At 45.4% G+C, this 48,074-nt stretch carries 38 protein-coding genes, 8 tRNA genes, 3 rRNA genes, 1 other RNA gene and 1 pseudogene (1 of these 51 only partly in view); 35 read left to right on the forward strand and 16 right to left on the reverse strand.

Annotation, left to right across the window (positions count from 1 at the left end; genetic code table 11):
• The 21 genes from topA to rpsJ all read left to right on the forward strand — a co-directional run.
• Positions 1-2,009, forward strand: the 3' portion of a protein-coding gene (topA, locus tag BGI33_RS04655; RefSeq protein ID WP_100090163.1) for a type I DNA topoisomerase. 286 nt of this gene lie to the left of the window's left edge; 2,009 of the gene's 2,295 nt are visible here — the last part of the coding sequence; its start codon lies beyond the left edge, outside the window; its stop codon occupies positions 2,007-2,009.
• Positions 2,010-2,086: 77 nt separating this feature from the next.
• A complete protein-coding gene (rsmD, locus tag BGI33_RS04660) occupies positions 2,087-2,650 on the forward strand; it encodes a 16S rRNA (guanine(966)-N(2))-methyltransferase RsmD (RefSeq protein ID WP_100090164.1) in 564 nt (187 codons plus the stop codon).
• Positions 2,651-2,748: 98 nt separating this feature from the next.
• Positions 2,749-3,003, forward strand: a complete 255-nt coding sequence (locus tag BGI33_RS04665) for a YfhL family 4Fe-4S dicluster ferredoxin (RefSeq protein WP_100090165.1) — start codon at positions 2,749-2,751, stop codon at positions 3,001-3,003.
• Between the two features lie 112 nt (positions 3,004-3,115).
• Positions 3,116-3,199 (forward strand) — tRNA-Tyr (locus tag BGI33_RS04670).
• 39 nt (positions 3,200-3,238) lie between these two features.
• Positions 3,239-3,312: transfer RNA gene (locus BGI33_RS04675), tRNA-Gly, on the forward strand.
• Positions 3,313-3,333: 21 nt separating this feature from the next.
• Positions 3,334-3,408, forward strand: a tRNA-Thr gene (locus tag BGI33_RS04680).
• Positions 3,409-3,446: 38 nt separating this feature from the next.
• A complete protein-coding gene (gene tuf, locus BGI33_RS04685) occupies positions 3,447-4,637 on the forward strand; it encodes an elongation factor Tu (RefSeq protein WP_100090166.1) in 1,191 nt (396 codons plus the stop codon).
• Between the two features lie 8 nt (positions 4,638-4,645).
• A tRNA-Trp gene (locus BGI33_RS04690) sits at positions 4,646-4,721 on the forward strand.
• 62 nt (positions 4,722-4,783) lie between these two features.
• Positions 4,784-5,236, forward strand: a complete 453-nt coding sequence (gene secE, locus BGI33_RS04695) for a preprotein translocase subunit SecE (protein ID WP_100090167.1) — start codon at positions 4,784-4,786, stop codon at positions 5,234-5,236.
• A 2-nt stretch (positions 5,237-5,238) separates the two neighbouring features.
• Positions 5,239-5,772 (forward strand): transcription termination/antitermination protein NusG, encoded by a 534-nt coding sequence (gene nusG / locus BGI33_RS04700; RefSeq protein ID WP_025329893.1) that lies wholly within the window; start codon positions 5,239-5,241, stop codon positions 5,770-5,772.
• Positions 5,773-5,898: 126 nt separating this feature from the next.
• The gene (rplK, locus tag BGI33_RS04705) at positions 5,899-6,330 is read left to right on the forward strand and encodes a 50S ribosomal protein L11 (RefSeq protein WP_037406890.1); all 432 of its coding nucleotides are present in this window, start codon (positions 5,899-5,901) and stop codon (positions 6,328-6,330) included.
• Positions 6,331-7,026 carry a 50S ribosomal protein L1 gene (gene rplA, locus BGI33_RS04710; protein WP_100090168.1) on the forward strand — a complete coding sequence of 232 codons (696 nt, stop codon included), beginning with the start codon at positions 6,331-6,333 and terminating at the stop codon, positions 7,024-7,026.
• A gap of 274 nt (positions 7,027-7,300) precedes the next feature.
• Positions 7,301-7,801 carry a 50S ribosomal protein L10 gene (gene rplJ, locus BGI33_RS04715; protein WP_100090169.1) on the forward strand — a complete coding sequence of 167 codons (501 nt, stop codon included), beginning with the start codon at positions 7,301-7,303 and terminating at the stop codon, positions 7,799-7,801.
• A 54-nt stretch (positions 7,802-7,855) separates the two neighbouring features.
• Positions 7,856-8,230: a 50S ribosomal protein L7/L12 gene (rplL, locus tag BGI33_RS04720; RefSeq protein WP_100090170.1), complete on the forward strand. Its 375-nt coding sequence runs from the start codon at positions 7,856-7,858 to the stop codon at positions 8,228-8,230.
• A gap of 187 nt (positions 8,231-8,417) precedes the next feature.
• A complete protein-coding gene (gene rpoB / locus BGI33_RS04725; RefSeq protein WP_100090171.1) occupies positions 8,418-12,599 on the forward strand; it encodes a DNA-directed RNA polymerase subunit beta in 4,182 nt (1,393 codons plus the stop codon).
• A gap of 57 nt (positions 12,600-12,656) precedes the next feature.
• Positions 12,657-16,832 carry a DNA-directed RNA polymerase subunit beta' gene (rpoC, locus tag BGI33_RS04730; RefSeq protein ID WP_100090172.1) on the forward strand — a complete coding sequence of 1,392 codons (4,176 nt, stop codon included), beginning with the start codon at positions 12,657-12,659 and terminating at the stop codon, positions 16,830-16,832.
• Positions 16,833-17,043: 211 nt separating this feature from the next.
• On the forward strand, positions 17,044-17,415 hold the full coding sequence (gene rpsL, locus BGI33_RS04735) for a 30S ribosomal protein S12 (RefSeq protein ID WP_025329900.1): 372 nt from the start codon (positions 17,044-17,046) through the stop codon (positions 17,413-17,415).
• 92 nt (positions 17,416-17,507) lie between these two features.
• Positions 17,508-17,978, forward strand: coding sequence for a 30S ribosomal protein S7 (rpsG, locus tag BGI33_RS04740; protein ID WP_100090173.1), 471 nt, complete (start codon positions 17,508-17,510; stop codon positions 17,976-17,978).
• A gap of 18 nt (positions 17,979-17,996) precedes the next feature.
• Positions 17,997-20,099 (forward strand): elongation factor G, encoded by a 2,103-nt coding sequence (gene fusA / locus BGI33_RS04745; RefSeq protein WP_100090174.1) that lies wholly within the window; start codon positions 17,997-17,999, stop codon positions 20,097-20,099.
• An 84-nt stretch (positions 20,100-20,183) separates the two neighbouring features.
• Positions 20,184-21,374, forward strand: a complete 1,191-nt coding sequence (gene tuf / locus BGI33_RS04750; protein WP_100090166.1) for an elongation factor Tu — start codon at positions 20,184-20,186, stop codon at positions 21,372-21,374.
• Positions 21,375-21,391: 17 nt separating this feature from the next.
• Positions 21,392-21,703 carry a 30S ribosomal protein S10 gene (gene rpsJ / locus BGI33_RS04755; protein WP_025329903.1) on the forward strand — a complete coding sequence of 104 codons (312 nt, stop codon included), beginning with the start codon at positions 21,392-21,394 and terminating at the stop codon, positions 21,701-21,703.
• 347 nt (positions 21,704-22,050) lie between these two features.
• Here the strand turns inward: rpsJ and BGI33_RS04760 are convergent, their stop codons facing one another.
• The 3 genes from BGI33_RS04760 to lptM form a co-directional block, all read right to left on the reverse strand.
• Positions 22,051-23,253, reverse strand: coding sequence for an aminotransferase-like domain-containing protein (locus BGI33_RS04760; RefSeq protein ID WP_100090175.1), 1,203 nt, complete (start codon positions 23,251-23,253; stop codon positions 22,051-22,053).
• A gap of 268 nt (positions 23,254-23,521) precedes the next feature.
• Positions 23,522-24,748 (reverse strand): diaminopimelate decarboxylase, encoded by a 1,227-nt coding sequence (gene lysA, locus BGI33_RS04765; protein ID WP_100090176.1) that lies wholly within the window; start codon positions 24,746-24,748, stop codon positions 23,522-23,524.
• Positions 24,741-24,911 carry an LPS translocon maturation chaperone LptM gene (gene lptM / locus BGI33_RS04770; protein ID WP_100090177.1) on the reverse strand — a complete coding sequence of 57 codons (171 nt, stop codon included), beginning with the start codon at positions 24,909-24,911 and terminating at the stop codon, positions 24,741-24,743. The genes lysA and lptM overlap by 8 nt, the downstream gene beginning before the upstream one ends.
• 131 nt (positions 24,912-25,042) lie before the next feature.
• Between lptM and cyaY the strand changes: the two genes are divergently transcribed.
• Together cyaY and BGI33_RS04780 are read left to right on the forward strand one after the other, a co-directional pair.
• Complete coding sequence (gene cyaY / locus BGI33_RS04775; protein ID WP_100090178.1) at positions 25,043-25,366, forward strand: iron donor protein CyaY; 324 nt, start codon at positions 25,043-25,045, stop codon at positions 25,364-25,366.
• Positions 25,367-25,385: 19 nt separating this feature from the next.
• The gene (locus BGI33_RS04780; protein ID WP_100090179.1) at positions 25,386-26,285 is read left to right on the forward strand and encodes a LysR family transcriptional regulator; all 900 of its coding nucleotides are present in this window, start codon (positions 25,386-25,388) and stop codon (positions 26,283-26,285) included.
• A gap of 131 nt (positions 26,286-26,416) precedes the next feature.
• Here the strand turns inward: BGI33_RS04780 and BGI33_RS04785 are convergent, their stop codons facing one another.
• The 5 genes from BGI33_RS04785 to BGI33_RS13390 form a co-directional block, all read right to left on the reverse strand.
• Positions 26,417-26,905 carry a hypothetical protein gene (locus tag BGI33_RS04785; protein WP_100090180.1) on the reverse strand — a complete coding sequence of 163 codons (489 nt, stop codon included), beginning with the start codon at positions 26,903-26,905 and terminating at the stop codon, positions 26,417-26,419.
• Between the two features lie 155 nt (positions 26,906-27,060).
• A complete protein-coding gene (locus BGI33_RS12885) occupies positions 27,061-27,273 on the reverse strand; it encodes a hypothetical protein (protein ID WP_144235365.1) in 213 nt (70 codons plus the stop codon).
• A gap of 136 nt (positions 27,274-27,409) precedes the next feature.
• The gene (locus tag BGI33_RS04795; RefSeq protein WP_100090182.1) at positions 27,410-27,601 is read right to left on the reverse strand and encodes a hypothetical protein; all 192 of its coding nucleotides are present in this window, start codon (positions 27,599-27,601) and stop codon (positions 27,410-27,412) included.
• 232 nt (positions 27,602-27,833) lie between these two features.
• Positions 27,834-28,964 (reverse strand): pyridoxal phosphate-dependent decarboxylase family protein, encoded by a 1,131-nt coding sequence (locus BGI33_RS04800; RefSeq protein ID WP_218965132.1) that lies wholly within the window; start codon positions 28,962-28,964, stop codon positions 27,834-27,836.
• 39 nt (positions 28,965-29,003) lie between these two features.
• A complete protein-coding gene (locus BGI33_RS13390; RefSeq protein WP_218965133.1) occupies positions 29,004-29,249 on the reverse strand; it encodes a hypothetical protein in 246 nt (81 codons plus the stop codon).
• A gap of 195 nt (positions 29,250-29,444) precedes the next feature.
• Between BGI33_RS13390 and thiL the strand changes: the two genes are divergently transcribed.
• From thiL to BGI33_RS04815, 3 genes are all read left to right on the forward strand, one after another.
• Complete coding sequence (gene thiL / locus BGI33_RS04805; RefSeq protein ID WP_100090183.1) at positions 29,445-30,410, forward strand: thiamine-phosphate kinase; 966 nt, start codon at positions 29,445-29,447, stop codon at positions 30,408-30,410.
• Between the two features lie 13 nt (positions 30,411-30,423).
• Complete coding sequence (locus tag BGI33_RS04810) at positions 30,424-30,915, forward strand: phosphatidylglycerophosphatase A family protein (RefSeq protein ID WP_100090184.1); 492 nt, start codon at positions 30,424-30,426, stop codon at positions 30,913-30,915.
• 148 nt (positions 30,916-31,063) lie between these two features.
• Positions 31,064-31,606, forward strand: a complete 543-nt coding sequence (locus BGI33_RS04815; protein ID WP_100090185.1) for a ZapG family protein — start codon at positions 31,064-31,066, stop codon at positions 31,604-31,606.
• 77 nt (positions 31,607-31,683) lie between these two features.
• On the opposite strand, the gene BGI33_RS04820 is transcribed toward BGI33_RS04815, so the two are convergent.
• Positions 31,684-33,105, reverse strand: coding sequence for a 3'-5' exonuclease (locus BGI33_RS04820; RefSeq protein ID WP_180297096.1), 1,422 nt, complete (start codon positions 33,103-33,105; stop codon positions 31,684-31,686).
• A 225-nt stretch (positions 33,106-33,330) separates the two neighbouring features.
• On the opposite strand from BGI33_RS04820, the gene BGI33_RS04825 reads away from it, so the two are divergent.
• Positions 33,331-33,407: transfer RNA gene (locus BGI33_RS04825), tRNA-Arg, on the forward strand.
• A gap of 7 nt (positions 33,408-33,414) precedes the next feature.
• A tRNA-Glu gene (locus tag BGI33_RS04830) sits at positions 33,415-33,489 on the forward strand.
• Positions 33,490-33,587: 98 nt separating this feature from the next.
• On the opposite strand, the gene BGI33_RS04835 is transcribed toward BGI33_RS04830, so the two are convergent.
• From BGI33_RS04835 to BGI33_RS04845, 3 genes and pseudogenes are all read right to left on the reverse strand, one after another.
• A complete protein-coding gene (locus tag BGI33_RS04835; protein ID WP_100090187.1) occupies positions 33,588-34,304 on the reverse strand; it encodes an SIMPL domain-containing protein in 717 nt (238 codons plus the stop codon).
• 129 nt (positions 34,305-34,433) lie between these two features.
• Positions 34,434-34,531: signal recognition particle sRNA small type (gene ffs, locus BGI33_RS04840), an RNA gene on the reverse strand.
• Between the two features lie 286 nt (positions 34,532-34,817).
• Positions 34,818-36,051, reverse strand: a pseudogene (locus BGI33_RS04845) (DEAD/DEAH box helicase); the annotation flags it as partial.
• Between the two features lie 430 nt (positions 36,052-36,481).
• On the opposite strand from BGI33_RS04845, the gene recA reads away from it, so the two are divergent.
• Together recA and trpE are read left to right on the forward strand one after the other, a co-directional pair.
• Positions 36,482-37,531, forward strand: a complete 1,050-nt coding sequence (gene recA, locus BGI33_RS04850) for a recombinase RecA (RefSeq protein ID WP_100090189.1) — start codon at positions 36,482-36,484, stop codon at positions 37,529-37,531.
• Positions 37,532-37,875: 344 nt separating this feature from the next.
• The gene (gene trpE, locus BGI33_RS04855; RefSeq protein ID WP_100090198.1) at positions 37,876-39,351 is read left to right on the forward strand and encodes an anthranilate synthase component I; all 1,476 of its coding nucleotides are present in this window, start codon (positions 37,876-37,878) and stop codon (positions 39,349-39,351) included.
• A gap of 136 nt (positions 39,352-39,487) precedes the next feature.
• Here trpE and BGI33_RS04860 read toward each other — a convergent pair whose 3' ends face one another.
• The 4 genes from BGI33_RS04860 to BGI33_RS13400 all read right to left on the reverse strand — a co-directional run bounded on the left by BGI33_RS04860 (position 39,488) and on the right by BGI33_RS13400 (position 41,825).
• Positions 39,488-40,570, reverse strand: a complete 1,083-nt coding sequence (locus BGI33_RS04860; RefSeq protein ID WP_100090190.1) for an IS481 family transposase — start codon at positions 40,568-40,570, stop codon at positions 39,488-39,490.
• A 57-nt stretch (positions 40,571-40,627) separates the two neighbouring features.
• Entirely contained in the window at positions 40,628-40,855 is a 228-nt protein-coding gene (locus BGI33_RS04865; protein WP_100090191.1) for a tetratricopeptide repeat protein, read from the reverse strand.
• 407 nt (positions 40,856-41,262) lie between these two features.
• Positions 41,263-41,574 carry a hypothetical protein gene (locus BGI33_RS13395; RefSeq protein ID WP_218965134.1) on the reverse strand — a complete coding sequence of 104 codons (312 nt, stop codon included), beginning with the start codon at positions 41,572-41,574 and terminating at the stop codon, positions 41,263-41,265.
• Positions 41,571-41,825, reverse strand: coding sequence for a hypothetical protein (locus BGI33_RS13400; protein ID WP_218965135.1), 255 nt, complete (start codon positions 41,823-41,825; stop codon positions 41,571-41,573). The genes BGI33_RS13395 and BGI33_RS13400 overlap by 4 nt, the downstream gene beginning before the upstream one ends.
• A gap of 893 nt (positions 41,826-42,718) precedes the next feature.
• On the opposite strand from BGI33_RS13400, the gene BGI33_RS04875 reads away from it, so the two are divergent.
• The 5 genes from BGI33_RS04875 to rrf all read left to right on the forward strand — a co-directional run bounded on the left by BGI33_RS04875 (position 42,719) and on the right by rrf (position 47,966).
• A 16S ribosomal RNA gene (locus tag BGI33_RS04875) occupies positions 42,719-44,257 on the forward strand.
• Between the two features lie 77 nt (positions 44,258-44,334).
• Positions 44,335-44,411: transfer RNA gene (locus BGI33_RS04880), tRNA-Ile, on the forward strand.
• Between the two features lie 15 nt (positions 44,412-44,426).
• Positions 44,427-44,502: transfer RNA gene (locus BGI33_RS04885), tRNA-Ala, on the forward strand.
• A 353-nt stretch (positions 44,503-44,855) separates the two neighbouring features.
• A 23S ribosomal RNA gene (locus BGI33_RS04890) occupies positions 44,856-47,745 on the forward strand.
• A 108-nt stretch (positions 47,746-47,853) separates the two neighbouring features.
• A 5S ribosomal RNA gene (gene rrf, locus BGI33_RS04895) occupies positions 47,854-47,966 on the forward strand.
• Together the 16S, 23S and 5S rRNA genes with 2 tRNA genes alongside form the textbook arrangement of a ribosomal RNA operon.
• Positions 47,967-48,074: the final 108 nt, after the last annotated feature.

Below are 48,074 nucleotides of genomic sequence, written 5' to 3' on the forward strand. Positions count from 1 at the left end.
AGATACTCAAATCCAAGCGTGGGTTGAAAAACCTGCATCCAAAGCGGGTAGTATTCCATGAAGTAACCAAAAAAGCCGTGCTGGAGGCCGTTGCTCATCCGCGTGAACTGTCACAAACACTGGTAGATGCACAACAGACACGACGAGCACTGGATTATCTGGTTGGCTTTAATCTGTCGCCACTATTATGGAAAAAAATTCGCCGTGGTTTGTCTGCTGGCAGAGTACAAAGTCCGGCGTTACGCATGATTTGTGAGCGTGAGCAGGAAATCCGCGAATTTACTGCCCAGGAATACTGGACTGTACATCTGGACAGCCATAAGGCGCGTACCAAATTTACCGCCAAATTAACCCACTGGCAGGGGCAGAAACTGGAACAGTTTGATATCCCAGATGAAGCCCAGCAGCAGGAAATTGTAAATGCACTGGACGGACAGCAGGCACATGTGTCCAAAGTGGAAAAGAAAAAGCGCAGCCGGAATCCAGCTGCTCCTTTTACCACTTCAACCATGCAACAGGAAGCAGTACGCAAGCTGAGCATGACCACAGACCGTACTATGCGTACTGCCCAGCAATTATATGAAGGGGTGGATGTCGGACAGGGTGCAGTGGGGCTGATTACCTACATGCGTACCGACTCAGTTAGCCTGTCTGACGATGCCGTAGTTGAAATACGTCATTATATTGACAACAAAATTGGCAGCGAATATCTGCCATCTGCACCGAAGATTTACAAAACCAAATCCAAAAATGCACAGGAAGCGCACGAAGCTATTCGCCCAACCTCAGTCTATCGTACGCCAGAAGAAGTAAAACCTTTCCTGACTGCTGACCAGTTTCGCCTGTATCAGATGATCTGGCAGCGTGCAGTGGCCTGCCAAATGGCGCCTGCCCGTTTTGATACTACCAGCGTCGATATTGTAGTTGGTAAAGGTATCTTCCGAGTAACCGGTCAGGTACAGACTTTTGCCGGTTTTCTCAGCGTATACGAAGAAGGCGTGGACGACAGCGAAGATGAAGAAAATGCCAAAAAATTGCCAGAACTGCATGAAGGCGACAATCTGCCGGTCGACAGAATTTTTGGCGAACAGCATTTTACCCAGCCACCACCACGTTACTCTGAAGCCAGTCTGGTTAAAGCACTGGAAGAATATGGTATCGGCCGGCCATCAACCTATGCCAGTATTATTTCCACGCTGAAAGAACGTGAATACGTTACTCTGGAACAGAAGCGTTTTCTGCCTACTGATACCGGTGAAGTAGTCAACAAATTCCTGACTGAGCATTTCGGCCAGTATGTAGATTACAATTTTACTGCCAGACTGGAAAACCAGCTGGATGACATTGCCGGCGGCAAACGGGAATGGAAGCCAGTAATGCAACAATTCTGGAAAGGATTTGACAAAGAAATCAAGGCCAAGGAAGATATTCCGCGTGCAGAGCTCACCGCCGAAAATCTGGATGAAATCTGCCCAAAATGTAGTGCACACCAATTACAGATTAAATTTGGTAAACGGGGTCGTTTTATAGCATGTAGCGGCTACCCAGAGTGTGACTACACCCGTAACGTTAATGAAACTGCCGAAGAAGCGGCCAAGGCGGCAGAAGAGCCTACCGTAGTAGAAGGGCGCAACTGTCCGAAGTGTGAAGGACAGCTGGTTTACAAGCGCGGACGTTATGGCAAATTCATTGGTTGTGCCAATTATCCAAAATGTAAATATATTGAGCCACTGGAAAAACCCAAAGATACCGGCATTGAATGTCCGAAATGCCATAAAGGCAACCTCATTGAGCGTAAAAGCCGCTATGGAAAGCTATTTTATAGTTGTAACACCTATCCGGATTGTGACTATGCAGTGTGGAATCCACCAATTAATGAGCCCTGTCCGCAATGTAGTTGGCCAATATTAACCATCAAAACCACCAAGCGACGTGGCACTGAAAAAGTGTGTCCGCAAAAAGAATGTGGTTATACGGAACAAATTGAACCGCCTGCACCAAAAGAATAAAACAGGCACCTCAAAGTAATTAAATTTATCGAGACTTTCAGAATGCCTGAAAGTCTTTTTTATCGGAGTAAACTCACGTGGCAAAAGTACAGCAACAGCATCGCAATCAGGTGCGTATCATTGGTGGCACACACCGGGGTCGTAAATTAACCTTTCCGGCTGCTGATGGCCTGCGCCCGACTGCCGATAGTGTGCGTGAACGTCTGTTTAACTGGCTAGGACAGGACTTAACTGGTATGGCTGTACTGGATCTTTTTGCCGGTAGCGGAGTGATGGGGCTGGAAGCTGCTTCCAGAAGAGCCAGAACAGTTACCCTGATAGAAAAAAATCGTCAGGTGGCTGCTGCAATAAAAAACAATCTGCAACAATTGAATTTTAGTCAGGTAGTGCTCATCTGTACTGATGCACAGAGTTTTCTCGCGAATAACCGTCAGCATTTTGACGTAGTGTTTCTTGATCCGCCTTATGTCTGGCAGCAATGGCATGAGCTCTTAGACGCCATTGTCCCGCATCTGCAGCCACAGGCACGTGTCTATCTGGAAAGCAGCACATTACCCACATTACCATCAGGCTGGCAGCTGCTGCGAGAGGGAAAGTCAGGTATAAGCCGTTTTGAATTATTAACTTACCGCAACGAATAGATGGCATAAACAGATAGCTGCTAACCGGGGTAGAGGCAAAATAATGTTATAATCCGCGCCCAATGGTTTTGAGTTAAATTTAACGATAAAGGAAAAATATGTCACTCTTGATAACAGATGAGTGCATTAACTGCGATGTGTGCGAGCCCGAGTGCCCAAACAACGCTATTTATCAGGGTGATGAGATTTATGAAATCACCCCGGAGCGTTGTACCCAGTGTGTTGGACATTATGATGAGCCACAGTGCCAGCAGGTTTGCCCGGTAGACTGCATCATCATTGATGAAGAGCACCCTGAAAGCGAAGCAGAGCTGGAAGCGAAATATCAGCAGCTAATGGCAGAAAAGGAGTAAATTTATTCCGGCTGAAATGCATTTGAAACAGTTAATTATTATTTTGGGCAAAAAAAATTGCTCAATAGACTTGACGAAGATGCAAATGAACATTATCATGCCGTTCTCTTTTGGAGGGATTCCCGAGCGGCCAAAGGGGGCAGACTGTAAATCTGTTGCGAAAGCTTCGAAGGTTCGAATCCTTCTCCCTCCACCAAAATTCCAGTCTTACTTGGAGTAGTTTTTAAGTAAGTATGCGGGTGTAGCTCAATGGTAGAGCAGAAGCCTTCCAAGCTTACGGTGAGGGTTCGATTCCCTTCACCCGCTCCAGATAAGTAAATACCGCCGTATGCCCATGTAGCTCAGGGGTAGAGCACTCCCTTGGTAAGGGAGAGGCCGACAGTTCAATTCTGTCCATGGGCACCACCTGAATTAAACTAATCATCTTTAGATAGGAAGTAGCCATGGCTAAAGAAAAATTCGAGCGGAGCAAACCGCACGTAAACGTTGGCACCATCGGTCACGTTGACCATGGTAAAACCACACTGACCGCTGCAATTTGTACCATTCTGTCCAAAAAATTTGGTGGTGCAGCGAAAGCCTACGATCAGATTGACAATGCCCCGGAAGAAAAAGCCCGTGGTATTACCATTAATACTTCACACGTAGAATACGAAACCGCAGAGCGTCACTATGCACACGTTGACTGCCCGGGACACGCTGACTACGTGAAAAACATGATTACCGGTGCTGCACAGATGGACGGCGCCATTCTGGTGGTTTCTGCTGCTGACGGTCCGATGCCACAAACTCGTGAGCACATCCTGCTGGCTCGTCAGGTAGGCGTACCTTACATCATCGTTTACATGAACAAATGCGACATGGTAGACGACGAAGAGTTGCTGGAACTGGTAGAAATGGAAATCCGTGATCTGCTGTCTAGCTACGAATTCCCTGGTGACGACATTCCATTGATTAAAGGTTCTGCACTGAAAGCACTGGAAGGTGATACTTCTGATATCGGTGAAGCTTCAATCATGGCTTTGGCAGATGCATTAGACAGCTACATTCCTACTCCGGAACGTGCTGTAGACAAACCATTCCTGTTGCCGATTGAAGACGTATTCTCAATTTCAGGCCGTGGTACCGTGGTTACTGGCCGTGTAGAACGTGGTGTAATCAATGTAGGCGACGAAATTGAAATCGTAGGTCTGAAAGAGACCCAAAAAACCACCTGTACCGGTGTGGAAATGTTCCGCAAATTGCTGGATCAAGGTCAGGCGGGTGACAACGTAGGTGTATTGTTGCGTGGTACCAAACGTGAAGAAGTAGAACGTGGTCAGGTATTGGCAAAACCGGGCAGCATCACTCCGCACACCAAATTCAAAGCAGAAGTTTACGTATTGAGCAAAGAAGAAGGTGGTCGTCATACTCCATTCTTCGCAAACTACCGCCCACAATTCTATTTCCGTACTACTGACGTAACAGGAGCAGTAAGTCTGGCAGAGGGCGTGGAAATGGTAATGCCAGGTGAAAACGTAACCATCGATGTAGAATTGATTCACCCGATTGCGATGGAAGAAGGCTTGCGCTTTGCGATTCGTGAAGGTGGCCGTACAGTTGGTGCCGGTGTGGTTGCTAAAGTTATCGCTTAAAGTTTTGTAGGCCAGTAGCTCAATTGGTAGAGTATCGGTCTCCAAAACCGAGGGTTGGGGGTTCGAGACCCTCCTGGCCTGCCAAAAATCAGACTAATCGGCCATAGGTCGGTTAGTCTTTTTTGTATTAATCAAAAGGTGGTTGTATGGACAACAAAACATCGAAAGATGTGGGAACCAAAACCAAAGCGCAATTAAAAGCTGAAGCCAGACAACAGCAGCAATTGGAAATCAAACGCAACAAGCGTTTTGATTTTCTCAAATATATCCTATCAGCCATACTAATTGCCGCTGGTATCATGGCATTCTATGCTTTGAATGCGCAATTACCACTTTACATCCGTTATCTGTTTCCATTAGTAGGAGTAGTAGCGGCCATCGTAATCGTATTTTTCTGGAGTACTGGCGGGCGTGAGCTGACTGCCTATGTGCGTGACAGTGTGTCGGAAGCCAGGAAAGTAGTGTGGCCCGAGCGCAATGAAGCATTGCGCATGACCTTGTTTGTACTAATATTTGTAGCTGTCTTGTCGATATTTATTTGGGGTGTTGACAGCCTGATTTCATGGTTGTTATTCGACATCTTTATGAAGAGGAGTTAATCATGGCAAAACAGTGGTACGTTGTACACGCTTATTCCGGTTTTGAAAAAAATGTCCAGAAAACCTTGAAAGAGCGCATTGAGCGCGAAGGAATGGGTGAGTATTTTGGTCAGATACTGGTGCCGGTTGAAGAAGTGGTGGATATAAAAAATGGTCGCCGCAGTATTACCGAACGCAAATTTTTTCCGGGTTATGTACTGGTAGAAATGGACATGACCGATGCTTCATGGCATCTGGTAAAAAATACCCCGCGTGTAACCGGCTTTATTGGTGGAACAGCCAATAAACCATTACCTATTTCTGCTCGTGAGGTGGATGCTATTTTGCATCAGGTGCAAAGCGGCGTGGAAAAACCAAAACCAAAAGTACTGTTTGATGTTGGCCAGCAGGTACGCGTGAATGAAGGGCCATTCAAAGACTTTAACGGCGTTGTCGAAGAAGTCAATTACGAGCGTAACAAATTACGCGTTGCAGTACAGATATTTGGTCGTGAAACACCAGTGGAGCTGGAATTTTCTCAGGTAGAGAAAATTTAACAGCAAGAATACAACACAACTTAACCTGTGCTTGTAAGGGAAAGAAATTTTCTTTATAATCACGGGTCTTGCTTTTGGGAAGCAGCAAATGCTGCGTCATACCCGTTTATTTGGAGTCTAAATCAAGTGGCAAAAAAAATTGTAGGCTACATCAAACTGCAGATTCCTGCAGGTAAAGCCAATCCATCTCCTCCGGTAGGCCCTGCTTTGGGTCAACGCGGTTTGAATATCATGGAATTCTGTAAAGCATTTAATGCTGCTACACAAAATGTAGAGCCTGGCTTACCGGTTCCGGTAGTGATTACTGCATTTGCAGATAAATCATTTACCTTTGTGATGAAAACTCCGCCAGCTTCTATTTTGCTGAAAAAAGCAGCTGGTTTGCAAAAAGGTAGCTCTAATCCGCTGACACAAAAAGTGGGTAAAGTGACCCGTGCACAACTGGAAGAAATTGCCAAGGCCAAAGAGCCTGATTTAACTGCTGCGGATCTGGATGCAGCTGTGCGCACCATCGCTGGTAGTGCCCGTTCAATGGGTTTAGATGTGGAGGGTGTGTAAATGGCAAAACTTTCTAAACGTATGCAGGCTATTCGCGCTGCTGTAGAAACCAATAAATTGTATACTATTGATGAAGCATTAAATCTGGTAAAAGCAAATGCCACCGCCAAATTTGATGAGTCTATTGATGTGTCTTTCAATTTGGGTGTGGATGCACGTAAATCTGATCAGGTAATCCGTGGTTCAGTAGTACTGCCTAAAGGTACAGGTAAAACTGTGCGCGTGGCTGTATTTACTCAGGGTGCCAATGCCGAAGCTGCCAAAGCAGCTGGTGCTGACGTGGTTGGTTTTGATGATCTGGCTGCTGAAGTAAAAGCAGGCAATCTGAACTTCGACGTGGTTATTGCTTCTCCTGATGCCATGCGTGTGGTTGGTCAGCTGGGTACCATTCTGGGCCCGCGTGGTCTGATGCCAAACCCTAAAGTAGGTACTGTAACGCCTAATGTTGCTGAAGCTGTAAAAAATGCCAAGGCTGGTCAGGTACAGTATCGTACTGACAAAGCTGGTATTGTTCATGCAACTATTGGCCGTGCTTCTTTTGAAGCTGCTGATCTGCGTGAAAACTTCAATGCTCTTCTGGATGCAATTGTTAAAGCCAAACCTGCTGCTGCAAAAGGCCAATATCTGCGTAAAATCGCAGTATCCAGCACCATGGGTGCAGGCTTGCGTATTGACAGTGCCTCTGTAAATAGCTAAGAAGCATATTACTACTGGCAGTCTGTTTCATTTCAGACTGCCATCAAAATTCATATAAGTGTGTCACATTTATATGTCGGGCTACTTAGAAATAAGTAGATGTCCAAGACCGTAGGGAATCTGTGCTGATAATGCAGATTTTAAAAATTACCCTACGCAGACGGTAGTCCCAGATAATCTTGTGTAAGCTCTGCTTACGGATGTCTTTTTGGGTTGCCGCGCTGGGTGGAGTAATACTTGTATTGCTCTGTTTAAAAACAGTGGGAGGTAGACCTTGAGTCTCAATATTGAAACCAAGCAAGCAGCCGTAGCCGAAATTGCAGCAGCCATCGCTAATGCACAAACTATGGTTATTGCCGAGTATCGTGGTATCAGTGTTGCTAGCATGACCGAACTGCGTGCCAATGCTCGTAAGGCAGGTGTATACCTGCATGTGTTGAAAAACACATTAGCCCGTCGCGCTGTTGAAGGTACTTCATTCGCAGGCCTGGCTGACCAGATGGTTGGTCCTTTGGTTTATGCGGTATCTGAAGACCCGGTTGCTGCTGCAAAAGTACTGCACCAGTTCTCGAAAAAAGATGAAAAAATCGTGCTGAAAGCAGGCTCATATAATGGTGAGTTGCTTGATGTTGCTCAGGTTACAGAACTTGCTTCTATTCCGAGCCGCGACGAATTGCTGGCGAAATTGCTGGGTATTATGCAAGCACCTGTTTCTGGCTTTGCCCGTGCACTTGCTGCTCTGGCCGAGAAAAAAGCTGGCGAAGAAGCTGCATAATTTTCATCCCTTATATATTTAAATTTTCATTCTCAATTATTGGAGTTTAATAGCATGGCTATTACTAAAGAAGACATCTTGGAAGCAGTTGGTAACCTGACCGTTATGGAATTGAACGACCTGGTTAAAGCTTTTGAAGAAAAATTCGGTGTTTCTGCAGCTGCTCTGGCTGTTGCTGGTGGTGCTGCTGGTGCTGGTGCTGCTGCCGCTGAAGAAAAAACTGAGTTTGACGTAGTATTGACTTCTGCCGGTGCACAAAAAGTTGGTGTGATTAAAGTTGTTCGTGCCATCACTGGCCTGGGTCTGAAAGAAGCTAAAGATCTGGTTGACGGTGCTCCTAAAACCCTTAAAGAAGGTGTTTCTCAGGCTGAAGCCGACGACATCAAAAAACAACTGGAAGAAGCTGGCGCTTCTGTCGAAATCAAGTAATCTCAGTTGTGTTTTACAGGCTGGTAGCTTAGGCTACCAGCCTGCTTTCGCTTGTCTAACCTAAGTGAAGTTTTATAAATATTTACAAAAATACTAATAATTTACTTAATTTTACTATATTTATTTTGATAGTTGTCTGAGTATTTATAAAACCTTACTTGCCAAACCTCCCTACTGGAGACTGTTCATGTCCTACTCTTTTACTGAAAAAAAACGTATCCGTAAAAGCTTTGCCAAACGTGCCAATGTATTGGAAGTACCGTTTCTATTAGCTACACAGTTGGATTCCTATACGCAGTTTTTGCAGATGGAAACTCCTTTTGACCAACGTGCTGATACTGGTCTTCAGGCAGCCTTCCAGTCTATTTTCCCAATTGTTAGTCATAACGGTTATGCCCGTCTGGAATTTACCCATTATGTGCTAGGTGAACCTCTATTTGATATTCCTGAGTGTCAATTGCGCGGTATTACTTATGCTGCTCCATTGCGTGCGCGAATTCGTCTGGTAATTTTAGACAAAGAGTCATCCAAACCGAATGTGGTTAAAGAAGTTCGCGAAAATGAAGTATACATGGGTGAAATTCCACTGATGACACCTAGTGGTTCATTCATTATCAATGGTACTGAGCGTGTGATTGTGTCGCAGTTGCACCGTTCGCCAGGCGTATTCTTTGAGCATGATCGCGGTAAATCACACTCTTCAGGTAAATTACTGTTTTCTGCTCGTATTATTCCTTACCGTGGTTCATGGCTTGATTTTGAGTTTGATCCGAAAGATCTGCTTTATTTCCGTATTGACCGTCGCCGTAAAATGCCGGTGACAATTTTGCTGAAAGCCCTAGGTTTCACACCGGAACAGATATTGAATATGTTCTATGACAAAGAACAGTATTTCTTATCTAGAGATGGTGTGCACACTAATCTGATACCGTCACGCCTGAAAGGTGAGACTGCCAAATTCGACTTGGTCGATAAAGACGGTAAAATATTGGTACAGAAGGGTAAACGCATCAATGCCAAAAATATTCGTGACATTGTTGCTGCTGACATTAAATGGCTGGAAGTTGAACCGGAAAGCCTGATTGGCAAGGTGCTGGCTGCTGATGTCATTGTGCCTGATACTGGTGAGGTACTCGCTAAAACCAATGATGAAATCACCGAAGAATTACTGGCACAGTTTGATATTCAGGGAGTTAAAGAGATTTCTACTCTGTATATCAATGATCTGGATCAGGGTGGTTATGTTTCCAATACCCTGCGTACGGACGAAACCGAGGGTCAGCAGGCTGCGCGTATTGCCATTTATCGCATGATGCGCCCGGGTGAACCACCAACCGAAGATGCAGTAGAAGCGTTGTTTAACCGTCTGTTTTTCAGCGAAGACAGTTATGACCTGTCACGCGTTGGCCGGATGAAATTCAACACACGTACCTATCAGCAAAAATTGCTGGAAGCACAGCAAGAATCCTGGTATGGCCGCCTGATGACGCAGACTTTTGTCGATGCCGATAAAGAAGGCAACCATGTGCTGACCATTCCAGATATCGTATCTGTAATTGCCACGCTGGTAGAATTACGCAATGGTCATGGTGAAGTGGATGATATTGACCATTTGGGTAACCGTCGCGTGCGTTCGGTTGGTGAGCTGGCTGAAAACCAGTTCCGCAGTGGCTTGTCACGTGTGGAACGTGCCGTAAAAGAACGCCTGAATCAGGCTGAATCAGAAAATCTGATGCCACATGACCTGATTAATGCCAAACCGGTTTCTGCGGCCATTAAGGAATTTTTCGGATCCAGTCAGTTATCACAGTTTATGGACCAGACTAATCCGCTGTCTGAAGTAACCCATAAGCGTCGTGTATCTGCCTTGGGCCCGGGTGGTCTGACCCGTGAACGTGCTGGTTTTGAGGTGCGTGACGTACACCCAACCCACTATGGTCGCGTATGTCCGATTGAAACACCAGAAGGCCCGAATATTGGTTTGATTAATTCACTGGCTGTTTATGCCCGTACCAATAAATATGGTTTTCTGGAAACACCTTATCGCCGTGTAGTGGATGGTAAGGTAACCAATGATATTGACTATCTGTCTGCAATCGAAGAAGGCCGCTTTGTCATTGCTCAGGCTAATGCCGATCTGGATGAAGAAGGCCGTATTATCGGTGATCTGGTAACCTGTCGTGAAAAAGGTGAAACCATTATGGCGACACCAGACCGCGTACAGTATATGGACGTGGCTACCGGTCAGGTGGTTTCTGTAGCGGCTTCTCTGATTCCGTTCCTTGAGCACGATGATGCGAACCGTGCTTTGATGGGTGCCAACATGCAACGTCAGGCAGTACCTTGTCTGCGTGCAGAAAAACCACTGGTAGGTACAGGTATTGAACGCTCAGTTGCAATTGATAGTGCTACTGCTATTGCGGCCAGCCGTGGCGGTGTGGTTGAGTATGTCGATGCCAACCGTGTTGTGGTACGTGTCAATGATGACGAAGCTACCGCTGGTGAAGTAGGTGTGGATATTTACAATCTGGTGAAGTTCACCCGTTCCAACCAGTCTACCAACATCAATCAGCGTCCGGCTGTACAGAAAGGCGACGTTATTGCTCGCGGTGATGTGATTGCCGATGGTGCTTCTACTGATTTGGGTGAGCTGGCACTGGGTCAGAATATGACCATTGCTTTCATGCCATGGAATGGTTACAACTATGAAGACTCAATTCTGATTTCAGAACGGGTAGTTGCTGGCGATCGTTATACTTCCATTCATATCGAAGAATTGAATGTGGTATCCCGTGATACCAAACTGGGTGCGGAAGAAATTACCCGTGATATCCCGAACTTGTCTGAACGCATGCAGAATCGTCTGGATGAGTCTGGTATTGTTTACATCGGTGCTGAAGTAGAAGCCGGTGATGTACTGGTTGGTAAAGTAACACCTAAAGGTGAAACTCAGCTCACTCCAGAAGAAAAACTGTTGCGAGCTATTTTTGGTGAAAAAGCCAGCGATGTAAAAGATACTTCCTTGCGTATGCCTACTGGCATGAGTGGTACCGTTATCGATGTACAGGTATTCACTCGTGAAGGCATTGAACGTGATAAACGTGCCAAAGCGATTATTGATGCTGAGCTGAAACGCTATCGTCAGAATCTGACTGATCAGTTGCGCATTTTCAATGATGATGCATTTGATCGTATTGAACGCCTGATTCTGGGACAAAAGGTTAATGGCGGCCCCTTAAAACTGGCCAAAGGTGCAGAAGTTACTAAAGACTATCTGGCATCATTGCCAAGCCGACACGACTGGTTTGATATTCGTCTGAGCGATGAAAGTATCGCCAAACAGGTAGAGCTGATTAAAGAAAGTTTGCAGGCCAAACATGAAGAATCAGATGCCATGTATGAAATCAAAAAGAAAAAACTCACCCAGGGTGATGAATTGCAACCGGGTGTACAGAAGATGGTTAAGGTATTTATTGCCATTAAACGTCGTCTGAAAGCCGGTGACAAGATGGCTGGTCGCCATGGTAATAAGGGTGTGGTATCGCGCATTCTGCCAGTTGAAGACATGCCGTACATGGCTGATGGCCGTTCAGTGGATATTGTGCTGAACCCGCTGGGTGTGCCAAGTCGTATGAATATCGGTCAGATTCTGGAAGTGCATCTGGGCTGGGCAGCCAAAGGTATTGGTGAACGGATTGACCGCATGCTGGCGGAAAAACGTGCGGCTGATGATATTCGTGCTTTCCTTGAGAAGGTGTACAACAGCAGTGGCAAGAAAGAAGATCTGTCGCAGTTTAATGACGAAGAAATCATCAATCTGGCACAACATCTGCGTAAGGGGATGACTGTAGCTACGCCGGTATTTGATGGTGCGGAAGAATCCGAAATCAAAAACATGCTGGCGCTGGCCTATCCGGAAGACGATCCGGAAATCCAGAAACTGGGTTTCAACGATACCCGTACCCAGATGACACTGTATGATGGCCGTACCGGTGAAGCATTTGACCGTAAGGTAACTGTGGGGGTAATGCACTACCTCAAACTGCATCACTTGGTTGATGAGAAAATGCATGCCCGTTCAACTGGTCCGTACAGTCTGGTAACACAGCAGCCACTAGGTGGTAAAGCTCAGTTTGGTGGTCAGCGTTTTGGTGAGATGGAGGTGTGGGCACTGGAAGCTTATGGTGCTGCTTATACCTTGCAGGAAATGTTGACTGTGAAATCAGATGACGTTACTGGCCGTACCAAAATGTATGAAAACATCGTTAAAGGCGAATACAAGATTGATGCCGGCATGCCGGAATCTTTCAATGTGTTACTGAAAGAGATTCGCTCTTTGGGCTTGGATATGGATTTGGAACGTTACTAACCGACACCGGTCGTATGCAGTGTGTAGATACTGCATGCGGCATCGTCAGGAGCAAATATGAAAGCTTTATCAGACTTATTTAATCCGCTGCAAAATGTCAGTGCCGAAGAAGAATTTGACGCAATCAAAATCGGCATTGCTTCGCCGGATACCATTCGTTCTTGGTCGTACGGTGAAGTGAAAAAGCCGGAAACGATTAACTACCGTACCTTCAAACCGGAACGTGACGGCCTGTTCTGTGCCAAAATTTTTGGCCCGATTAAAGATTATGAATGTTTGTGTGGTAAATACAAACGCCTGAAATTCCGTGGTGTGACCTGTGAAAAATGTGGTGTAGAGGTGACTTTGTCCAAAGTGCGTCGTGAGCGCATGGGGCATATTGAACTGGCTGCACCGGTTGCACATATCTGGTTTCTGAAGTCGCTGCCATCCCGTCTGGGTATGGTATTGGATATGACTTTGCGCGATATCGAACGCATTCTGTATTTTGAAGCCTATGTGGTAACTGACCCTGGTCTGACTTCATTGCAGCCGCGTCAATTGCTCAGTGAAGAAGAATTCATCAACAAATATGAAGAATTTGGTGGTGACTTTGAAGCCAAGATGGGTGCAGAAGGCATTCGCGATTTGTTGCGTGCCATGGATATTGCTCATGAGGTGACTGTACTGCGTCAGGAGCTTGAGTCCACCAGCTCCGACACTAAAATTAAGAAAATTGCTAAACGCTTGAAAGTGTTGGAAGCATTTCAGCGCTCCGGTATGAGACTGGAGTGGATGATTATGGACGTGCTGCCAGTATTGCCACCGGATTTGCGTCCGCTGGTACCGCTGGATGGTGGCCGTTTTGCCACTTCAGATTTGAATGACCTGTATCGCCGCGTCATTAACCGTAATAATCGTTTGAAACGTTTGCTGGAATTGCGTGCACCGGACATCATCGTCCGCAATGAAAAACGCATGTTGCAGGAAGCAGTTGACTCCCTGCTGGACAATGGCCGTCGTGGTAAAGCGATGACTGGTGCCAACAAACGTCCGCTGAAATCATTGGCTGACATGATTAAAGGTAAAGGAGGCCGTTTCCGTCAGAACCTGCTGGGTAAACGTGTCGACTATTCTGGCCGTTCAGTGATTACCGTAGGTCCTTACCTGCGCCTGCACCAATGCGGTCTGCCGAAAAAAATGGCTCTGGAACTGTTCAAACCGTTTATTTTCCACAAACTGGAGCAACTCGACCCAACAGTAACCACCATTAAAAAAGCCAAAAAAATGGTGGAACAGGAAGAGCCGATTGTATGGGATATTCTCGAAGACGTTATTCGTGAACATCCGATTTTGCTCAACCGTGCACCAACCTTGCACCGCTTGGGTATTCAGGCTTTTGAACCGATTCTGATTGAAGGCAAGGCCATTCAGTTGCACCCATTGGTATGTACTGCATTTAATGCCGACTTTGACGGTGACCAGATGGCTGTACACGTGCCATTGAGTCTGGAAGCGCAAATGGAAGCGCGCACCCTGATGCTGGCTTCCAACAATGTGTTGTCGCCAGCCAATGGTGACCCGATTATCGTACCGTCACAGGATATCGTATTGGGTCTGTACTATATGACCCGCGACAAAATTAATGGTAAGGGCGAAGGCAGCCTGTTTGCCGATGTGAAGGAAGTACACCGCGCCTATCAGACTCGTCAGGTAGAGCTGGGTACCAAAATTACTGTGCGTTTGCGCGAATGGGTGAAAAACGGTCAGGACGAATTTGTACCAGTAGTAAACCGCTACGAAACTACAGTAGGTCGTGCGCTGCTGTCAGAAATCCTGCCAAAAGGTCTGTCATTCGAGCATATTAATAAAACGCTGAAGAAAAAAGAAATTTCCAAGCTGATTAATGCTTCGTTCCGCCGTTGTGGCTTGCGCGATACAGTGATTTTTGCCGACCATCTGATGTATACCGGTTATGCATTCTCAACCCGTGCCGGCATCTCAATCTGTGTTGACGATATGTTGGTACCGGAAAGCAAACCGCAGTTTCTGGCAGAAGCTAATGCCGAAGTGAAAGAGATTGAAGACCAGTATCGTCAAGGTTTGGTAACCAATGGCGAACGCTACAATAAAGTAGTCGATATCTGGGGTCGTACCGGTGACAAGATCGCCAAAGCGATGATGGATAATCTGTCTACCCAGAAAGTAGTTGACCGCGAAGGTAATCTGGTTGATCAGGAATCGTTCAACTCCATCTACATGATGGCCGATTCCGGTGCCCGTGGTTCTGCGGCACAGATTAAACAGTTATCAGGTATGCGCGGCTTGATGGCAAAACCTGATGGTTCCATTATTGAAACACCGATTACCTCCAACTTCCGTGAGGGTTTGACGGTATTGCAGTACTTTATTTCTACCCACGGTGCGCGTAAAGGTCTGGCCGATACCGCATTGAAAACCGCTAACTCCGGTTATCTGACCCGTCGTCTGGTAGACGTAACTCAGGACTTGGTAGTGGTAGAAGATGATTGTGGTACCAATGATGGCTTTGTCATGAAAGCTGTGGTACAGGGCGGTGATATTATCGAATCACTGCGCGACCGCGTACTGGGCCGAGTGACTGCTGAAGACGTGGTGGATCCGACCAGCGGTGAGACACTTGTGGACGCCGGTACCCTGCTAAACGAAAGTCTGGTGGATTTGATTGACAATTCCGGCGTCGATGAAATTAAAGTACGCACGCCGATTACCTGTAAAACCCGCCATGGTTTATGTGCCAAATGTTACGGACGTGACCTAGCACGCGGTAAACTGGTGAATGCTGGTGAATCCGTGGGCGTGATTGCAGCGCAATCCATTGGTGAACCGGGTACCCAGTTAACCATGCGTACCTTCCACATTGGTGGTGCCGCTTCACGAGCAGCTGCTGCCAGTCAGGTAGAAGCAAAATCAGGTGGTACTGTGCGCTTCTCCAGCCAGATGCGTTATGTAGCCAATAACAAGGGTGAGCTGGTAGTAATCGGCCGCTCATCTGAAATCGTGATACATGATGATATCGGTCGTGAGCGTGAACGCCATAAAGTACCTTACGGTGCTTTGTTGCAGGCCAAAGATGGCGGTGTGGTGAAAGCTGGCCAGACTCTGGCTACCTGGGATCCGCATACCCGTCCGATGATTACCGAGTTTGCAGGTCGTGTTCGCTTTGAGAATATCGAAGAAGGCGTGACTGTAGCGAAACAAACCGACGATGTAACCGGTTTGTCCACCTTGGTGGTAATTGATGGTAAACGTCGCTCGTCTACCCAGTCCAAACTGTTGCGTCCAACTGTAAAACTCTTGGATGAAAAAGGCGAAGAAATTCGCATGGCTGGTAGTGAAACCGCTGTTTCCATGGCTTTCCCGGTAGGTGCGGTGATTACCGTACGCGAAGGACAGGAAGTAGGTAAGGGCGATGTGCTGGCGCGTATTCCGCAGGCTTCATCCAAAACCCGCGATATTACCGGTGGTTTGCCACGCGTGGCTGAGTTGTTTGAAGCACGTACCCCTAAAGATGTGGGCATGCTGGCAGAAGTAACCGGTACTGTATCCTTTGGTAAAGAAACCAAGGGTAAACAGCGTCTGATCATCACTGATGCAGATGGTGTTGCCTATGAGACCTTGATTTCTAAAGAAAAACAGGTGCTAGTACATGATGGTCAGGTAGTTAACCGTGGTGAAGTGATTGTTGACGGTGCGGTAGATCCACACGATATTCTGCGCTTGCAGGGTATTGAAGCACTGGCGCGTTACATCGTGCAGGAAGTACAGGAAGTGTATCGTCTGCAAGGTGTGAAGATTTCCGACAAGCATATCGAAGTGATTATTCGCCAGATGTTGCGTCGAGTGAATATCGCTGATGCTGGTGACAGCCACTTCATTACCGGTGAGCAGGTTGAACGCGGTGATGTCATGATCGCCAATGAAAAACTGCTGGCCGAAGGTAAGGAACCGGTACGCTTTGATAACGTATTGCTTGGTATTACCAAAGCATCGTTATCTACTGATTCCTTTATCTCTGCGGCTTCCTTCCAGGAAACTACACGTGTACTGACTGAAGCAGCAATTATGGGCAAACGCGATGATTTACGCGGCCTGAAAGAAAATGTGATTGTAGGTCGTCTGATTCCGGCCGGTACTGGTCTGACTTACCATCGCAGCCGTCGTCAGAAATGGCAGGAACAGGTAGCTGCTGAAGCGGCTGATAAAAGCGAATAAGCTTGAATTACTGTTGTAACCAAAACAAAACCGCTGAGTGTCTTTCAGCGGTTTTGTTTTGTGTATGAATCCTTACATTGTTGTTTTTCTGATGAATTAAATAGAATTAAAATTTGATTATCTTGACCAGCAATGTTTTGAAATGCTAAAATTGAACACTTTGCCGGCATGGTGTCGGCATGTATTGACTCAACAGGATAAAAGAGAAAATATGCCTACTATCAACCAATTGGTACGCAAAGGACGTCAAGCTCCAGTTTACGTCAACAAAGTACCTGCTTTAGAGGCTTGCCCTCAAAAACGTGGTGTGTGCACCCGTGTATATACTACTACCCCGAAAAAACCTAACTCAGCTTTGCGTAAAGTGTGCAAAGTGCGTCTGACCAACGGTTATGAAGTGATTTCATATATCGGCGGTGAAGGCCACAACTTGCAGGAACACAGCGTAGTGCTGATTCGCGGCGGTCGTGTAAAAGACTTGCCAGGTGTGCGTTATCACACTGTTCGTGGTTCTTTGGACACCGCTGGTGTGAAAGACCGTAAACAGTCCCGTTCTAAATACGGTGCTAAACGTCCTAAATAAGTGGACGCATCGGCAGAATAACTGTCGAGTAAGTGAATATTTACATAAATATTCGTGGGCAATGCCCAGCTGAATAGTTTAAGGAAATTGAAATGCCAAGACGTAGAGAAGTCCCAAAACGTGACATATTGCCAGATCCGAAATTCGGCAGTATCGAATTATCCAAATTCATGAATGTGCTGATGATTGACGGTAAAAAATCTGTTGCTGAACGCATTGTATATGGTGCTTTAGAACAGATTGCTAAAAAAACCGGCAAAGAAGCCATTGAAGTGTTTAACGAAGCTATTGCCAATGCCAAACCGGTTGTAGAAGTAAAAAGCCGTCGTGTTGGTGGTGCAAACTATCAAGTTCCTGTTGAGGTTCGTTCTACCCGCCGTCTGGCTCTGGCCATGCGCTGGGTACGCGATGCAGCTCGTAAACGCGGTGAGAAATCCATGGATTTGCGTCTGGCAGGTGAATTAATTGATGCGGCAGAAGGCCGCGGCGGTGCATTGAAAAAACGTGAGGAAGTACATCGCATGGCTGAAGCCAACAAGGCCTTCTCTCACTTCCGCTTCTAATGCAGAAAGGCAATTATTGTGGCTCGTAAAACTCCTATTGAACAATACCGTAATATCGGTATTTCTGCACACATTGATGCTGGTAAAACCACCACTTCAGAACGTATTCTGTTTTACACCGGCATGACCCACAAATTGGGTGAAGTTCATGACGGTGCGGCCACTACCGACTGGATGGAGCAGGAACAGGAACGCGGTATTACCATTACTTCTGCTGCCGTAACCACCTTCTGGAAAGGTATGGCAGGCCAGTTTAAAGAACATCGCCTGAATATTATTGATACCCCGGGACACGTGGATTTTACCGTTGAGGTAGAACGTTCTATGCGTGTACTGGACGGTGCAGTTATGGTTTACTGTGCTGTGGGTGGTGTACAGCCTCAGTCTGAAACTGTATGGCGTCAGGCCAATAAATACAAAGTGCCACGTCTGGCCTTTGTAAACAAAATGGACCGTCAGGGTGCCAACTTCTTCCGCGTGGTTGAACAGATGCAAACCCGTCTGCGTGCCAATCCAGTACCGATTGTGATTCCTGTAGGTGCTGAAGACGGTTTCGAGGGCGTGGTAGATCTGCTGAAAATGCAGGCTATCGTATGGGATGATGCAACTCAGGGTCTGAAATTTGAGTATGCAGACATTCCTGCCGATCTGAAAGACGTTGCTGCAGAATGGCGCGAAAAAATGGTTGAAGCTGCTGCTGAAGCCAACGAAGAACTGATGGAAAAATACCTTGGCGGCGAAGAGCTGAGCGAGGAAGAAATCGTTGCTGCGCTGCGTGCCCGTACACTGGCTGGCGAAATTCAGCCGGTATTGTGTGGTTCTGCCTTTAAGAACAAAGGTGTACAGCGCCTGCTGGATGCTGTGGTTGAGTACCTGCCCAGCCCGACAGACATCCCGCCAGTAGCTGGTGAAAAAGCAGATGGTGAAAAAGACAGCCGTAAAGCCAGCGATGACGAGAAATTCTCCGCTTTGGCGTTTAAACTGATGAACGACAAATACGTTGGCCAGCTGACTTTCATCCGCGTGTACTCTGGCGTGGTGAAATCTGGTGACACCGTAGTAAACTCAGTTAAAGGCACCAAAGAACGTATTGGTCGTCTGGTACAGATGAAAGCCAATGACCGTGATGAAATCGAAGAAGTACGTGCCGGTGACATCGCTGCTGTGATTGGTTTGAAAGATGTGACTACTGGTGAAACTCTGTGTGATTCTGATGCGCCAATTATTCTGGAACGCATGGAATTCCCAGAACCAGTGATTCACGTTGCTGTTGAACCAAAAACCAAAGCTGACCAGGAAAAAATGGGCTTGGCTTTGAACCGTTTGGCTAAAGAAGACCCGTCTTTCCGTGTGAAAACTGACGAAGAATCTGGTCAAACCATTATTTCCGGTATGGGTGAATTGCATCTGGAAATTATTGTAGACCGCATGAAACGCGAATTTGGCGTAGAAGCCAATGTGGGTGCACCACAGGTAGCTTATCGTGAAACCATCCGCAAATCAGTGGAATCCGAAGCCAAATACGTGAAACAGTCTGGCGGTAAAGGTCAGTATGGTCACGTGGTTATCACTATGGAACCTCTGGAACCAGGTGGTGTGAACTACGAATTCATCGACGAAATTAAGGGTGGTGTGATTCCACGCGAATTCATTCCGTCTGTGGACAAAGGTATCCGCGATACCATGACCAACGGTATTCTGGCCGGCTATCCGGTAGTAGATATCCGTGTACGTTTGACTTTTGGTTCCTACCATGATGTAGACTCTTCGCAAATCGCGTTTGAACTGGCCGGTTCCATGGCATTCAAAGACGGTATGCGCAAAGCTTCTCCAGTATTGCTGGAGCCAATCATGGCGGTTGAAGTGGAAACACCGGAAGACTACATGGGCGATGTAATGGGCGACCTGAACCGTCGTCGTGGCATCGTGCTGGGTATGGACGATGATGGTATCGGTGGCAAGAAAGTTCGCGCCGAGGTACCTCTGGCAGAAATGTTCGGTTATTCAACCGATCTGCGTTCTGCTACTCAGGGTCGTGCTACCTATTCCATGGAATTCAAGAAATACGCAGAAGCACCAAATAATGTAGCCGAGCAGGTTATTGCTGCCCGTAAAGGCTAACTTATTTACCGATAACCTGAAAGTATCTGTGCTTTCAGGTTATCATCGTTCTTTAATTGATCTTTATTCAAGGAAACTTAGCTCATGGCTAAAGAAAAATTCGAGCGGAGCAAACCGCACGTAAACGTTGGCACCATCGGTCACGTTGACCATGGTAAAACCACACTGACCGCTGCAATTTGTACCATTCTGTCCAAAAAATTTGGTGGTGCAGCGAAAGCCTACGATCAGATTGACAATGCCCCGGAAGAAAAAGCCCGTGGTATTACCATTAATACTTCACACGTAGAATACGAAACCGCAGAGCGTCACTATGCACACGTTGACTGCCCGGGACACGCTGACTACGTGAAAAACATGATTACCGGTGCTGCACAGATGGACGGCGCCATTCTGGTGGTTTCTGCTGCTGACGGCCCAATGCCACAAACTCGTGAGCACATCCTGCTGGCTCGTCAGGTAGGCGTACCTTACATCATCGTTTACATGAACAAATGCGACATGGTAGACGACGAAGAGTTGCTGGAACTGGTAGAAATGGAAATCCGTGATCTGCTATCTAGCTACGAATTCCCTGGTGACGACATTCCATTGATTAAAGGTTCTGCACTGAAAGCACTGGAAGGTGATACTTCTGATATCGGTGAAGCTTCAATCATGGCTTTGGCAGATGCATTAGACAGCTACATTCCTACTCCAGAACGTGCAGTAGACAAACCATTCCTGTTGCCGATTGAAGACGTATTCTCAATTTCAGGTCGTGGTACCGTGGTTACTGGCCGTGTAGAACGTGGTGTAATCAATGTAGGCGACGAAATTGAAATCGTAGGTCTGAAAGAGACCCAAAAAACCACCTGTACCGGTGTGGAAATGTTCCGCAAATTGCTGGATCAAGGTCAGGCAGGTGACAACGTAGGTGTATTGTTGCGTGGTACCAAACGTGAAGAAGTAGAACGTGGTCAGGTATTGGCAAAACCGGGCAGCATCACTCCGCACACCAAATTCAAAGCAGAAGTTTACGTATTGAGCAAAGAAGAAGGTGGTCGTCATACTCCATTCTTCGCAAACTACCGCCCACAATTCTATTTCCGTACTACTGACGTAACAGGAGCAGTAAGTCTGGCAGAGGGCGTGGAAATGGTAATGCCAGGTGAAAACGTAACCATCGATGTAGAATTGATTCACCCGATTGCGATGGAAGAAGGCTTGCGCTTTGCAATTCGTGAAGGTGGCCGTACAGTTGGTGCCGGTGTGGTTGCTAAAGTTATCGCTTAATCAGGAAGAATATAGATATGAAAAACCAGAAAATCCGTATTCGCCTGAAAGCTTATGACTACGCTTTGATTGACCGTTCTGCTCAGGAAATCGTGGACACTGCCAAACGTACTGGCGCTGTGGTAAAAGGCCCGATTCCTTTGCCGACTAAAATTGAACGTTTCAACCTGCTGCGTTCTCCACACGTGAATAAAACTTCACGTGAACAGTTGGAAATCCGCACTCATTTGCGTCTGATGGACATTATCGACTGGACTGATAAAACCACCGATGCATTGATGAAACTGGACTTGCCTGCTGGTGTCGATGTAGAAATCAAAGTTCAATAATTAATTGAACGCTAAAAAAACGGACTTGATATTAATCAGTCCGTTTTTTATTTAATTGCAGCAAGAAATCGTCTAAATTTATGGACAATATTTTTAATAATCGAATCAATTTTTTTGATTTAAAATAAAATATTTAATTTTCGAACATCCGCCATGACCGAATGGCCGGCCTGCTTTAATCAGTCTTAATTGCAAGCTAATGTTTCTAACGATGAATAGTTTGACTTTGCTCGATTGGTAACGCTTAAATTAGTGATAAGTAATTGGATTTATATAAACAAAAAGGCCAATACTAATCAGGTATTGGCCGGTATATGAACAAGTTCACTATCGTTCTGTTTAAATCTTCACAATTTTTCTTGCTGAAGATGCATTCGATGCTTAATGATATCTGCCAGTATTTTAATTCCCTTGTTAATTTTTTCTTCCGGAACGGTAACAAAAGCCAGCCGCAAGCAATTATTTTTTTCAGTATAAGCAAAGAAAGTTTCACCGGGAACGAATACTACTTTTTGGTTGATGGCCTCGCTTAGCAACTCAGTAGCATTGATGTTTTCCGGTAATTCAACCCAGATGAACATACCGCCTTCAGGTTGATTCCAGCTAACTTCTTTAGGCATATATTGTGCTAATGACTGCAACATATACTGACAGCGTGTGCTGTAAAGTTGACGGATTTTCGGAATGTGATAGCTGAGAAAATTGTTTTTGCTCAAAATCTGATAAGCGATGTATTGCGTTAGGCTAGGTGTATGTAAATCGGAAGCCTGCTTCAGTTGTACCAATTTGCCGATAAATTGTTTGTTAGCAACTACATAACCCAAACGCAAACCAGGGGTTAAAATTTTTGAGAATGAACCTAAATAGACAGTGTTTTCCGGTGCCAAAGTATACAGACCGGGCAGTCGCTGGCCTTGATAATCCAGATCGCCATAAGGATCATCTTCAATCAGTACTAAGCCGTTCTGTTTTGCTTTTGCAGTTAAAGCCTGCCGCCGCTGTACGGGCAAACGCCGTCCGGTAGGGTTTTGGAAATTGGGAATGCAGTATAGGAACTTCGCCGAGCTTGCCACTTCATCATTGATAGATTCAGGAATTAAGCCTTCATTATCACTGGCAATGGCTACATACTCTGGACAGTACTGATTAAAAGATTGTAATGCACCCAGATAAGTTGGTGTTTCGACCAGTACTTTATCGTTGACATCGATCAAAGCTTTACCTATCAGATCAAGTGCCTGCTGTGAACCGGTCACAATCAGAATTTCATCTGCGCTGATTGAGACTTGATCGCGGTTAGACAAATAATTGGCAATCCATTGACGTAGTGGGCCATAGCCTTCCGTTGGTCCATATTGCAGAGCGCCGTAGATGTCATCGCTCTCCAATACGGTATTAACGGCTGTCTGAATTTCTGCAAGTGGGAATGCATCTGGTGCCGGTAAGCCGCCAGCAAATGAAATCATATCAGCTTGTTCGGTGACTTTCAGGATTTCTCGGATGGTTGAGCTTTTTGAAATTTGCACACGACGGGAATATTTCCAGTGCATAAATTAACTTTCTTAGATGATGATATGCTTATTTTAGCGTTTAAGTTTAGCTGTTATTTATTATTATTTAAATGGTGAATATTAACAATAGTTAGGATGAGGGGTGCGTCAAATGATCTGCATTGCTGTAAGTCATCTTATCAGCAGCAATATTTGTAATGGGTGGGAAATTTGATTATGAAGCTAAACAGAGAAATAGTAGCGTATCGGCAGAAATTTAGGCAAATACGCTACATATTGTTGTGCATTTGAGCTAATCAGACAATATTTACAGGCAGGCTATTTCGCTAGCCAGCAGATCGGGTACAGTTTCGCGTTGGCGAATCAGGTGATGTTCTGTACCATTAACCAATACTTCGGCGCCACGGCAGCGGGTATTGTAATTGCTGGCCATACTGGAAGCATAAGCACCGGCACTTTGAATCAGCAATAAATCGCCGGCTTGAGCAGAAATGGTGCGGTCTTTGGCCAGAAAATCACCGGTTTCACAGATTGGCCCCACCACATCAGCAACAAATTCATCTGCTGTTGTCGGGCAGGTATTAAGAATGTTGTGATAGGCCTGATACAACGAAGGACGCATCAAATCATTCATGGCTGCATCGACAATAACAAAGTTCTTTTCTTCACCTTGCTTGATGTATTCAACTGTGGTGAGCAATCCACCGGCATTACCTATCAGGCTGCGTCCGGGCTCCAGCATTAACTGCAACTTGCGTCCGGATAGCAATCTGCTGACTGCTGTTGCATAGGCAGCTAAATCCGGCACATTCTCGTTCTGATAAACAATACCTACGCCGCCACCTAAATCAATATGTTCTAACTCAATATTTTGTTCGGCCAGTTTGTCTACCAGCAGCAACATGCGTTCCAGTGCTTCAATTAAGGGGGATAAATCGGTTAACTGTGAACCGATATGGCAGTCAATTCCGGTAATTTTTAAATGGGGCAGTGTGGTGGCCAGTTGATAGGCTGCTAAGGCATCCTGATAGGCAATACCGAATTTATTTGCCTTTAATCCGGTAGAAATATACGGATGGGTATGAGCGTTAACGTCTGGATTGATACGTAATGATATCGGTGCGATTTTATCTAGGCCGGCAGCAATAGTATTAATACGTTCCAGTTCAGCTAATGATTCAACGTTAAAACAGCGAATATTGTTATTCAGAGCAAATTCAATTTCAGCTTTACTTTTACCTACGCCGGAAAAGATGGTTTTGCCTGCATCACCACCTGCGAGTAATACCCGTTGCAGTTCACCACCGGAAACAATGTCGAAGCCACACCCAAGCTGAGCGAAGTAACGCAGAATGGATAAATTGCTGTTGGCCTTGACTGCATAACATATCAGCGGCTGTAAAGAGGCAAAAGCTTGCTGATACTGGTTGAGGGCAGCAGCCATTGCCTGCTGGCTGTAAACGTAGAGTGGGGTGCCATATTCAGCGGCTAGAGCAGAATAGGGTACTTGTTCACATTTGAGAGAATCAGTCATGTTTGGGTAGATTTTTCTGGTCAATCGGGTCGATGGTGAGGCCGGTTTGTACTACGCCATATTTGGCTTTATCGCCTTCCTTGGGCAGATACAGGTCACCTTTATAACCACAGGCAGACAGGAAGCTGGCTGCAAGTACACCTAAAAATAAAAAACGAAGCATTAATCTGGCTCTCTATGGTGTAAATGGCAGGTGTAGTGAGACTGCCATAGCGGATAAAACTAGGATTTAGACATATTATATGGCAAGATAACAGTTTGAATGTAATAAATTGTAGAGTTACGGTAAGCGAAATGACCGAAAGTGAATTTTTACAGTATAGCGATGATCTGTTTGGCCACATTGAAGAGAGTATCGATGCCGGTGGCTGGAATCTGGATTGTGAAGCCAGTGGGAATGTGCTCACGGTAGAGGCTGATAGTGGAGAGCAGATTATTGTTAACCGCCACGCTGCTACTCAGGAATTATGGATAGCGGCGAAAAGTGGTGGCTATCATTTTGCCTGCCAGCATGGGCAATGGCTTTCAGCACGGGACGGCAGTGAGTTTTTTGCGGTATTGAATCAGGTATTATCTGCCGCCTGTGGTGATGAGGTACAAATTCCGGTATTAAACTGATTTTTGCTAAGGGGCAATTATGTTACACACCTTGATTAAGCATGATTTAAAAGCATTACAGGCTTTTGTGGCTATTGTGGAATGTCAGGGTGTGACTGCGGCACAGAAGCGGCTGAATATGTCGCAATCGGCCATCAGCACTCATCTGGCTCATCTTGAGGAAAGTCTGGGGGTGATTCTGTGCCGGCGTGGTCGTTCCGGTTTTGCCTTGACTAAGGCGGGACATCAGTTATACGAAGCCTGTACTTTATTGTTACAGGCCACTAATGAATTTCACCGTGAAGTGCAGAATATTAAATGGCATCGTTCGGTATTATCTGGTACGTTGCGCATTGGACTGGTTGAGTATCTCTCAACGGATTTCCAACGTGTTCTCAATCAGGTTATTGCCAGTGCCTATCAGCATTATCCGGAATTACGGCTGTCGATAGATATCTGTGCACCACAGGATATTGAAATTGCTATTGCCAATAATCAGATGGATTTTGGTATTGGTTATTATTACAGCTTGCTGAAAAATTTACAGTATCAGCTGGTATTTGAGGAACGTGAGTATATTTATTGCCATGCTTCGCATCCGGCAGCCAAGGTTAAAGATTTAACCCTGAATTTACTGGCTGAAGACTATCAATGGGTAAAACGCACTTATGCCCGTCAACAAGAAGGAAATGCTTTGTTGAACGGTAATACAACCGCAGTGGCACATAAGCAACAGGCGACGCTGCTGTTTATTCTGGCTGGCAGTCATCTTGGCCTGTTATCGGAAGAAGTGGCCGAGCCTTATGTGCGCAGCGGCGTACTGGTACCTTTGCTGACTCAGCAGGCAACCAATATTGTGAATTATTTTGCGCTAACCCGTCCGACACCAGATCCGAGGGTAAATTGGTTTCTTGGTGAACTCAGTGGGCTATTGCCTTAATGCTAAAATAATAAAGGCGTTGCTGTTAAGTGCTATAACTGATTTTTGGCGGCATAAGGAGTGATAAAGGTATTAATGGTTTTGGCTAGTGCTTTAAATATCGCCTGATGATAGGCCGGTGAATGTTGCATCTACAAAGCTGCATATTCAATGTACGACTGCGCCTCCCGCAATGCTTTAAAATTACCAATGCCGCTATTACGGTGTACGTTGCCCTGATGCAATTCTGCTTCTAAAGAAACTTTTAACGTCAGGCGACAATATAGTCTTTTCTTGAGCGGACGCTCAAGGTTATATCCAAATAGCGGGGTACCAAACAGATTATCATGCCGGACAATGCCAACAAAGGCGCTTAACGGAGGTTTGGAGGCTGAGTGTTCTGTAGCCGGATAAGCGGCAAAATTGTTTAATTGATAATTCATAGGGCGCAGACTGTAAAACTTGATAAAACCAGTGGTTACATTATGCATAATCGGTTGCCGATGCTCCAGTTCGAGCTGGTTTTTCGGTAAATCGGTATCTGCCTGTAGGGCTGCGTGCGCAATGATTGTTTGTGCTGTTTGGGGTAGCCGCTCCAGAAAATGAATACCGCTGGTGGCGGGTGCATTACATGCAAGCACGTATATTTTGCCTGCTGAATCTTTGATGAAATCAAATTTTACCTGACCATGTAGTGGGTTTATGCAGCAAAGTGTTCAACGAACTGGCGAATGTTTATTTTGTGTACCGAATCAAGATAAATGCCGGCACCTTGGCCGACGCGGTATTTAGGGTGTTAGCAGCTATGGGCAACAAGCTGACTATGCCGGATAATGCTGTAGCTACAATATTCTTTACCCTGCATATATTGCAGTGCCACCCAAGGTTGTTGTCGGATTGCATGGATTTGGCTGTATTCAATAGTCAGTGGACAGATCAGGGTACGGGTGGCAAAGCGCGAATACGATGCTTTAAATACCCATTGCTTATCATTTAAAAAATGCTGCAAACTCGGTTTGATTAGTTAGCAAAATCGTTTTGGGAGCAGCAGCCGGCCTAGTTTTGCGTAAGCAGGGCAAAAAAGCCTTTGTGATGTAGTTGCGTTAATAGTAAGTAGGGCTAGTAAAGAGCTGGCAGGGGTAAACCTACTGAATAAGCGCATTGGCAGAAGCCAGATAAAACACCGCTTCGTAATTTGAAATGACAGTATCAATTTTCTGGTGTACCAGCAATTGTATCAGCCACTGTTTAGTCTGTTGTTTTGGTGGGGGCAGACGGGTATAAGTGCATGTATATCTGCTAAAACGGCTTAATGCGTAGCCTAAGCTTTCAGCCATATTTACCCGATAGCCTGCCTTGGCCAGCAGGTGTGCCCATGTCAGACTGTCAGGTGATCTGACCGCCAGAATAAGAATATTATGTATAGCTGATATAGCGCTTTAAATAGAAAATATCAGAATGGATGAGCATTGAATTATTCTGGCTTTTTAGCTCTCTTCAATGATGGTTGGTTTAGTTGTTTATTTATGCTAATAAAAATTATAAAAAACTATATTCTACGACTAGATATTATTTAGTATTAACAAGAGTTTCACATACTGAGCACACCAACTTTATATCCTCTGCGGTAGTACGCCAGTTCACAAATGCCGCACGTATGCCTTTTTCATGGTTAAAAGTGGTTGGTGTCATAAATACAAGGCCAGTTTTATTTAATTTTTGCAGAAATTCAGCGGTATCGCATGCTGCGGTAACTTTGAAGCAGACAATATTTAAACGTACCTCAGCCAATAATTCAAAATAACTGCTTTCACGTATATAGTTGCCAAATTCGTGTGCCAGCTCAATAGAGTTATCCACAATATACCGATACCCTTCTCTACCATAGGCCAACAGGCTGAATAACACCGGTAACGCTTTTAGTCTTCTGGAATTTTCTGGCAAAATGTTCATGAAATTAAAATTTTCCAGTTGATTTTCCAGATAAGGAACGTTGCTATTTTTAAACTGATTAAACTGTAATTTGAAATGTTCCTTTCGCGTGAAAAAGCAGGCATTTTCGTAAGGTACGTTTAACCATTTATGACAATCTATGGCAATGCTATCGGCCATTTCCCAGCCATTGAGTAAATACTGATATTGTGAAGAGCAGGCGGCAAATGCACCAAAGGCTGCATCAATATGAATCCAGCAATTATAGATGTGTTTCAACTCCATAACTTCCGCAATAGCATCAAAATCAGCAGTATTAGCTGTGCCCGCATTTAAAACAAGAATAAATGGTTGGTGCTTGAAATTATCTTCAATAAATAGTTTTAATTTGGCTGCATCAATGGCTTCGCGCTGATTTGAAAGAGTAGGAATGGTAATCAGGTTATTTCTGCCTAAACCGAGCATTGCCAATGATTTTAATACGGATGAATGAGGTGTAGCCGAGATAACTGGCAGGGAGAGGTTTGTCAGACCATCAGCAGCAATATCCTGTTCAAGCTGCGCGCCAAACCACTGTCTGGCCACTGCCAGCGCAGAAAAATTTGCCATGGTCGTACCGGTGACAAATCCGCCGGTAAATGTTCTTGGTAGATTGAATAAATCCAGTAATAAGTCAGTTGTCTGAGTTTCAATACGGGCAGATACATCACCCTCGCCATTGATAGCCTGAGTATTCTGATCGTAAATAGTGGCCAGAATATCGCCCATTATGGCCGCTGGTGTACTGCCGCCGGTAACAAAACCCCACTATCTGGGGCCGCTGGAAGCGACAATAAGCTCTTTAAACTGAGTATTAAATTGATTTAAGGCCTCTAATCCGCCGTGGCCTTGGCTGGGTAGGTCTAATTGCTGCAAACTATATTGATGTGGCTGAGTTAATCGACAACATGTTGGAATACTGTCGAGGTTGTTTAGAAAATCGATAGATTGATTAAAAATATTTTCTAGCAGCTCATCGATAGTAGTTAAGTCGTTTTTTAATATTTTATTCATATTTCTCAATTATATAAATTTGTTGTGAATTGATTAGATAACTTTTTAATTATTGAAGTAATTTAAAACTTAACCAATAAAATTTTTGGATAAAACCATATAAATCTGCTTGGTCATAGTAATAGACTTTTCTGGAAAGATTCAAGCAGACACCTTAAAATTAAAATCTGATTTGTATTCTAAAGCCTGTCTATCGTGAATGAATTTGATTTTATTCGTCAATACCTGCATCGTCAGCAGCAGGATAAGCAACTTATTCTGGGTATTGGTGATGATGCAGCTATCATACGGCCTCGTAGTGGCTATGATTTGCATTTCAGTACTGATATGCTGATAGGCGGAACACATTTTTTTCCGGATGTTGCACCAGCAGATCTGGCGCATAAGGTACTGGCTGTCAATCTGTCGGATATGGCAGCCATGGGTGCCAGCCCACGCTGGGCTTTACTCAGTGTGGCGTTGCCTGAACTAAATAAAGACTGGTTAGCAGCGTTTTGTGATGCTTTGTTTGCATTTGCCGCACGTTTTGGTGTAACACTGATTGGTGGGGATACCACCAAAGGCAACTGGGTATTTAATGTTAATATTATTGGCGAAACCCCATGCCAGCAGGCTTTACGGCGTGATGCAGCACAGATGGGTGATGATATCTGGGTGTCTGGCCTGCTTGGATTGGCTGCGGCTGCTCTGGATATGCACTGGAATAAAGCTACCTTACCTGCAACGGTATTTGCGCAGTGTGAAGAGAGACGACTGCGCCCAGAACCGCGTGTAGCTTTAGGACAGGAACTATTGTCTCTGGCACATGCAGCACAGGATATATCTGATGGTCTGGCGCAAGATATCGGCCATATTCTTAAAGCCAGTAAAGTCGGGGCAGAAATTAATGCAGATTTAATTCCTACACTGACAGCGTTACAAGAGCAGCACGCACTCACCCCGGCGCAGCTCAGACATTGGCTGTTAGCCGGTGGTGATGATTATGAGCTGGTGTTTACTGCCGCACCAGCGCAACGTGAGGCAATCATAGCCGCTGCCGAGAGAACCTGTACGCCTGTAACCCGTATCGGCGTTATTACCGCAGGCACTCAATTACATTTACATGATCATGCCGGTAACGTGATACAACTACAACAACAAGGATTTGATCATTTTGGCTAATACTGAAACAACAATGACACCAGTTACGCCCACATGGCGCTGGCTATGTAAGCATCCTGTCTGCTGGCTAGGCTTTGGCTTTGGTACGGGGCTGGCACCAAAAGCACCCGGTACATTCGGCACATTGCCGGCCATTCCACTGGCGGCATGCTGGCTGCTGCTGGATTTACCTTTCTGGTACAACATTGTATTGGCAGTGCTCTTGTTTCTGGTGGGTATTTTTATTTGTGATTACACCGAAAAAGCATTACACCGGCAGGATTATGGCGGCATTGTCTGGGACGAGATTGCTGCCATGATGCTGATTTTATTCTGTATACCAACGAATTGGATGTGGTGGGGGGCTGGCTTTGCGGTTTTCCGGTTCTTTGATGCAGTGAAACCTTGGCCTATCCGCTGGTTTGATGCGCGTATCCACGGCGGTTTTGGTATTATGCTGGACGATTTGATTGCAGCTCTGTTCAGCCTGCTGGTGTTATTGCTGGCTGTATATCTGCTGGTTTAATCAGGCAGGAGCATTGAAAACAGTTAAACAGCTAAATTTTTAGCCAGTAAGCAGTTAGAATTAAGATATGCTATGCTTTAGCTACGGCTGTTATAGTCATAGCCGTTGATGATAATAAATGAAATATTGATTGGGAAAAGGAAACAGCATGAATAGTCAGCTTTGGTTATATGTGTCAATTGCTGCAGTAATCGGACTGTTGCTTGGACTTGGTTTGATGTGGTTATTTTTGCGTGGCGGTAAACAGCGCCAGCAGTATCAGACAGTGAAAGCCAGTTTTGATAACTATCGCCAGCAGGTAGACAAACATTTTATTGATACTGCGGGTGCTATAGATGAATTGAATCGCAGTTACCTGAAAGTATTACAGCAACTGAACGTTGATGCACAGCAGTTAATGGACAAAACAGCCATGCAGGAGCAGTTGCAGAAACGTGGCAACAAAAGCGTTACTCTGGCATTTATGACGCAGTCTGATAATAAAAATCCACAAACCGATGATTCGTCTGTACCTTATACTGATGTCACCGAAGCCGCAGTCATACCGATTAATGGTATGCCGGATCAGGTGCCTGACCGCATTGGACGAAATGTTGGACATGCACATGAACAGCTTACTCAGCCCAAGCATGTAGCACATGACAATGTAATAGAAGCCAAAGGCGAGGATTTACAGCAGAGTAAATCCTGAGCACCGTTTCTTCAAATGTTATCCATGCTATCAGGCTGTGACGGTATTACTGTCACAGCCTGATATTTTTATCACCCTCAACGCACAAATACGATATTGGCCGGTTTTTTCAGCCGCTGCTTCAGTAGCTTTGGTAAAAGGGGGTGGAAGTACCAGTGCTGTTCATCCAGTCGTATACAGCCGGCCTGTGCTTCTAAGACAACTTCTGTTGCTGTTATTGCTTCGATTTCAGTAAGCTGCAACTGATGCCATCTGCCCCAGTCACAAACAGGTAATAACGGCGCATATTGTAATACCCGCTCATTCTGTTTCTGTGTAGCTGCATCCAGGCGACAGTTGCCGTCACATATTCCCGCTGCCTGATTCGGGCAGGGTTCATTGCGGCCAAGACTCTGGGGAGTGATATCCAGAACTGCCGGACATAAGCCATAACGGCGAGCCCAGTCGGCCAGTGCCCGCTTGGCGGCACGTGGATGCATAAATAACCCATAAGGAGGTTGTGACAGAATACCCTCCTTGAGCGTAATAATCCGAGCCTGTAGCTGGCCATGATGGTTGGCAACAAAAGAAACTGTATACCATTTGGCTGATGTAACTGTTTCGTCAGAATATGGTTGTGCCTGTTGTTGCAGTTGATAATGACCTTGCAGCCATAAGGCATGCAAAATGCTGTTAGCCGGAACAAAATCAATAGCACAGGTTTGTTGCCACTGCCTTTGCACATTTTTATTCTGTAATAGCGTGCAGGTATCAGTAAATGCCCGTTCCAGTACCATCATTACTGTTGCCTCATGTCGCTCTTGTTGCCACAGAACCAAACCCGGGCTGTCTGGTAAAGCATATAAATGCTGGCGTAATTCAGGTTTGAGCCATGCCGGCAAATAACCTGGTTTAATGAGTGCCTGCCATTGTGCCAACCAAACAGGAGCAGTCTTCTCATGTAAACTGCATTGCAGAAATTCTGTTAGTGCCAGTACATCTCCCATTGCGCGATGACGTTCGATAGCGGCAATACTAATCGTAAAACGCTCAATAATGCTATCCAGATTATGTTTAAAGTGTTGTGGATATAATTTGCGTGAAAAGGGTACAGTATCCAGAGTTGGTGCAGCAAAGCTAATATGGCAGCGCGCGAAAGCATGGCGCAGAAAAGTATAATCAAAGCGACTATTATGAGCTACCAGCAGGTGCCCACGTAACAACGGCAACAGTTCTCCGGCAATATCAGCGAAATTAGGTGCATTTTGCACCATTTCATTGCTGATGCCGGTTAGCTGGGTAATAAAATCGCTAATGGGCTGTTGCGGATTCAGCAGCCATTGATGACGACTGATATTCCCATGATGAAAGCGCACAATAGCAATTTCGGTAATCCGGTCGTGCTCAAAGTGGCCACCAGTGGTTTCAAGATCAACAATGGCAACAGGCAAGGGCAGCGTAAACAGAACCGCTGCCAGCTCGGCAAATGCAGCGGCGTCATTATTAGCAACAATACTCATGACGCAAACAAAAACGCAAAAGAGTTGCCATTTTATACCAAAATGTCTTGCTACACAGTCAATCTGCCATGCCAGTAATATTGGCAAAACCTTGGGCATCTGGCCAGACAGATTAATGCCAAAATTATTTATTGCTAAAACAATATATTGCTTATTATTGCTAATTTTTGGATATGACTGGTATTGACAGCGATGCCAATGTTACCTATACTGCACATCTTTCACGCACCCGTAGCTCAGTTGGATAGAGTATCTGGCTACGAACCAGAGGGTCGGGCGTTCGAATCGCTCCGGGTGCACCAGATTTCCGCGCCCATCGTCTAGCGGTTAGGACATCGCCCTTTCACGGCGGTAACCGGGGTTCGATTCCCCGTGGGCGTGCCAGTAAATAAGAAAAAGCCAGTTCAGCAGAACTGGCTTTTTCTTTTATCTCCTGATTGGTTTCAGCGCAATATAAAATTTAAGCTGATTGCAGAATCTTATCACGGTAATCCTGTTACCTGAATCTTGCCGTTAATGCTTAACGTTAACTGAGTTTCACCCGCAGCAATATCCTGAACCGGAGCAGTGTCTGCCGCACGACTTAACATCACCGGCGCCGCATAAGCACCATAATTCTGCGCATCCTGACTGCTACCCAAACTCATACTCACCACTTTGTAGTCATGTCCGCCCAGTTCGTGAGCAATTTGCACCGCACGTTGCTGAAAACGTGCAATAGCCTGCCGCGTTAGCTTTGCTTCATAATTTTGCAGCGTAGTATCCGCTACCTGATAATTAATAGCAACAATAACAGCCAGATTCTGAACATCAGCAGCAAACTTGTTCAGCGCAGATAAATTCGTGCTTTTAACTTGTAGTAGCGCACTGTCCTGCCAGCCATTATCTATGCGTTTATCTTTCTGATACTCAAATTTCGGTTCAGCCGTGCGTGTCAATTGCGTTGTATTAAAATCATCATGCCGGCGTGCCGTAGCCAGAACTTGATTCAGGCGTGTGGTAACAGTATTGCTGACTTGTTGCCTATTGGTTCCCTGCTGCTGAATTTTTAACATCAGCACCATTTCATCACGAGCAACAGTTTGTGTAGCCTGTGCGCTTAACTCAACTATGCCATAATTCAATCCTTCTGCCAGACAATTAAAAGAACTGACAGACAGCAATACAGAGATCACATACGAGAAAAGACGTATATTCATTGGATAAACTCTTGTCGTAATCTGATTAAAACAGATTAGCAAAGCATTAGAATGAATACAACAATTAATTGATAAACAAGAGAAAATATGAACAACAGAAGACAGAAAAAGAAGAAAGTCTGAGATGAGGGTGGCGAGCCAAACCCCCGGCACTGGTCGCTTTAAGATGGGCTGCTTGCTTCCGCACCTGACCCGTTGTCCTAAATAACCATGCGGGGAGACCCGCCACAGCAGCGTATTATACCGATAGTTGTATTAATTCCCAAATTTTTTCGCAATTTACTGGTGAATAAAAAATGATTCTATTAAAAATATAATTATTTCAAAGAACTATACATTCGAACTAAATACGGATTTTAGTTTTACGTGCACCATAATTTGGCTGTAGCAAGGCACATTGCGGATGATTGTGGCGGCTAAAACGGCGCGCACGTCCCGGAATCTGCTGGCAGGGAACCACAACTTCCTTATTGTCCTGTACTTTATTGGTGTTATTCAGATTAGGTTTGGCTACACGTTCGCGCTGACGCGGTGCATCGCGCTCAACCTTAACTGATGAAGCCTGTGAGGCTTTATTTTCTGCCGGTGTCTGTTCCCACCAGTGTGGTTCAAAACCCTCAATCCGCTCAATCAGCAATTCATTTCCGGTTAAATCCTTAATGGCATTAAATACTTTCTGCTCCTGCTCATCCATCAGTGAAATGGCCACACCTTCAGCACCAGCCCGGCCAGTACGACCAATACGATGTACATAATCTTCCGCATTCAGCGGCAGTTCATAATTAATTACAAATGGAAGTTCGGCAATATCCAGACCACGTGCAGCCACATCAGTAGCAACCAGAACACGCAGACTGCCTTCCTTAAACTGTGCCAGCGTTTCCAGGCGGGTTTGCTGTGATTTATCACCGTGAATTGCCTGAGCACTGATACCACGACGGTTTAATTCCCGGTTAACCTGATCGACACTTTGCTTGGTATTACAAAACACAATTACCTGATTCATGTTCAGGTCGCTAATCAGTCGCTGTAACAATGAACGCTTGCGCCCGCTATCCAGAGCAATAATATGCTGTTCCACATTGGCAGAAGTCGTATTTTGTGCCGTAACCTGAATTTCTTCCGGATTACGCATAAAATCCTGAGCCAATCTCTGGATTGCCGGCGCAAAAGTTGCTGAAAACAGCAGCGTTTGACGTTGTGGTGGCAGCATTTGCATGATTTTGCGGATATCATCAATAAAACCCATATCCAACATGCGGTCGGCCTCATCCAGAACCACAATCTCCACCTTATTCAGCTGGATATTCTTTTGTTGTACATGGTCAAGCAGACGTCCTACCGTAGCAATAACAATCTCGCAGCCCTGACGCAAATCCTGCTTCTGAAGTTCCATATTCATACCGCCGAACAATACCGTCTGGCGTAAAGAAAGATTTTTCAGATAACCCTGTACATTCTGGTCAATCTGGTCAGCCAGCTCACGCGTTGGCGTCAACACCAGCATACGTACCGGGTGCATGGCTGGTGAAGTACTACTGTTAGCATAACGTTTCAGCCTTTCCAGACTGGGCAACATAAAGGCTGCGGTTTTTCCTGTACCAGTTTGCGCCGCAGCAAGTAAATCCATACCCGCCAAAGCTTTTGGAATGGCTGCATGCTGAATCGGTGTCGGTTCCTGATAACCCTGATCTGTCAGCGCAGAGACAATTTCCTGAGATAAACCCAGATTGGCAAAAGCATTCATATTAGACAACCTCCAGTTGCAGCTTGCAATGACATGCAACTGTTACGAATTCGATAGAATTGATGACTGTTCAAGTGTCAACATTTTTAAGAAGAGTGCCATAACAATAGATACAAACCATCACGTTATGGTCACAGCAACAATTTAGTCACTTATGTGAAACAATAGTGTATCATCTTTATCAATGCGTTATAAACTTGGCTGTTATCTACCTAAAAATAAATAAAAATTCGTAAAATAATCATCTAGAAGAAATAATTATAGTCATCCATAGCTAGCTACAGCTGGGCATTTATCCCCTTACTAGCAGATAACAAAATTGTAAAATTCAAATAGATAGTATAACTAAACTTTTGCTAAACACCTGGCCATAGGCTTATGCGATAATTGATTTATTAAAGTTAATTACATAGTAAGCGAGCACAGCATCATGTCAGATGAAAAAAGCAAAGCACTGGCTGCGGCACTGGCGCAGATAGAAAAAAGTTTTGGTAAAGGTTCCATCATGAAGATGGATGGTAGCCATACCGACGAAAACCTTGAAGTCATCTCTACAGGTTCACTCGGGCTGGACTTGGCTCTGGGCGTAGGTGGTTTACCCCGTGGCCGTATCGTAGAGATTTATGGCCCCGAATCTTCCGGTAAAACCACCTTATGTCTGGAAGCTATTGCCCAATGTCAGAAGGGTGGTGGCGTATGTGCCTTTATTGATGCCGAAAATGCTTTCGACCCCATCTATGCACGCAAGCTGGGTGTAAAAGTCGAAGAACTTCTGGTGTCCCAGCCTGATACCGGCGAACAGGCACTGGAAATCTGCGACATGCTGGTACGCAGTGGTGGGGTAGATATGCTAGTGGTTGATTCAGTGGCTGCACTGGTACCCAAAGCTGAAATCGAAGGCGAAATGGGAGACAGCCATGTAGGTTTACAGGCGCGTCTGATGAGTCAGGCATTGCGCAAACTGACCGGCAACATCAAAAAAACCAATACACTGGTTATCTTTATTAACCAGATTCGCATGAAAATTGGCGTGATGTTTGGCAATCCCGAGACCACTACCGGTGGTAACGCCCTCAAATTCTACTCATCCGTTCGTCTGGACATCCGCAAGATTGGTCAGATAAAAAAAGGTGATGATGCTCTCGGTAACGAAACCCGCGTCAAAGTTATCAAAAACAAAGTTGCCCCACCGTTCAAACAGGCAGAATTTGATATCCTGTACGGCGAAGGTATAAGCTGGGAAGGCGAACTGATTGATATCGGCGTGAAACTGGGGATTGTAGAAAAAGCTGGAGCTTGGTATAGCTACAATGGCAGCAAAATTGGTCAGGGTAAAGACAATGTGCGCCAATGGCTCAAAGATAATCCCGAAATTGCTAATGAAATTAACCTTAAAATTCGCAACAAAGTTGGCATCACCGCCCAGAACACCGAAGGGCAACTGGATGAAACTGACGGCGAAGCGCCTGCTGAAGAGTAAATTAGTAAAAAGCTGCCCAGATAGAGGCAGCTTTTTACTATCCAGCCACAGCAACCTGTGAGTTGGCTCGGCTACTACACATAAATAGTCCTATAAAAATAAATTTTTTGCTCGGCCAGAAATGTCACCGACAAAACATCCCCCCAGTATCAGATTTCAGAATATAAAAATATATCTATTTAAAGCACTACAATTCATATCGCCTAGTGCCATAAATTAAGTTGTCCTATCCAGTCAAAAATGCTTTTAACCCAGAATTAAGCTATGATATAAATCAGAAAAACAGCAATTCAAAGATTTCCATATCCAAAACAGCGTATAAATACACAGACCAAGTAAAAATCATGATTACCCTAGCTGAATACCAGCAGCAAACTGCCGCCGGCTATACCCATATCCCCTTAGTACAAGAAGTACTGGCAGACATGGACACGCCCTTATCGCTTTACCTGAAACTGGCGAATAAACCATTCAGCTACCTGCTTGAGTCTGTAGTCAACGGTGAGCGTTTTGGACGATACTCCTTTATTGGCCTGCCCTGTGATACCTATTTAAAAATATCTGGTAAAACCACTGAGGTTTATCAGCACGCGCAGCTGGTTGAAAAACATCAGGGCAATCCGCTAGCATTTATTAACGCATTTCAGGCCAGATACAAAACTCCGGATATCCCAGACTTACCCCGGTTTACCGGTGGACTGGTTGGCTATTTCGGTTATGAAACCATCTATCATTTTGAGCAGATTGCTCACCGCCTGAAACAGGCAGACAAACCTAATCCCATCGGTGTGCCAGATATCTTTCTGCTGCTTTCATTAGAATTGGCTGTGGTCGATAATCTGTCTGGAAAAATCTATCTGATTGTTTATGCCGATACCAGTAAAAAAGACGGTTATCAGCAGGCACGCGCACGGCTGGATGAACTGCGTACCGCCCTGCGCCAGAGCGTACAACTGCCGCTGTCACTTGGCAGCAAACAAACTGAGCCCATTGCAGAAACCGGCGAAGAGCAGTACAAAGACTATGTTAAACGAGTACGTGAATACATCCTTAATGGCGACTGCATGCAAGTTGTACCCAGCCAGCGCCTGAGCATGCCATTTCATGATAATCCACTCAGCCTGTACCGCGCTTTGCGCACCCTGAATCCATCTCCTTATTTATTCTATTATCACTTCGATGACTTTCATGTTGTCGGCTCCTCTCCAGAAATTCTAGTGCGGCGCGAACAAAACAGCGTAACCGTGCGTCCGATAGCCGGAACCCGACCACGTGGCCAAACACCTGAGCAAGATCAGGCATTGGCACAAGAACTGATTAACGACCCCAAAGAAGTGGCCGAGCACGTAATGCTAATCGATCTCGGCCGTAATGATGTCGGGCGTGTGAGCAAAATAGGGCAGGTAAAAGTAACCGATAAAATGAGTATCGAACGCTATTCCCACGTAATGCATCTGGTGTCCAATGTAGAAGGTGAATTACAGGATGGTATGTCTAATCTGGACGTACTGGCAGCCACCTTTCCGGCAGGTACGCTTTCAGGTGCCCCAAAAGTACGGGCTTTAGAAATTATCGAAGAGCTCGAACCAAACAAGCGAGGCATCTATGGCGGAGCTGTAGGCTATCTAAGTTTTTCCGGTGATATGGATTTATGTATTGCCATTCGTACCGGCGTTATCCGAAATAACACCCTATATGTACAAAGTGGTGGTGGGATCGTGTTTGATTCCGATGAAGAACTGGAGTGGCAGGAAACTCAGAATAAAGCCAGAGCCGTTATCAGAGCAGCACATATGGTGCAACAAGGTCTGGATAAATAATATATAAATTTTTATATAGCCGCAGAACATTCCAGACTTTAATACAAATTAGTAAAATCACATCTTTTTATAATTATCAAAACCATCTTTTGATCCTTTATCTGTACTAGCTTAAACTTAATCTGACAGACACCACCTACTCATCGGCATTCGTTCTAATACAATGACTGTCTGATGAGTAAAATAAATTCTCTAGGTGCTTTTCTTTAGCCAGTCCTTTTGTCTCTACCCAAGTTTGCCAAGGTGTCTTACCATAACAGTATTTCCCTGAATGTGCTCTTTCCCGATTGTAAAACTCTAGCCAAAGCTCAATATCTTGTTGTATCTCTTTCAGTTCTGTATATATTTTACGTCTAAACATAATATCATAACACTCGGTCTTCATCGTCTTATGGAACCGCTCACATATACCATTCGTTTGCGGACTGTAAGCTTTTGTTTTCGTATGCTCTATATCCTCCAAATTCAGATACAGTTCGTATGCATGACGCTCTTTATGACCGTTATACTCACTTCCTCTATCCGTCAGAATTCGTAAAAGCGCTACCTGCTCATTATCAAAAAATGGTATCACTTTATCATTGAGCATATCCGCAGCAACTAAACTGTTTTTCTCCGTATATACTTTAGCAAACGCCAGTCTTGAATAGGTATCAATAAACGTTTGTTGGTATATTTTCCCAATCCCTTTAATATGACCAACATAATATGTATCTTGTGCGCATAAGTAACCAGGATGCTGGGTCTCAATTTCACCTTGTGCCTCTCGCGCTGCTTTTGCTTTCTCTAAAGCCTGTAGCTGGCTTTCTGTTAACACAAGCCCTTCCTGAGCTACTTTTGTTTCCAGAGCGATCAGCCTTTTTTTGAAGCTTTCTAAATCGTGGCGTAACCAGATTGAACGTACGCCGCTGCCAGAGACCATTATTCCTTGCAGACGTAGCTGATTAGCTACCCGATGTTGCCCATAAGCAGGAAATTCATAAGCCATATTAACGACAGCCTGCTCAATATGAGGCTCTACGCGATTTTTCTCTATAGGTTTTTTGCGACTTATTTCCTGAAGAGCTAATTCTCCGCCCTGTTCATAGAGTTTTTTGAAGCGATAATAGCTGTCGCGACTATATCCCAAAACTTTACAGGCTTGCTGAACGTTACCTAACTGTTTAGCGAGTTCTAAAAGACCTAATTTTGGTTTAATTATTTTTGCAGATTGATTCATTACTGACACTCCATTATTGGTTTAAAATACACTAAATGTCAGATTAAATAAAGACTACTACACTTTATCACATGCTTGCTTGAAATATTTTTTCGCTAATAAGTTATTTTTTTTAATACCACGACCTTCAAAATACATTTTGCCTAATTTATATTGAGCTCTTGCATCACCTTGTTCTGCTTCTTGTTTACAAAGTGGGAAAGCCTTTACATAATTTTCTTCTCTCACTAAAAATACACAACCATCGGCAAAAACGGATGTTGAAAGCATGATAAGTAATGTCATTAATAATATTTTTCAGGATTATCCTTATATTTTTATTCTAAAAAATTTGTTTTATTAAAAACATAATAATGATGTAGTGTCTGTTTATGAGCACAAAGCACTTTTTTCCGAATAAGTCATATAAAAATATATTTAATATATAATTTTTTGAGTTTCTGCTACCCAGTTTCTTTTTTATCAATAAAATTAAAACGCTTCAAAACATCCTGCTCCTACACCTAAGTAAATTTAAGTATCAATTTTTAAAATAAAAATTCTGTATCAGGAATATCTAGAATTATCGTCTCATCAACAGGAAACGTATCAGCATAACCCATCAATGCATTCATCAATGACAAAACAAATTGAGATAAACAAGTAAATTGCTATATAACCCAGAAAATTTAAACCAGAAATCAACAGTAAATTTAAATTGGTTCCAGCCATACTTTAATATCCGTGGGCGGTGCATAGTAGGGCGCAGACGTTACCAGTAGTTCTGCGCCCGCACGAGCGTAATCTGCCACATTTAAGAGCGTAATTCCACCAGCGGCCGACAGTAAACTCTTAGGTTCCAGCATTTGGCGTTGTGCCAATACCCATACAAATTCTTCCGGTGTAAATTTATCTAGTTGCACAATATCTGCCTGTGCCTTCAACGCTGCTAACGCTTCTTCAACATTATCTGCCTCTACAATAACTTTCTTTTCGGGCACAGCCTGCCGTAAGCGCGCCATCATTCCCGCCCAGTTATCCGGTTCTGAAAAAAATGTCGATGATTGGCAAACAGCAAAATCGATTCAGCTAGACCGGCGCGATGCAAAATCCCGCCACCATCAACCACTGCTGCAATAGCCAGCGACTTAGTGCCAGGAATACATTTACGTGTACAGGCAATCTGTACTTGCGGATTAATAGCTTGTGCAATAGCCACCATCTGCGCCATATACTGAGCTACACCACCACACCATTCCAGCACATTCTGTATCACCTTCTAGCCTTGATGCTGCTTCACTGCATCACCTACGGCCGTCAACAGTACCGTACCTGCCTTACATTATCCTCATTCCTAAAATGTGCCACCACCTTTAGCGCCAGCTTCTGCAAAACCCGCAATTGCCACACCACTTATCCGACCAGCTTAGCGACGACAAAACGATATCTACCCACCTTCCTGACCAATCCCTAAAACGGGGGTAGTTAAATCACCATAAGCAATATCATTCAGTAAGAACCTGCCCAGTTCAGTATCAGATAGATAACACATATCTTTATTACCCTTATTGAATTAATTTTTTAACTAAAAAATTTCAAATTGGTATAGTCATCCTAGTGTCTATCCAAAGTGAACTGAAATAGCTTTGGATAATATAGTAGCTATAATAATCACAATTAACCTGAATAAGACATCGCCTATTAAGACAATACCAACTAAAAAGCATTGTTTAGAAAAGCGCAGATATAAAAAAGGCCGAAAACTTAATACTAAATGGAGTCAAAAGCAGCCGGTAATAACTATGGCGAAAGAAAAAGCGCGATGATAAAAGGCAAAGGGGGGTAAAAAGTACCAAAAATAAAATCTTAAAAAACAGTCATATGTTGAAATAGTGAAAAATAAAAGGATGAAGTAGTTGACAGAGGTTTAGGTGAGGCGTATAGTTCGCCTTCTTCGCTGATGACGCGACACGAAACGAACTAAACAGTTTAAAGTAGAACGCAGTCGAAAGCAACGCTCTTTAACAGAACAGATTACCGATAAGTGTGAGTGCGGATGAGCCTCACACTGATTCAGAGAGACGAGATATATAGACATATACTTGTCAATAACTTTGAAGCAGACCAGTGATTTCGGAGGGAACTTCGAGATTGCAACAAGCTAAGATTAAACATAAGAGTTTGATCCTGGCTCAGATTGAACGCTGGCGGCATGCTTTACACATGCAAGTCGAACGGCAGCACGGAGAGCTTGCTCTCTGGTGGCGAGTGGCGAACGGGTGAGTAATGCATCGGAACGTACCGAGTAATGGGGGATAACTGTCCGAAAGGATGGCTAATACCGCATACGCCCTGAGGGGGAAAGCGGGGGATCTTATGACCTCGCGTTATTTGAGCGGCCGATGTTGGATTAGCTAGTTGGTGGGGTAAAGGCCTACCAAGGCGACGATCCATAGCGGGTCTGAGAGGATGATCCGCCACATTGGGACTGAGACACGGCCCAAACTCCTACGGGAGGCAGCAGTGGGGAATTTTGGACAATGGGGGGAACCCTGATCCAGCCATGCCGCGTGTCTGAAGAAGGCCTTCGGGTTGTAAAGGACTTTTGTTAGGGAAGAAAAGCTGGGTGCTAATACCATCTAGTGCTGACGGTACCTAAAGAATAAGCACCGGCTAACTACGTGCCAGCAGCCGCGGTAATACGTAGGGTGCGAGCGTTAATCGGAATTACTGGGCGTAAAGCGAGCGCAGACGGTTAAATAAGTCAGATGTGAAATCCCCGAGCTCAACTTGGGACGTGCATTTGAAACTGTGTGACTAGAGTGTGTCAGAGGGAGGTAGAATTCCACGTGTAGCAGTGAAATGCGTAGAGATGTGGAGGAATACCGATGGCGAAGGCAGCCTCCTGGGATAACACTGACGTTCATGCTCGAAAGCGTGGGTAGCAAACAGGATTAGATACCCTGGTAGTCCACGCCCTAAACGATGACAATTAGCTGTTGGGGTACTAGATGCCTTAGTAGCGAAGCTAACGCGTGAAATTGTCCGCCTGGGGAGTACGGTCGCAAGATTAAAACTCAAAGGAATTGACGGGGACCCGCACAAGCGGTGGATGATGTGGATTAATTCGATGCAACGCGAAGAACCTTACCTGGTCTTGACATGTACGGAATCTCTTAGAGATAGGAGAGTGCCTTCGGGAACCGTAACACAGGTGCTGCATGGCTGTCGTCAGCTCGTGTCGTGAGATGTTGGGTTAAGTCCCGCAACGAGCGCAACCCTTGTCATTAGTTGCCATCATTAAGTTGGGCACTCTAATGAGACTGCCGGTGACAAACCGGAGGAAGGTGGGGATGACGTCAAGTCCTCATGGCCCTTATGACCAGGGCTTCACACGTCATACAATGGTCGGTACAGAGGGTAGCGAAGCCGCGAGGTGAAGCCAATCTCAGAAAGCCGATCGTAGTCCGGATTGCACTCTGCAACTCGAGTGCATGAAGTCGGAATCGCTAGTAATCGCAGGTCAGCATACTGCGGTGAATACGTTCCCGGGTCTTGTACACACCGCCCGTCACACCATGGGAGTGGGGGATACCAGAATTGGGTAGACTAACCGTAAGGAGGTCGCTTAACACGGTATGCTTCATGACTGGGGTGAAGTCGTAACAAGGTAGCCGTAGGGGAACCTGCGGCTGGATCACCTCCTTTCTAGAGAAAAGAAGAGGCTGATTCGCATTCACACTTATCGGTAAACTGAAAAGATGCGAGAAGAGACTGAATAAACTGGGTTTGTAGCTCAGCTGGTTAGAGCACACGCTTGATAAGCGTGGGGTCGGAGGTTCAAGTCCTCCCAGACCCACCACATATTTAAGGACGCGGGGGCATAGCTCAGTTGGTAGAGCACCTGCTTTGCAAGCAGGGGGTCATCGGTTCGATCCCGTTTGCCTCCACCACGACTCTGTAGGAAGAGGGAAGTTAAATCAGGATACTTTGGAAATTAAAGGTAGTTTAGTCTGAGTACAGACGAAGCAGAAGCTAGCTTTAATTTGCGAAGTAACGCATCGATCTTTAACAAATTGGAAAGCCGAAATCAACAAACAAAGATTGAGGCACAGGAATCGGAATCTGGAAACAGATGAAGAAGAAAGTGCTGAAAGAATTGGGTGATGATTGTATCGCTGAACAACGAAAACAAAAGGCGTTGTTCAGACAACCAAAGCAGTAAGCTTTATGAGAGTAAAGGCCTTAGTCATATTCACTAGTCAACGGTGGAGATGGCGAAGTCAAGAGGTTCTTGAAATGATAGAGTCAAGTGAATAAGTGCATCAGGTGGATGCCTTGGCGATGATAGGCGAAGAAGGACGTGTAAGCCTGCGAAAAGCGTGGGGGAGCTGGCAATAGAGCTGTGATCCCGCGATGTCCGAATGGGGAAACCCACCATGTATAAGCATGGTATCCTGCACTGAATCCATAGGTGCAGAGAAGCGAACCTGGAGAACTGAACCATCTAAGTACCCAGAGGAAAAGAAATCAACCGAGATTGCGCAAGTAGTGGCGAGCGAACGCGTAAGAGCCTGTATATGATAGCCACTGAGATAGAAGAACAAGCTGGGAAGCTTGGCCAAAGAGGGTGAAAGCCCCGTATTCGAAATTTCAGAGGTGGTACTAAGTATACGCAAAGTAGGGCGGGACACGCGAAATCCTGTCTGAAGATGGGGGGACCATCCTCCAAGGCTAAATACTCATCATCGACCGATAGTGAACCAGTACCGTGAGGGAAAGGCGAAAAGAACCCCGGGAGGGGAGTGAAATAGAACCTGAAACCTGATGCATACAAACAGTGGGAGCGGAGTAATCCGTGACTGCGTACCTTTTGTATAATGGGTCAACGACTTACATTCAGTAGCGAGCTTAACCGATTAGGGGAGGCGTAGGGAAACCGAGTCTTAATAGGGCGATTAGTTGCTGGGTGTAGACCCGAAACCGAGTGATCTATCCATGGCCAGGTTGAAGGTGCCGTAACAGGTACTGGAGGACCGAACCCACGCATGTTGCAAAATGCGGGGATGAGCTGTGGATAGGGGTGAAAGGCTAAACAAACTCGGAGATAGCTGGTTCTCCCCGAAAACTATTTAGGTAGTGCCTCGAGTAAGACACTGATGGGGGTAAAGCACTGTTATGGCTAGGGGGTCATTGCGACTTACCAACCCATGGCAAACTAAGAATACCATCAAGTGGTTCCTCGGGAGACAGACATCGGGTGCTAACGTCCGGTGTCAAGAGGGAAACAACCCAGACCGCCAGCTAAGGTCCCAAATGACAGATTAAGTGGTAAACGAAGTGGGAAGGCCGAGACAGCCAGGATGTTGGCTTAGAAGCAGCCATCATTTAAAGAAAGCGTAATAGCTCACTGGTCGAGTCGTCCTGCGCGGAAGATGTAACGGGGCTCAAATCTGTAACCGAAGCTGCGGATGTCAGATAACTGACATGGTAGGGGAGCGTTCTGTAGGCCGAAGAAGGTGTGTTGAGAAGCATGCTGGAGGTATCAGAAGTGCGAATGTTGACATGAGTAGCGATAAACAGGGTGAAAAGCCCTGTCGCCGAAAACCCAAGGTTTCCTACGCAACGTTCATCGGCGTAGGGTGAGTCGGCCCCTAAGGCAAGGCAGAGATGCGTAGTCGATGGGAAACAGGTTAATATTCCTGTACTTGATTCAAATGCGATGTGGGGACGGAGAAGGTTAGGTCATCGATCTGTTGGAATAGATCGTTTAAGCCGGTAGGTGGAGCACTTAGGCAAATCCGGGTGCTTAACACCGAGAAGTGATGACGAGTGTCTACGGACACGAAGTGACTGATACCACGCTTCCAGGAAAAGCCACTAAGCTACAGTTTGAATGAAACCGTACCGCAAACCGACACAGGTGGGTAGGATGAGAATTCTAAGGCGCTTGAGAGAACTCAGGAGAAGGAACTCGGCAAATTGATACCGTAACTTCGGGAGAAGGTATGCCTCTGATGGTTAAGGATTAACTCCGTAAGCCGTTAGAGGTCGCAGAGAATAGGTGGCTGCGACTGTTTAATAAAAACACAGCACTCTGCAAACACGAAAGTGGACGTATAGGGTGTGACGCCTGCCCGGTGCTGGAAGGTTAATTGAAGATGTGCAAGCATCGGATCGAAGCCCCAGTAAACGGCGGCCGTAACTATAACGGTCCTAAGGTAGCGAAATTCCTTGTCGGGTAAGTTCCGACCCGCACGAATGGCGTAACGATGGCCACACTGTCTCCTCCTGAGACTCAGCGAAGTTGAAATGGTTGTGAAGATGCAATCTCCCCGCTGCTAGACGGAAAGACCCCGTGAACCTTTACTGTAGCTTTGCATTGGACTTTGAAGTCACTTGTGTAGGATAGGTGGGAGGCTAAGAAGCAGAAACGCTAGTATCTGTGGAGCCGTCCTTGAAATACCACCCTGGTGACTTTGAGGTTCTAACCCGGATCCATCATCTGGATCGGGGACCGTGCATGGTAGGCAGTTTGACTGGGGCGGTCTCCTCCCAAAGAGTAACGGAGGAGTTCGAAGGTTACCTAGGTCCGGTCGGAAATCGGACTGATAGTACAATGGCACAAGGTAGCTTAACTGCGAGACCGACAAGTCGAGCAGGTGCGAAAGCAGGACATAGTGATCCGGTGGTTCTGAATGGAAGGGCCATCGCTCAACGGATAAAAGGTACTCCGGGGATAACAGGCTGATTCCGCCCAAGAGTTCATATCGACGGCGGAGTTTGGCACCTCGATGTCGGCTCATCACATCCTGGGGCTGTAGTCGGTCCCAAGGGTATGGCTGTTCGCCATTTAAAGTGGTACGTGAGCTGGGTTTAAAACGTCGTGAGACAGTTTGGTCCCTATCTGCAGTGGGCGTTGGAAGTTTGACGGGGGCTGCTCCTAGTACGAGAGGACCGGAGTGGACGAACCTCTGGTGTACCGGTTGTGACGCCAGTCGCATCGCCGGGTAGCTAAGTTCGGAAGAGATAAACGCTGAAAGCATCTAAGCGTGAAACTCGCCTGAAGATGAGACTTCCCTAGGGATTTAATCCCTCTAAAGAGACGTTCGAGACCAGGACGTTGATAGGTCGGGTGTGGAAGAGTGGTAACACTTGCAGCTAACCGATACTAATTGCTCGTGAGGCTTGACTCTATCATTTGAAGGACTTCATACATGAGAGCATGTACAGAAGAAATGATAAAAGCTTACTGATGAATACACATCACCAAGATTAAGGCTTTCTGATTTGACAGTTTAATGTCTGGCGGCCATAGCAGGTTGGTCCCACGCCTTCCCATCCCGAACAGGACCGTGAAACGACCTAGCGCCGATGATAGTATGGATGCCCATGTGAAAGTAGGACACCGCCAGACTCCCCATAAGAAGAACCCGGTTGAGAGATCAGCCGGGTTTCTTGCTTTGGCTAAAGGCTAGAAGGCAATGAATATAGATGCCTGCTAGCAAAACATAACAGCAGCCTT

Source organism: Snodgrassella alvi (assembly GCF_002777425.1).
Taxonomy (GTDB): Bacteria; Pseudomonadota; Gammaproteobacteria; order Burkholderiales; family Neisseriaceae; genus Snodgrassella; species Snodgrassella alvi_B.

Coding starts and splice junctions, on each gene's coding strand:
- BGI33_RS04665 (WP_100090165.1), top strand. CDS start 2,749: ATGTCACTCTTGATAACAGATGAGTGCATTAACTGCGATGTGTGCGAG.
- tuf (WP_100090166.1), top strand. CDS start 3,447: ATGGCTAAAGAAAAATTCGAGCGGAGCAAACCGCACGTAAACGTTGGC.
- secE (WP_100090167.1), top strand. CDS start 4,784: ATGGACAACAAAACATCGAAAGATGTGGGAACCAAAACCAAAGCGCAA.
- nusG (WP_025329893.1), top strand. CDS start 5,239: ATGGCAAAACAGTGGTACGTTGTACACGCTTATTCCGGTTTTGAAAAA.
- rplA (WP_100090168.1), top strand. CDS start 6,331: ATGGCAAAACTTTCTAAACGTATGCAGGCTATTCGCGCTGCTGTAGAA.
- rplL (WP_100090170.1), top strand. CDS start 7,856: ATGGCTATTACTAAAGAAGACATCTTGGAAGCAGTTGGTAACCTGACC.
- rpoB (WP_100090171.1), top strand. CDS start 8,418: ATGTCCTACTCTTTTACTGAAAAAAAACGTATCCGTAAAAGCTTTGCC.
- rpoC (WP_100090172.1), top strand. CDS start 12,657: ATGAAAGCTTTATCAGACTTATTTAATCCGCTGCAAAATGTCAGTGCC.
- rpsL (WP_025329900.1), top strand. CDS start 17,044: ATGCCTACTATCAACCAATTGGTACGCAAAGGACGTCAAGCTCCAGTT.
- rpsG (WP_100090173.1), top strand. CDS start 17,508: ATGCCAAGACGTAGAGAAGTCCCAAAACGTGACATATTGCCAGATCCG.
- tuf (WP_100090166.1), top strand. CDS start 20,184: ATGGCTAAAGAAAAATTCGAGCGGAGCAAACCGCACGTAAACGTTGGC.
- rpsJ (WP_025329903.1), top strand. CDS start 21,392: ATGAAAAACCAGAAAATCCGTATTCGCCTGAAAGCTTATGACTACGCT.
- BGI33_RS04760 (WP_100090175.1), bottom strand. CDS start 23,253: ATGCACTGGAAATATTCCCGTCGTGTGCAAATTTCAAAAAGCTCAACC.
- lysA (WP_100090176.1), bottom strand. CDS start 24,748: ATGACTGATTCTCTCAAATGTGAACAAGTACCCTATTCTGCTCTAGCC.
- lptM (WP_100090177.1), bottom strand. CDS start 24,911: ATGCTTCGTTTTTTATTTTTAGGTGTACTTGCAGCCAGCTTCCTGTCT.
- cyaY (WP_100090178.1), top strand. CDS start 25,043: ATGACCGAAAGTGAATTTTTACAGTATAGCGATGATCTGTTTGGCCAC.
- BGI33_RS04780 (WP_100090179.1), top strand. CDS start 25,386: ATGTTACACACCTTGATTAAGCATGATTTAAAAGCATTACAGGCTTTT.
- BGI33_RS04795 (WP_100090182.1), bottom strand. CDS start 27,601: ATGGCTGAAAGCTTAGGCTACGCATTAAGCCGTTTTAGCAGATATACA.
- BGI33_RS04800 (WP_218965132.1), bottom strand. CDS start 28,964: ATGGGCGATATTCTGGCCACTATTTACGATCAGAATACTCAGGCTATC.
- BGI33_RS13390 (WP_218965133.1), bottom strand. CDS start 29,249: ATGAATAAAATATTAAAAAACGACTTAACTACTATCGATGAGCTGCTA.
- BGI33_RS04810 (WP_100090184.1), top strand. CDS start 30,424: ATGACACCAGTTACGCCCACATGGCGCTGGCTATGTAAGCATCCTGTC.
- BGI33_RS04815 (WP_100090185.1), top strand. CDS start 31,064: ATGAATAGTCAGCTTTGGTTATATGTGTCAATTGCTGCAGTAATCGGA.
- BGI33_RS04820 (WP_180297096.1), bottom strand. CDS start 33,105: ATGAGTATTGTTGCTAATAATGACGCCGCTGCATTTGCCGAGCTGGCA.
- BGI33_RS04835 (WP_100090187.1), bottom strand. CDS start 34,304: ATGAATATACGTCTTTTCTCGTATGTGATCTCTGTATTGCTGTCTGTC.
- recA (WP_100090189.1), top strand. CDS start 36,482: ATGTCAGATGAAAAAAGCAAAGCACTGGCTGCGGCACTGGCGCAGATA.
- trpE (WP_100090198.1), top strand. CDS start 37,876: ATGATTACCCTAGCTGAATACCAGCAGCAAACTGCCGCCGGCTATACC.
- BGI33_RS04860 (WP_100090190.1), bottom strand. CDS start 40,570: ATGAATCAATCTGCAAAAATAATTAAACCAAAATTAGGTCTTTTAGAA.
- BGI33_RS04865 (WP_100090191.1), bottom strand. CDS start 40,855: ATGACATTACTTATCATGCTTTCAACATCCGTTTTTGCCGATGGTTGT.
- BGI33_RS13395 (WP_218965134.1), bottom strand. CDS start 41,574: ATGATGGCGCGCTTACGGCAGGCTGTGCCCGAAAAGAAAGTTATTGTA.